Annotated in this window: 48 protein-coding genes (1 of these 48 running past the window's edge); 28 read left to right on the top strand and 20 right to left on the bottom strand. The window is 34.7% G+C overall.

The features are described 5' to 3' along the window. The 7 genes in view from bioB to E5D58_RS11785 are tightly spaced (at most 59 nt apart) and all read right to left on the bottom strand, a layout consistent with a single transcriptional unit that may run on beyond the window. Window positions 1-716, bottom strand: the 5' portion of a protein-coding gene (gene bioB, locus E5D58_RS11815; RefSeq protein ID WP_136482079.1) for a biotin synthase BioB. Its footprint begins 379 nt before the window's first position; only the first 716 of its 1,095 coding nucleotides appear in the window; the start codon lies at window positions 714-716; its stop codon lies beyond the left edge, outside the window. Between the two features lie 51 nt (window positions 717-767). Then, window positions 768-1,925, bottom strand: a complete 1,158-nt coding sequence (locus E5D58_RS11810) for a beta-ketoacyl synthase N-terminal-like domain-containing protein (RefSeq protein ID WP_136482078.1) — start codon at window positions 1,923-1,925, stop codon at window positions 768-770. A 21-nt stretch (window positions 1,926-1,946) separates the two neighbouring features. Further along, a complete protein-coding gene (bioA, locus tag E5D58_RS11805) occupies window positions 1,947-3,212 on the bottom strand; it encodes an adenosylmethionine--8-amino-7-oxononanoate transaminase (protein ID WP_136482077.1) in 1,266 nt (421 codons plus the stop codon). After that, the gene (bioD, locus tag E5D58_RS11800) at window positions 3,209-3,829 is read right to left on the bottom strand and encodes a dethiobiotin synthase (RefSeq protein ID WP_235835908.1); all 621 of its coding nucleotides are present in this window, start codon (window positions 3,827-3,829) and stop codon (window positions 3,209-3,211) included. The genes bioA and bioD overlap by 4 nt, the downstream gene beginning before the upstream one ends. A gap of 59 nt (window positions 3,830-3,888) precedes the next feature. After that, entirely contained in the window at window positions 3,889-4,140 is a 252-nt protein-coding gene (locus tag E5D58_RS11795; protein WP_235835907.1) for a GIY-YIG nuclease family protein, read from the bottom strand. A gap of 40 nt (window positions 4,141-4,180) precedes the next feature. Further along, on the bottom strand, window positions 4,181-4,606 hold the full coding sequence (locus E5D58_RS11790) for a putative signal transducing protein (RefSeq protein WP_136482075.1): 426 nt from the start codon (window positions 4,604-4,606) through the stop codon (window positions 4,181-4,183). A gap of 48 nt (window positions 4,607-4,654) precedes the next feature. Continuing rightward, the gene (locus E5D58_RS11785) at window positions 4,655-5,803 is read right to left on the bottom strand and encodes an aminotransferase class I/II-fold pyridoxal phosphate-dependent enzyme (RefSeq protein ID WP_136482074.1); all 1,149 of its coding nucleotides are present in this window, start codon (window positions 5,801-5,803) and stop codon (window positions 4,655-4,657) included. A gap of 135 nt (window positions 5,804-5,938) precedes the next feature. Here E5D58_RS11785 and E5D58_RS11780 point away from each other — a divergent pair, with 135 nt between their 5' ends. The 4 genes from E5D58_RS11780 to E5D58_RS11765 are packed head-to-tail and all read left to right on the top strand — an operon-like array spanning window position 5,939 to window position 7,679. After that, complete coding sequence (locus E5D58_RS11780; RefSeq protein WP_136482073.1) at window positions 5,939-6,442, top strand: DUF2975 domain-containing protein; 504 nt, start codon at window positions 5,939-5,941, stop codon at window positions 6,440-6,442. 5 nt (window positions 6,443-6,447) lie between these two features. Further along, entirely contained in the window at window positions 6,448-6,975 is a 528-nt protein-coding gene (locus tag E5D58_RS11775) for a DUF2975 domain-containing protein (protein ID WP_136482072.1), read from the top strand. 2 nt (window positions 6,976-6,977) lie between these two features. After that, window positions 6,978-7,184, top strand: coding sequence for a helix-turn-helix domain-containing protein (locus tag E5D58_RS11770; RefSeq protein WP_136482071.1), 207 nt, complete (start codon window positions 6,978-6,980; stop codon window positions 7,182-7,184). A 36-nt stretch (window positions 7,185-7,220) separates the two neighbouring features. Then, complete coding sequence (locus E5D58_RS11765; protein WP_136482070.1) at window positions 7,221-7,679, top strand: DUF3157 family protein; 459 nt, start codon at window positions 7,221-7,223, stop codon at window positions 7,677-7,679. Between the two features lie 55 nt (window positions 7,680-7,734). Here the strand turns inward: E5D58_RS11765 and dinB are convergent, their stop codons facing one another. Both dinB and E5D58_RS11755 read right to left on the bottom strand, forming a co-directional pair. Further along, complete coding sequence (gene dinB / locus E5D58_RS11760) at window positions 7,735-8,952, bottom strand: DNA polymerase IV (protein ID WP_136482069.1); 1,218 nt, start codon at window positions 8,950-8,952, stop codon at window positions 7,735-7,737. Beyond that, window positions 8,949-12,014, bottom strand: a complete 3,066-nt coding sequence (locus E5D58_RS11755; RefSeq protein ID WP_136482068.1) for a DNA polymerase III subunit alpha — start codon at window positions 12,012-12,014, stop codon at window positions 8,949-8,951. The genes dinB and E5D58_RS11755 overlap by 4 nt, the downstream gene beginning before the upstream one ends. Before the next feature lie 82 nt (window positions 12,015-12,096). On the opposite strand from E5D58_RS11755, the gene E5D58_RS11750 reads away from it, so the two are divergent. Next, window positions 12,097-12,879 carry an XRE family transcriptional regulator gene (locus E5D58_RS11750; RefSeq protein ID WP_136482067.1) on the top strand — a complete coding sequence of 261 codons (783 nt, stop codon included), beginning with the start codon at window positions 12,097-12,099 and terminating at the stop codon, window positions 12,877-12,879. A gap of 63 nt (window positions 12,880-12,942) precedes the next feature. After that, a complete protein-coding gene (locus E5D58_RS11745) occupies window positions 12,943-13,389 on the top strand; it encodes a LexA family protein (RefSeq protein ID WP_136482066.1) in 447 nt (148 codons plus the stop codon). Between the two features lie 70 nt (window positions 13,390-13,459). Here the strand turns inward: E5D58_RS11745 and E5D58_RS11740 are convergent, their stop codons facing one another. From E5D58_RS11740 to E5D58_RS11710, 7 genes are all read right to left on the bottom strand, one after another. Continuing rightward, complete coding sequence (locus E5D58_RS11740; protein WP_136482065.1) at window positions 13,460-13,753, bottom strand: FoF1 ATP synthase subunit delta/epsilon; 294 nt, start codon at window positions 13,751-13,753, stop codon at window positions 13,460-13,462. A gap of 102 nt (window positions 13,754-13,855) precedes the next feature. Then, window positions 13,856-15,364, bottom strand: a complete 1,509-nt coding sequence (gene atpD / locus E5D58_RS11735; RefSeq protein WP_136482064.1) for a F0F1 ATP synthase subunit beta — start codon at window positions 15,362-15,364, stop codon at window positions 13,856-13,858. A 167-nt stretch (window positions 15,365-15,531) separates the two neighbouring features. Next, window positions 15,532-17,223, bottom strand: coding sequence for an SGNH/GDSL hydrolase family protein (locus tag E5D58_RS11730; protein WP_235835906.1), 1,692 nt, complete (start codon window positions 17,221-17,223; stop codon window positions 15,532-15,534). 1 nt (window position 17,224) lies between these two features. Then, window positions 17,225-19,978, bottom strand: a complete 2,754-nt coding sequence (locus tag E5D58_RS11725) for a TonB-dependent receptor (protein WP_136482062.1) — start codon at window positions 19,976-19,978, stop codon at window positions 17,225-17,227. Window positions 19,979-20,190: 212 nt separating this feature from the next. Then, entirely contained in the window at window positions 20,191-22,044 is a 1,854-nt protein-coding gene (glmS, locus tag E5D58_RS11720) for a glutamine--fructose-6-phosphate transaminase (isomerizing) (RefSeq protein WP_136482061.1), read from the bottom strand. 165 nt (window positions 22,045-22,209) lie between these two features. Then, window positions 22,210-23,886, bottom strand: coding sequence for a DUF4270 domain-containing protein (locus tag E5D58_RS11715; protein ID WP_136482060.1), 1,677 nt, complete (start codon window positions 23,884-23,886; stop codon window positions 22,210-22,212). A gap of 26 nt (window positions 23,887-23,912) precedes the next feature. Further along, window positions 23,913-24,722: a glycogen/starch synthase gene (locus E5D58_RS11710; RefSeq protein ID WP_136482059.1), complete on the bottom strand. Its 810-nt coding sequence runs from the start codon at window positions 24,720-24,722 to the stop codon at window positions 23,913-23,915. Between the two features lie 198 nt (window positions 24,723-24,920). Between E5D58_RS11710 and panC the strand changes: the two genes are divergently transcribed. The 11 genes from panC (at window position 24,921) to E5D58_RS11655 (ending at window position 38,493) form a co-directional block, all read left to right on the top strand. After that, the gene (gene panC, locus E5D58_RS11705) at window positions 24,921-25,772 is read left to right on the top strand and encodes a pantoate--beta-alanine ligase (RefSeq protein WP_136482058.1); all 852 of its coding nucleotides are present in this window, start codon (window positions 24,921-24,923) and stop codon (window positions 25,770-25,772) included. A gap of 13 nt (window positions 25,773-25,785) precedes the next feature. Beyond that, window positions 25,786-26,136, top strand: coding sequence for an aspartate 1-decarboxylase (panD, locus tag E5D58_RS11700; protein ID WP_136482057.1), 351 nt, complete (start codon window positions 25,786-25,788; stop codon window positions 26,134-26,136). A gap of 28 nt (window positions 26,137-26,164) precedes the next feature. Next, window positions 26,165-27,103, top strand: a complete 939-nt coding sequence (locus E5D58_RS11695; RefSeq protein WP_235835905.1) for a lysylphosphatidylglycerol synthase transmembrane domain-containing protein — start codon at window positions 26,165-26,167, stop codon at window positions 27,101-27,103. A 51-nt stretch (window positions 27,104-27,154) separates the two neighbouring features. Further along, the gene (locus E5D58_RS11690) at window positions 27,155-28,300 is read left to right on the top strand and encodes an alpha/beta hydrolase (RefSeq protein WP_136482055.1); all 1,146 of its coding nucleotides are present in this window, start codon (window positions 27,155-27,157) and stop codon (window positions 28,298-28,300) included. Window positions 28,301-28,383: 83 nt separating this feature from the next. Next, window positions 28,384-29,199 (top strand): alpha/beta hydrolase-fold protein, encoded by an 816-nt coding sequence (locus tag E5D58_RS11685; RefSeq protein ID WP_136482054.1) that lies wholly within the window; start codon window positions 28,384-28,386, stop codon window positions 29,197-29,199. Between the two features lie 105 nt (window positions 29,200-29,304). After that, a complete protein-coding gene (locus E5D58_RS11680; protein ID WP_136482053.1) occupies window positions 29,305-30,459 on the top strand; it encodes an alpha/beta hydrolase in 1,155 nt (384 codons plus the stop codon). A 2-nt stretch (window positions 30,460-30,461) separates the two neighbouring features. Continuing rightward, complete coding sequence (gene radA / locus E5D58_RS11675) at window positions 30,462-31,820, top strand: DNA repair protein RadA (RefSeq protein ID WP_136482052.1); 1,359 nt, start codon at window positions 30,462-30,464, stop codon at window positions 31,818-31,820. A 192-nt stretch (window positions 31,821-32,012) separates the two neighbouring features. Then, the gene (gene ileS, locus E5D58_RS11670) at window positions 32,013-35,417 is read left to right on the top strand and encodes an isoleucine--tRNA ligase (protein WP_136482051.1); all 3,405 of its coding nucleotides are present in this window, start codon (window positions 32,013-32,015) and stop codon (window positions 35,415-35,417) included. 5 nt (window positions 35,418-35,422) lie between these two features. Beyond that, window positions 35,423-35,797, top strand: a complete 375-nt coding sequence (locus E5D58_RS11665) for a TraR/DksA family transcriptional regulator (protein WP_136482050.1) — start codon at window positions 35,423-35,425, stop codon at window positions 35,795-35,797. 97 nt (window positions 35,798-35,894) lie between these two features. Continuing rightward, the gene (locus E5D58_RS11660) at window positions 35,895-36,518 is read left to right on the top strand and encodes a lipoprotein signal peptidase (protein ID WP_136482049.1); all 624 of its coding nucleotides are present in this window, start codon (window positions 35,895-35,897) and stop codon (window positions 36,516-36,518) included. Between the two features lie 91 nt (window positions 36,519-36,609). Beyond that, entirely contained in the window at window positions 36,610-38,493 is a 1,884-nt protein-coding gene (locus E5D58_RS11655; protein WP_136482048.1) for a hypothetical protein, read from the top strand. On the opposite strand, the gene E5D58_RS11650 is transcribed toward E5D58_RS11655, so the two are convergent. From E5D58_RS11650 to rimK, 3 genes are read right to left on the bottom strand one after another with little or no spacing between them, the layout of a single operon-like run. After that, a complete protein-coding gene (locus E5D58_RS11650; protein ID WP_136482047.1) occupies window positions 38,490-39,053 on the bottom strand; it encodes a 5-formyltetrahydrofolate cyclo-ligase in 564 nt (187 codons plus the stop codon). The genes E5D58_RS11655 and E5D58_RS11650 overlap by 4 nt on opposite strands. A gap of 4 nt (window positions 39,054-39,057) precedes the next feature. Continuing rightward, window positions 39,058-40,032 (bottom strand): succinylglutamate desuccinylase/aspartoacylase family protein, encoded by a 975-nt coding sequence (locus E5D58_RS11645; RefSeq protein WP_136482046.1) that lies wholly within the window; start codon window positions 40,030-40,032, stop codon window positions 39,058-39,060. Continuing rightward, on the bottom strand, window positions 40,033-40,908 hold the full coding sequence (gene rimK, locus E5D58_RS11640; RefSeq protein WP_136482045.1) for a 30S ribosomal protein S6--L-glutamate ligase: 876 nt from the start codon (window positions 40,906-40,908) through the stop codon (window positions 40,033-40,035). It abuts the gene before it with no gap. 150 nt (window positions 40,909-41,058) lie between these two features. Between rimK and uvrC the strand changes: the two genes are divergently transcribed. The 9 genes from uvrC (at window position 41,059) to E5D58_RS11595 (ending at window position 53,105) form a co-directional block, all read left to right on the top strand. Beyond that, complete coding sequence (gene uvrC / locus E5D58_RS11635) at window positions 41,059-42,852, top strand: excinuclease ABC subunit UvrC (RefSeq protein ID WP_136482044.1); 1,794 nt, start codon at window positions 41,059-41,061, stop codon at window positions 42,850-42,852. A gap of 18 nt (window positions 42,853-42,870) precedes the next feature. Continuing rightward, on the top strand, window positions 42,871-45,108 hold the full coding sequence (locus E5D58_RS11630) for a patatin-like phospholipase family protein (protein ID WP_136482043.1): 2,238 nt from the start codon (window positions 42,871-42,873) through the stop codon (window positions 45,106-45,108). Between the two features lie 184 nt (window positions 45,109-45,292). Further along, on the top strand, window positions 45,293-46,450 hold the full coding sequence (locus tag E5D58_RS11625) for a homogentisate 1,2-dioxygenase (RefSeq protein ID WP_136482042.1): 1,158 nt from the start codon (window positions 45,293-45,295) through the stop codon (window positions 46,448-46,450). Between the two features lie 80 nt (window positions 46,451-46,530). Next, window positions 46,531-47,691, top strand: a complete 1,161-nt coding sequence (gene hppD, locus E5D58_RS11620; protein ID WP_136482041.1) for a 4-hydroxyphenylpyruvate dioxygenase — start codon at window positions 46,531-46,533, stop codon at window positions 47,689-47,691. A gap of 199 nt (window positions 47,692-47,890) precedes the next feature. Next, on the top strand, window positions 47,891-48,673 hold the full coding sequence (locus E5D58_RS11615) for a DUF3108 domain-containing protein (RefSeq protein ID WP_136482040.1): 783 nt from the start codon (window positions 47,891-47,893) through the stop codon (window positions 48,671-48,673). After that, the gene (locus tag E5D58_RS11610; protein ID WP_136482039.1) at window positions 48,660-49,595 is read left to right on the top strand and encodes a tryptophan 2,3-dioxygenase family protein; all 936 of its coding nucleotides are present in this window, start codon (window positions 48,660-48,662) and stop codon (window positions 49,593-49,595) included. The genes E5D58_RS11615 and E5D58_RS11610 overlap by 14 nt, the downstream gene beginning before the upstream one ends. Then, on the top strand, window positions 49,553-50,893 hold the full coding sequence (locus E5D58_RS11605; protein ID WP_136482038.1) for a peptidoglycan DD-metalloendopeptidase family protein: 1,341 nt from the start codon (window positions 49,553-49,555) through the stop codon (window positions 50,891-50,893). The genes E5D58_RS11610 and E5D58_RS11605 overlap by 43 nt, the downstream gene beginning before the upstream one ends. A gap of 2 nt (window positions 50,894-50,895) precedes the next feature. After that, window positions 50,896-52,515 (top strand): glucose-6-phosphate isomerase, encoded by a 1,620-nt coding sequence (pgi, locus tag E5D58_RS11600; protein WP_136482037.1) that lies wholly within the window; start codon window positions 50,896-50,898, stop codon window positions 52,513-52,515. Window positions 52,516-52,667: 152 nt separating this feature from the next. Next, on the top strand, window positions 52,668-53,105 hold the full coding sequence (locus E5D58_RS11595; protein WP_136482036.1) for a hypothetical protein: 438 nt from the start codon (window positions 52,668-52,670) through the stop codon (window positions 53,103-53,105). A 3-nt stretch (window positions 53,106-53,108) separates the two neighbouring features. Here the strand turns inward: E5D58_RS11595 and E5D58_RS11590 are convergent, their stop codons facing one another. Beyond that, window positions 53,109-54,161: an endonuclease/exonuclease/phosphatase family protein gene (locus E5D58_RS11590; protein ID WP_136482035.1), complete on the bottom strand. Its 1,053-nt coding sequence runs from the start codon at window positions 54,159-54,161 to the stop codon at window positions 53,109-53,111. A 127-nt stretch (window positions 54,162-54,288) separates the two neighbouring features. On the opposite strand from E5D58_RS11590, the gene E5D58_RS11585 reads away from it, so the two are divergent. Together E5D58_RS11585 and E5D58_RS11580 are read left to right on the top strand one after the other, a co-directional pair. Continuing rightward, entirely contained in the window at window positions 54,289-57,090 is a 2,802-nt protein-coding gene (locus E5D58_RS11585; protein ID WP_136482034.1) for a carboxypeptidase regulatory-like domain-containing protein, read from the top strand. A 32-nt stretch (window positions 57,091-57,122) separates the two neighbouring features. Continuing rightward, window positions 57,123-57,566: a DUF5689 domain-containing protein gene (locus E5D58_RS11580; protein WP_136482033.1), complete on the top strand. Its 444-nt coding sequence runs from the start codon at window positions 57,123-57,125 to the stop codon at window positions 57,564-57,566. The last annotated feature ends 105 nt before the right edge of the window (window positions 57,567-57,671 follow it).

Raw genomic sequence — 57,671 nt, 5'->3', positions numbered from 1 at the left:
GGTTTTTGGTCTTCAAGCGGTGTGCCTTCAACAGCTACTAAAGCATTAATAGGTGTAGATTCTGGCTGTGGGTTTAGTGTTGAAAGTGCGACAAGCATACCTGCTCGGTCTTCAATATTTTCGCCCATGCCTATAATCCCTCCGCTGCAAACGGTAACATTGGTTTTACGCACATTATCAATAGTATCCAAACGATCTTGATAACCGCGGGTAGAAATAACTTCTTTGTAATACTCTTCAGATGAATCTAAATTATGATTATAAGCATATAAACCAGCTTCTGCTAAACGTTTTGCTTGATTTTCGGTAACCATACCTAGGGTACAACAAACTTCCATATCGAGTTTATTGATGGTACGTACCATTTCAAGAACTTGATCAAACTCTTCACCATCTTTAACATTTCGCCAAGCGGCTCCCATACATACACGTGAGCTTCCAGTAGATTTTGCTCGTAAGGCCTGTGCTTTAACCTGTTGAACAGACATTAAATCATTGCCCTCAATATCGGTATGATACCGGGCTGCCTGCGGGCAATAGCCACAATCTTCAGAACATCCACCTGTTTTAATAGACAGCAAGGTGCTTACTTGAACCACATTAGGGTCGTGGTTTATTCTATGAACCGTAGCTGCTTCATAAAGCAGTTCCATAAATGGTTTGTTGTATATCTCTAGAATTTCTTCTTTGGTCCAGTTGTGTCTAGTCTCGCTCATAAACATGCCAGTTTGTTGGCATCAAAAATACTAATAAAAAGAGATATGATTTTAATTTTTGGACAATAAAATAGAAACAGCGTTTCCTCCAAACCCCACAGCATTTACTAGGATGTTCTTGAGTTTTTTAGGAGACGAAGTAGTGTCTACATAGGGTACACCAATAAACTTTTGATGCTGCAGCATTAAAACGGCAAGCTCTATATTAAGAGTTCCAGATGCTCCAAAGGTGTGACCTATCTTCCATTTATTGGTAGTTAAAAAGGGTATTTTGTTACCGAAAACTTTTTCAATAGCCTTAAATTCAGAAAGATCGCCTTTTACCGTGCCAGGTGCATGCATTACAATGGCATCAACTTCGTCAGGGTTTAAGTTGCCTAAAGCCATTTTCATGGATTTTTGAAAACAACTGGCATCACTTGAAATAGAAATATTGTGCTTTAAAATTTCTGTAGCGTAGCCATAACCTGTAATTTTTGCTAGTGCATTTGGGGTATTTCCAGCTTCTAAGCATACCATTGCTGCGCCTTCACCCAATACCATAGAATTTTTAGTTTTACTAAAATCTAAAGCGCGACAAGGATATTCTTCTGAGTTTTTTGAATATATTTTTAAGGCTTGCATTTGGGCAATGGTAAAAGGTGTAAGTGGCGCTTCGCTACCTCCAACCAAAAACTTGTTGCTCATACCTGAGTTGATCCAAGCAATACCATTCAACATGGCATGAAGCGCTGTTGAACATGTTATGGAGTGACTTATTTCAGGCCCTTGAGTTTGCAAATCATGAGCCACCCATGATGAAATGTTACCAAGTGTGGTGGTTGGAGAGGTTAGTGTTTTGGCTTTTTGGTTCTTTAAGTAAGATTCGTGGTAATCTTCAAACAATTTTGTAGCTCCTCTCGATGAACCAATATTAATACCGAAGTTGTCTGAGCTACACCAATTGGCATTTGCTATAGCTTGTCTTGACGTATAAATAGCGTATAGTACAGAATTGTCTAGTGATTTGTATTTGCTATCAGATAGTCTTAGAGCTTCAATATCTTGTTTCGCATCATCTGGAATTTCTGCAACAAAAATAGGTTTCCCAAAAACGTCCCTTGAACTTAGATAATGCCTATTTTTTTGGTAGCTGTTCCAAGTTTGATAACTCGAATTTCCAAGGGAAGAAATGGATGAAATTGCGGTGATTGAAATTGGTTGTTGCAAGCTTTTTATTTTGGTGCAAAGTTATAGTATTTCTAAAGCATCTTCAATAACTTCATACACTTTATTAAGCTGTTTCTCCGCAATGGTATAGGGAGCCTGGATGTATATGGTGTTTCCTAAGGGACGTAAAAACACACCTTTATTCATAAAGAAATTAAAAAGTTTATCCCTTAGGTTACCATAGCGTTCCATCTTAATATCTAAATCAAGGGCAAAAATAATCCCTGTTTGTCTAATGGATTTTACTTTGTGGTGCTGAGCTATCTTTTGCCCAAAGGCCTCATGAGATTTAATGATGGTTTTTATGTTGGCCTGAATAGTTTCAGATTTTAATAGATCTATGCTGGCAAGAGCTGCAGTACAAGCTAAGGGGTTTGCAGAATAAGTGTGTCCATGAAACAGCCCTTTGCTTAAATCGTCACTGTAAAAGGCGTCGTAAATGTCTTGACTGCATGTGGTTAATGCCATGGGAAGTAATCCCCCTGTTAAGGCTTTACTAAGGCACATGACATCTGGTTTACTTTCCAAATGTAAGGATGCAAAATACTTACCTGTTTTGCCAAATCCAGTCATAACTTCATCAGCGACTGTTATGATGCTGTGCTTTTTACAGAATTTTAAAATCTCATCTAAATCTGCGGCACAATGCATGCTCATGGCTGCTGCCCCTTGGACTAAGGGCTCGTATACAAATCCGGCAACTTTATTATGACCTATAATGTTTTCTAATGAGGTTATAATGGTTTGGAGATTTTTCCCATTTGGTGTTGGGATACGTTTTACATTCAAGAAAAAATCTGCGAAAGGCCCATTGTAAACAGAAAGTCCAGAAACGCTCATGGCGCCGAATGTGTCACCGTGAAACCCATCCTCAAAAGCAATCAAGGTGTTACGTTTCTCTCCGCGATTAAAATGATACTGCAAAGCCATTTTTATGCCTATTTCGACTGAAGAAGAACCGTTGTCGCTAAAAAAAAGTTTGTTTTGATTTTCAGGTAAAATCTCGATAAGGGCTTCCGATAATTTTATAGCAGGCTCATGCGTAAAACCGCTAAAAACAACTTGATCTAGTTGCTGCATTTGATTGGAAACGCGACTGGTAATGTAATCGTTGCAATGGCCGTACATGCAGGTATACCAAGAAGCAATAGCATCGATATACTCATTGCCATTTTCGTCTGTAAGAATACAATCTTTTGCTTTGGTTATGGCAATGGCATCAGGGTGTAGTTTGTGTTGTGTTAGTGGGTGCCAAAGATGTTTTTTATCTCGTTCTTTTAGGGTCATAATTTGTTTCTGAAGCGTTCTGCATATTCCTTAATCACATTCTTATCAAAATAAGGCTCTTCATCGATTCTTCCTATTACCGAAACTTGTGTCATCTCATTGATAATGCTCTCTGTTGATGGGTGTTCGTTACCGCTAAAAATAACACTAACCTCTAAGCCTTTTGTTTTTAAAGTGTTAATGGTTAAAAGGGTGTGGTTTATGCTGCCCAGATAGTGCCTAGAAACTACAATAACCTTGTAATTCGGTTTAATTAAATCGAAAACGGTGTCTTTATGGTTTAATGGTACAAGGAGTCCTCCGGCGCCTTCAATAACCAAATGATTGTAGGTTTTTGGAGGTTTTATATTGCTAATTTTAATTTCAACACCATCAATATCTGCCGCGCCATGGGGGCTCATAGGTGTTTTTAGGGCATAGGCATTGGGGTGAAATTTGGAAGTTGTGTTAGAAACTAAGCTTCTAACTTTTTTAGTATCGCAATTGTTTAGTTCTCCTGCTTGTACAGGTTTCCAATAGTCGGCCTCGAGAGCTTCGGTAATAATTGCCGAAGCTATGGTTTTTCCAACATCTGTTGAAATTCCAGTGATGAAATATGTATTCATGGTTTTCGTCATGCTGAACTTGTTTCAGCATCGCATTATTTATTTAAAAATCTAAAGTTTTTAGAGTTGGATTAACTTCTTTTACTAATTTCAACTTCCATTTTTTTACGCCAATTTTTTAATTGCTTTTCTCTAGCTATCGCTTGCTCAATATCGGAAAATGTTTCAAAATAAATTAAATCCTTTAAGTTATATTTTTTTGTAAATTTTGAAGCAGTTCCTTCATAATGTTCTTCGAGTCTTTTTGATAAATTTCCCGTAACTCCTATGTAAAAAGTTGTTCTGTATTTATTTGTTAATATGTAGATATGGCTAGATTTCATTTTACCTGTGTGACCCTGAAACAAGTTCAGTGTGACGCTTTCATTTTAAATCAAATTCTGTTTTACAATCTTCGCATCTGTATTTATACTTCGTATAGAACGGTAAAATAAAAACAAGCAGATTAAGAATAAGCGCAAAAATAAAGGCAAAAAAAGATTTAGCATCTTTCACAGTAGAATAAAGTTGTGTTTTTTTACTATTACAATTTGGGCAGCTTATACTTTTTCCGTTATCGTCAACAGAATATCGGTTTATGGATTTTAAAATTTGTTTAGCTTCTTCAGCCTGATCAGACAAAACCTTTAGCTTCACACCCCCAATGGCATTACTCACAAGTGGGTCGGTATCTATGGTTAAATTGTCAGAAAGAAATACCTCAATACCATCGGCTTCTAATCGTCCTTTGATAATTTCTGCTTCGGCAGAATATTGAAATCTAGCTATTGTTTTAAAAGTATGGCCCATTAGTAGATTAATAGTTGTTGGTTAACATCTCTTAAATAAGAATCTGTGTCAAAACCTTACAAAAGTAGCAAGTAGATTTAAGACTTGGGTTATTTCTCTTAAAGAATTATAACTGTGTAAGCAGAAGCGTAAACGTTCCTTATCTTTTGGGACGGTAGGAGAAAGTATAGGTTTAACATTAAAGCCATTATGCTGAAGTTTTTCTGCAATAGATTTTACTTTGGTATTACCAGAAATTACACAACAATGTATTGCTGAATTTGACTCAATAAAAATGTGTTCAAGTTTGTTATTAACTATTTCAGACTTAAAATGCCTAATATTCTTAAGAAGTCTACTTTTACTATCCGATTTTAGCAGTTCATTATAAGCGCAATTAATGGTTGCTAAGCTGTGAGGCGGGAGTCCTGTGGTGTATATAAAGCTACGAGAAAAGTTTATTAAATAACTTTTTAAGGCATGACTTCCTAGAACGGCAGCACCATGACAGCCCATGGCTTTTCCAAAGGTGACTATGCGAGCAAAAATATCGTTTTCTAGTTTTAAATCTTGAATTATGCCAGAGCCATTTTCTCCAAAAAGACCGATGGCATGGGCTTCGTCAACGATTAAACGGGCTTGATACTTTTTACTTATTTGCACCAAAGCAAGCAAATTTGGTGTATCTCCATCCATGGAGAAAACAGATTCTGTAACAACATAAATTTCTGAATCACGAGGACTTCGGTTGCGCTCCATCTGACATCTTTTTTCTAAATCATCCAAATCATTATGATTAAACTTATAAGCTTTAGCATGACTCATTTTAATGCCATCTCTAATGGAAGCATGGATAAATTCATCGTAAAGAATGATGTCTCCACGTTGGGGAACAGATGAAAAGAAACCAATATTCGCATCGTAGCCTGAATTGAAAATTATGGAAGAAGGACTGTTATGAAACTCGCACAGTTGCTGTTCTGCTTGGTTATACAATTTATGATTCCCTGAAAGTAAACGAGAACCTGTTGCACCGTTTTGTTTAATGTTGTTTTCAATTAAAAATTTGTGGGCATTGTCAAAAATGATTTCGTTTTTAGATAAACCTAAATAATCATTTGACGAAAAGTCTACTAAATCATCTTGTGCGCCTAATTTACGTAAGGCATTACTCGCTTTGCGCACTTCTAGTTTTTGATTTAGTTTTTTGGGAAACATGAGATCAAAGATAACTAAGACCTTTCAGGTTATCAAAACCAGAAAGGTCTAATTGTAAATTAAATTTTTAATAAAATTATTGTTTTTCAATAATTTTATATATTTTTGTTATCGTTAAACAATAATTTATATCTAATGAAAACTATTGAAGTTTTGAGAAAACTAATAAACATGTATTATTATTTATTGCTATTTGTGCTTATTGGAATCGTTATTTTCATTTCAATTATGATTCAACAAGGAGAGGTAGCCGATTTAAAAATTATTGAAGACTATGATGTTTCGAATATAAGCACGCTGAAGTTTTTGGCTCTGATATCGGTACCCACTACTATTTATATATTATTTGTTAGAGCGGTTTATTTGCTGAAGGAAACTCTAAAAGACTTATCTGAAGGCAATTATTTTTCCGAACTGATTATTAAAAATTTTAAAATGATTGGTAGGCTTATATTAATTTGCGGGGTTTCTTATGCGGTTTATAAGTTTTTAGCAAGGTTGGTAATGTTAGGAGATATTAGGCTTGGAATAGATTTTTCTTTGATTACGCCTATAGTTGTAGGCTTGTTTTTTATGTTTTTGAGTGAAGTTTTTGCAAAGGCACGCTTAGCCGAACAGGAAAATAATTTAACGATTTAGGCAAAATGAAAAAACTTGCATACTTAACATCCTTAGTTCTATTCTATATTGTTGCAATCGTATTGCTATTCGTTTTCTTGTTTTCAGCGCTCGCTTTTTTAGAATATAAGCTTGAAATAGACATGCCGTTTATAGATATCATCAATGGCAGGGGAAAAGTATATGTGCCTTTTATTGGTTTAAACATTAATGTGCCCTTTAACTACGCTATTATTATCATGTGGGGAGCCATGACATATTATGCGATTTACTTCTATGCTTTCAAGGAATTTTTAAAGGTTTTTGTTAAAAATAAAATTTTTGAGACCAAGTCATTAAAGCGATTACGCTTTTTCTTAAAACTTAATATACTTCCCATAGTATATATTGTGCTATTTACAGCTTCCTTTTTAATACAAGGCATACCCATCCGTTTTGAGGATGATTATTTTATCGTATTGGCCCATTTAGTTATTGCTTTTTTAATGTATCTGTATTTAGACGTTTTGAAAAAAGGAAGTCATATTCAGGAAGAAAACGATCTAACCATTTAATTATGCCAATAATCGTAAATCTAGACATTATGCTTTCCAAACGCAACATGAAAAGCAAAGAGCTTGCCGAAATTATTGGTATTACCACAGCGAATATGTCTATCCTAAAATCTGGTAAAGCCAAAGCGGTTCGGTTTTCTACCTTAGAAGCTATTTGTAAAGCACTGGATTGTCAACCTGCTGATATTTTAGAGTATGTTGAAGATTAAATTGTATTTTTGGAATCAATTTTAAGATAATTTGCCATGAAAATTTCTATTGCTTTTGTATGCTTATTTGTTGTTACTTTTGGCTTTTCTCAAAACAATTATATCGTTAAAACAGAGGATGGCAGGCGTGTACTGTTAAAAGCAGATTACACATGGGAGTATATTGATTTAGAAGTGCCAGTAAAAAAAGAAACAGATACTACGTTGGTGGCAGAGTCTGAATCTAAAAAAATTAATAATTGCAATCTTGCGGAAGACTTCACAGAACCTAAATTGAATAGTAAAATTCAGGCGCAGTTAAAAAAGGGACGAGCAACTATGAAGCATGTTAAGGCTAAGGTTGCTAAAGACCATAACTGTGAGGTTGAAGATGTAATATTATTAACCTACAAAGAGCAAAAGGAAAAAGGGAATTATACATTTTGTGCAAACGGCACTAAAGTGGCTTATAAGCGTATGGGTAATAGCATAATAAAAAAAGGGAAGTTGTTTTAGTTTAGTTAATTGCGAACACATTTTGATATTTGCTTCGTATTAATTTATAGTTTTATTATTGCCGCCTATTAGCCAATAAAGGTGGCGGTTCTCCTGTAAATGGATTCCATCTACTAATACTTTTGGCTTCCATGCCTGCGGCCGTAATTACAGATCTGTCGCCATAACGTTCACGCATTTTATCAATAGCCTGACTTAAGTGAAGATGTTTTTCGTTATCTTCAAAGAGATTGATTTGATGACCGCCTTCAACTAAATGACTAAATTTTACACCAATAAGCCTTACTAACAATCGTCTGTGATATAGTTTTTTAAATAAATCTAATACTACAGGGATAATAGAATGATCCATAGAACTATAGGGTATGCGTTGTTGTTGGGTGTAGGTTTGAAAATCGGAATATCTAATTTTAAAGGTAATACATGCTGTTAATTTGTTGCCTCGTCTTAATTGATAGGCCAGATTTTCAGCCATAGCAATAATAATACCTCTTAGTTTTGAAACGTTAGTTGTATCCTTGTTAAATGTGCGTTCTGTTGAAATAGATTTTCGCTCGTGATATTGAATAACAGGTCTATTGTCTATGCCGTTAGCTTTTTTCCATATGCTTAATCCGTTTTTTCCTAATACTTTGTGCATAAGCTCCATGGGCATATCTTGTACTGTTTTAATACGCTTTACGCCCAAATCGCATAACGATTTATAAGTAACGTTACCCACCATAGGTATTTTTTTTACTGAAAGCGGAGCCAAAAATGGTTTTTCTGTACCTGAATGAATGCGTATTTCATTGTTAGGTTTAGCTTCTCCAGTAGCTATTTTAGATACAGTTTTATTAATAGATAAACCAAAAGAAATAGGCAAGCCTGTTTCTTTTATAATACGTTGTCTTAATTCTGAAGCCAATTTGTGGCACCCAAAAAATTTATCCATGCCTGTTAGGTCTATATAAAATTCATCAATAGATGTTTTTTCATATAACGGTACGGTTTCTTTAATAACATCGGTAACGTTTTTTGAAAACTTGGTATAGATACCTGAGTTTCCTCTAAGTATAATGGCTTCAGGACACAGGGCCTTTGCCATGCGCATAGGCATGGCAGAATGTATTCCAAATTGTCTGGCTTCGTAGCTGCAAGAGGCTACAACACCTCTGTCGGAAGTGCCTCCAATAAGCACGGGTTTACCATTAAGACGACTATCTAATAAGCGCTCGCAAGACACAAAAAAAGTATCTAAATCCATATGTACTATTGAACGGTGGTGGTTCATGTTAATAGGTTATTAATGCTTGTTTCAAAATTTTTTGGTGCCATAGGAGGCAACTGAGCGGCTTTATGGTCTGCAAAGCTTTTTTTATTTTGAAATGTGGTATTCAAAGAATTTACAGCATAGCGTGGATCTTCAATAATAGCAGCACGCTCCATAGAAGATACTTCAATATTAACACAATCAAACTCAATTAACACTTTTCCAGTAATGGTATAAATTCCCTTTCCTCTAAAGGGATATTTTGCGGCTATTGGAGGAAAGTGAACGGTGTCAATAAAATCACCATCGTAATCTAAAAATGTACCAAAATGCATAATCTTTCCATTAGAGGTTTTTGTGTTTTTGGTCGTTATCAAATACCCTTCAATAGTAATGGTTTTGTTTTCAAAATGTGTTAAGGCCTTTGCTCTTAATGGATTTGAAGTAGGGGTTTCTAGTAAATAAAATGGGTTGCATAACGGAAAACCTAATAACTCTATTTCATCAAAAGCATGCTCTAAAGCTGTACTGGTTAAACGAGGTGTTTTATAGCTTATTTTTTCTGATTGGAATAGGGGAATTACCTGTTCCTCAATTTGTGTTTTTCTAATTTTTAAATGCGCTTCCCAAAGCAATTCACGTTTATTAACCCCTGTAAATCGAAAAGCATTAATTTTTATAAGAATTGAAATTTGTTCTACAGATATGGGTACTCGTTCTATAAAATTATCTAAGCTTTTAAATAAACCATTTTGGTTACGTTCTATGAGCAGGTTTTCAATGGTTTTAGCTTCGAGAGCATGTAAAAGTATAAAGCCTAAGTAAATAGTTTTATTTTTTATAATGGCTTGCTTAAAGCTTGTGTTTACGCAGGGGGTTTCTATAATACCTCCATGCATTCTGGCTTCATGAACGTACAATTCAGTTCTGTAAAATCCGCCAAAATTGTTAATGGTGGCTACCATATATTCTAAAGGATAGTAAGCCTTTAAAAATAGGCTTTGGTAACTTTCTACGGCATAAGAGGCTGAATGCCCTTTAGCGAATGCATATCCTGCGAAACTTTCGGTTTGTCGCCATACTTCGGCAGTAAGTGCATCTGGTTTTCCACTTTTCTTGCAATTACTAAAGAACTGTTCCTTAACCGCTAAAAACTCATCTCTGGAACGAAATTTTCCAGACATGCCTCGACGTAATTTATCGGCTTGACCTAAATCTAACCCTCCAAAAATATGAGCAACTTTAATAACATCTTCTTGGTATACCATAACCCCATAGGTTTCGGGCATAATATCGAGTAAAACGGGGTGTGCTTTTTTAATACGTTCGGGGTAACGATGTCTTAAAATATATTCCCGCATCATGCCTGATTTAGCAACGCCAGGTCGAATAATAGAACTAGCAGCAACCAAACCTAAATAATCATCAACCTGTAGCTTTTTAAGAAGCATGCGCATGGCAGGAGATTCTACGTAAAAACATCCAATAGCCTTTGCGTTTCTCAGTAGGTGTTTTATTTTTTCATCTTGTTTAAATCGTTCAATATCATGAATGTCAACAGCCGGATTTTTGGGGTGGTTATATGCTATAATGTCTACAGCATCTTTTATTTTTCCTAGCCCACGTTGGCTGAGAATATCAAATTTATAAAGACCTATGTCCTCGGCAACTACCATATCAAAATGCGTTGTGGCATACCCTTTAGGAGGTAAAAACGTAGCTGTATAATAATGAATGGGTTTTTCTGAAATAATAATACCGCTAGCATGAATGCCCAAATAGTTTGGAAACCCTTGAATGTATTTACTATATGTTAATACAAGACGGGATAGTTTGTCTAAATTATTGACGTTGTAGCGTCCTCTGGTAAGTATGTCCATTTCAGCTTTTGGTAGCCCAAATACTTTACCCAATTCTCTAACAGAAGCTTTAAATTTAAAGGTATTGTATACTGTTAAGAGAGCAGTATGTTTAAACGTTTTAAAAATAAAATTAGTGATATCGTCTCTGTCTGTCCATGAGAAATCGATATCAAAATCAGGTGGGTTTTTGCGGTATAGATTAATAAAACGTTCAAAATACAAGTCTAATTCTACAGGGTCTACATCTGTTATTCTTAGCAAATAGGCTATAATACTGTTAGCGCCACTACCGCGACCAACATAATAATACCCTTTGCTTCGGGCATATTCTAAAATATGATGGTTAATTAAAAAATATGAGACAAAATTTTGACCCTTAATGATGTTAAGCTCTTTGTTTATGCGCTTGTAAATAGCTTCAGAAGGATTTTTATACCGATAAGAAAGACCTTGGTAAGCTAGTTTTTTTAATAGTTGGTAATCCGAATTTTCATTTTGAGTAAATGATTTTTGGTTGTTAGGTGTTTCTTGTGAAAAGTCGAACTCAATATGGCAATTATTTAAAATAGCTGCCGTGTTTTTTATGAGATAGGGGTATTCTTTATAGAGTTCGCACAGCTTATCATGTGGTAACATGGTATCTGTAGGCAATCCTTCTTCGGTTTTTGGAAGTTTACTTAGTAATGTATTGTTGTCTATAGCGCGTAATAAGCGATGGGTATTAAAGTCTTTTTTACTATTAAAAGAAACTGTTTGGAGTATGACTAATTTGTTTTTTGAGTTGTTCCATTTCGAAAACTTAAGGCGATTAAGGTCGCCTGTTTTGATGCCTAAAAATTCATTATCTCTCAGGTTAATTTCTTTATAATGTTGATAAGGGTAAATAGTATAGGTGTTTTTTAGAATAGGGGCTTTGGTAGGGATTTCTAGATTGCTGCTATGTAAAAATTTGGATAAATAAGTGTTAATCTCTTGAAATCCCTTATTATTTTTTGCTAGCATAATAAATTGCTGATGTGCACCATTTCTAAAGTCAACACCAAGTACAGGTTTTACATTATACGTTTTAGATAATCTTACAAAGTCTAAACAGGCCGATGTATTATTAATATCTGTTAATGCTAGTGTTTTTATATTGTTCTTTAAGGCAATACTAAGTAATTGCTCTGGTTTAATAGTGCCATAGCGCAAGCTATAATATGTGTGACAATTTAAATACATAATAGGAGATGTAAAATTAACTACTATTTGTAGTTTTTGTTGCTTATATTTGTAGCAAGTTGTGTTAAAATTTATTTTAAAGATGAAGGTTGTTCAGTCTAACATTAAACATTTACGTGGCCTTAAAGGGTTTTCTCAGGAGCGATTTGCAGATGAATTAGGGTGGTCGCGTTCCATGGTAGGCTCTTATGAAGAGGGGCGTTCAGAACCGCCAATTGATCGCTTAATAGAGCTGTCTAATTACTTTGATATACCCATAGATATTTTAGTTAAAAATGATTTACGAGGGGCTAATGATACGTCATTCATTGAAGTAGGAAACAAGCGTATACTATTTCCTATAACTGTTAATGATACCGATGAAGATTTAATTGAAATTGTTCCAGCAAAAGCATCGGCAGGATATCTTCAGGGGTATTCCGATCCTGAGTATATTGAGCAATTACAAAAAATTAAATTGCCTTTTCTGCCTACAGGAACACACCGTGCATTTCCTATAAGTGGAGATTCTATGTTGCCAGTTAAAAGTGGAGCATTTATTGTGGCTCGATTTATTGATAATATAGATGATGTTAAAAATGGTAAAACGTATATTGTGCTTACTAAACAGGATGGCTTAGTGTATAAGCGAGTTTATAATAAAGTAAAAGAAAAACATTATTTAGAATTACATTCAGATAATAAAGCCTATACACCTTATAATGTAAAGATTGAAGATGTTATAGAGTTATGGGAGTTTACCTGTTGTATTAATACACAAGAATATAGTAAAGACGAACTGAAATTAAGTAGTATTATGAGTATGCTCCAAGAACTTAATGTAGAGCTTAAATCTATTAAAGATTTAGAAAAGGGATTGTATTGACTATAGAGATAAGATTCCGTAATAAAATATGATGTATTAATTTTAAACTAAAGGCCTTTTTATATGATATCACTTAAATCTAACCCCTTAACTTTTTTTAACCCAGAACCCACTAATGATACGCTAGGAGCTGCTTTTTTTGATACAGGTATTTCATGCGGATTTCCAGCGCCTACAGAAGATTTTGGTGAGCAGCAACACCTCTCTTTAGATACCGAGCTTGTTAAAAATAGAGAAACCACATTTTACGCCCGTGTAAGTGGACAATCGATGATAGGAGCAGGTTTAGATGATAATGACTTGTTAGTGATTGATAGGAGTATAGAGCCTGCTAATAATAAAATAGCAGTATGCTTTTTAGATGGGGAGTTTACAGTAAAACGACTAAGAGTTGATGTTGATGGTATTTGGTTAAAACCCGAAAACCCTAATTACCCGATTATACATGTTACCGAAGAAAACGATTTTGTTATTTGGGGTATTGTAACTAATGTGATAAAAAAAGTTTAGAGAAAATTAAGGTATAAAAAAACGCGAAATCTATGATTTCGCGTTTTTTTATTTATTTGAGAAATAAAAATTAATCAGCTAATATAATAGCTTTATTATCTTTCATTTCTAAAGTGCCTGAGTTTATTGTAACTGTTAAAACTTTATCATCGTCAGCATGAGGAACTACTTGACTATGTAGTGAATCAAAAGCCAAATGACTTTGAGTATGCGTATGAATTTTAATGACACCGTCTTTTAGTAATGAAACAATAGGCGCGTGATTATTTAACATTTGAAATTCACCATTTACACCTGGTACTGTTACAGAGTCAACTTCTGAACTAAATAAGGTTGCTTCTGGTGATACAATTTCTAAATACATAGTAAAAATTTATTTTACTACCCTGAATTTACTTCTGGGTCTTATAACTATTAATATAAATAATTTTAAAAGATACTGAAACAAGTTCAGTATTAGCTTTGGCTACGCCTCTGCTAACATTTTCTCTCCAGCTTCTATAGCTTCTTCAATAGTTCCTTTAAGGTTAAAGGCTGCTTCTGGTAGGTGATCTAATTCACCATCCATAATCATGTTAAAACCTTTAATAGTTTCTTTAATATCAACTAATACACCAGGAATACCTGTAAACTGCTCAGCTACGTGGAAAGGTTGCGATAAGAAACGTTGAACACGTCTTGCTCTACCTACAGCCATTTTATCTTCTTCAGATAACTCTTCCATACCAAGAATGGCAATAATATCTTGTAACTCTTTGTAACGTTGTAATAACTCTTTTACACGTTGCGCACAAGCGTAGTGATCGTTACCCAAAATTTCTTTTGTTAAAATTCTTGAAGTAGAATCTAATGGATCTACCGCAGGATAAATACCAAGCTCAGCAATTTTACGAGATAGTACGGTTGTTGCGTCTAAGTGAGCAAAGGTAGTAGCAGGAGCAGGGTCAGTTAAATCATCTGCAGGTACATAAACCGCTTGTACAGATGTAATAGATCCTTTTTTAGTAGAAGTAATACGCTCTTGCATAGCACCCATTTCTGTTGCTAATGTTGGTTGGTAACCTACCGCAGAAGGCATACGTCCTAATAGTGCCGATACCTCTGAACCAGCTTGTGTAAAACGGAAGATATTATCAACGAAGAACAATACATCTTTTCCTTGCCCGTCTCCAGCACCATCACGGAAATATTCAGCAATAGTTAAACCAGATAAAGCCACACGAGCACGTGCTCCAGGAGGCTCATTCATTTGTCCGAATACAAACGTCGCTTTTGATTCTTTCATTTTAGATTTATCAACTTTAGATAAATCCCATCCACCTTCTTCCATAGAATGCATGAAATCATCACCGTAACGAATAATTCCAGATTCTAACATCTCTCTTAAAAGGTCATTTCCTTCACGCGTTCTTTCACCTACACCAGCAAATACCGATAAACCACCGTGACCTTTGGCTATATTGTTAATCAACTCCTGAATCAATACTGTTTTACCTACACCAGCACCACCAAATAAACCAATTTTACCACCTTTTGCATATGGCTCAATAAGGTCAATTACTTTAATACCAGTAAATAAAACTTCAGTAGAAGTTGATAAATCTTCAAATTTAGGAGCTTGACGGTGAATTGGTAACCCAGCTTCTCCAGCTTTAGGCAAGTCTCCAAGACCATCAATAGCATCTCCAATCACATTAAACAAACGTCCGTAAACATCGTCACCAATAGGCATTTGAATAGGAGCTCCTGTTGCATTAACTTCTGTCCCTCTACTTAAACCATCAGAGGAATCCATTGCAATAGTTCTAACAGTATCTTCTCCAATATGAGACTGTACTTCTAATACTAATGTTGAACCATCAGGTCTTTTAATTTCTAACGAATCGTAAATTTTTGGAAGTTCTGAACCTGCAGCGAATTCAACATCGATAACTGGTCCTACGATTTGTGCAACTTTTCCTGTAACTTTAGACATTACTTATGTGTTTAATATTATGCGACTTAATTGCGTGAAAACTCTTTTTGTTTTCGCGCTGCAAAGATATATTTTTTAATTTAAAATGAAAGTTCTTTTTTATAGCTTTTTTGGAATAAAAAAAGACCTTTAAATTAAAGGTCTTTTTGTTTCATTTTTTCAACAAATTATTGCGGAGGCAATAAAGGAGAGTAATTAGTTGGATATGTGCCAATATCCACTAAGTTCCCAGATGCCTCAAAATTTGAACCATAGGTTTCATCAATAGCTTTCATAAATTCGTTTGCAATTACGGCATACCCTCTAGATGTTAAATGAATTCCATCTAAAGAAAAAGCTCCCCCAGTAATTAACCCTGATGTTAATGTGAAGTTATTATATGTAAGGCCTGTAGTGGCCAATTCTGTAAGTAAGGAATTTATATCAACAAAAGCTAAGCCTGCTTGAGCAGCAGCCATTTTAATTGTGTTATTATAGCTATCGGTAGCATCGTTTATTTCTTTTTGTTCGCTGGGCAATAAAACCCATTTATCAATCAATGGAAGCGTAATACCTTCTACCGAAAACTGATCGGCAACTTCTTTCGATAAGCCAAGTCCTTGCAGGGCATTAGATGAGGATTCATTTACTGTTCCGATTATTGAACCACTTGTTAAAACTAACAGATCATTTTCATTTGTTTGTCTTACAGTTCCGTATGCATTTCCAAAAAGGCCTGCCACAAGCGGAACTGCTTCAACGGGCAAGCCAAATGATTGTACTAATAAAGCAAATTCTGGACTATTACTAAGAATAGTTGTTATTTGCGCAGATAGGTCTTGTAGAGTTTCGTCATATATTAAAAGAGGGTTGGGACCTTCAGTTGTTAGTAAATCTAATCTATCAGGTTCACCATAAGCCGTAAATATATCTTTTAAAATACCATATAGCTGTGCGTTTAATGCTGGTATTTGATCGGCAAGATCGGCTTGACATTCATCTGTTGGGTCTAAAGCATTCCAATCTATTGTAGTGAAGTGTGGAATATCTGTCACATAGGGAATATTAGCAACAATACCTTTCGCTCCACCAGATGTTAAAGTAGCAATTAAGGCTCCGTAAGTTTGATTGAAACCAACGCCTGGAGGGCCATCAACAGGAGTGATTGGGTTGGAGCCATCGCCACCAGAAGTTGCATAACCTAAAACGTCATTACTACCTATCCATAGTGAAAAGAAAGAAGGAGCTTGTGCCATAGATAGTTCTAAAACACTTGCGTCTGGGGTCGATCCTGTCATTCTAATAAAATAAGGGTTAGCACGGCCTAATTCTAAATTTGCCAAATTACCATATCCTGGTGCTAATAAATGAAAGCTTTTAGCCAAAGGAACTCCCATATTATTAAATGGCCCTGTTGGGTTATTTAATAATATATCTGTAGTGACGGTTACTGGACCTATGATATCATCTAATCTTTTTGGTGTTGGGTCTTCACTACATTCATCTTCACCTATTGCAAATCTTGGTTCTGCTATTCGGGTTCCATTAAGAGCTAAGCCCCCATTGTTATCATTTACAAGAGGCTGATTGAAATCTCCGCCTCCAACTAATGCAAATTTTTCGGATAGTATTTTGGGGTAAGATTTTTTTTGAGCAGCAAGAAAAACGGTGCCATCTGAAAGGCCAGCCGTTAACGAGTTTCCTAAAGAAATATATGTAGAAAAATCGACACCACCAGCGTCTAAAGCGGGTAATTGAATGTCTTCTTTAATAGGCACATTATTGTCTCTCAACACATCTTCGGGAGAATTACAGGATGTAAAACCTACAATAAGTATTAAAATGATGATATATCTAGTATTCATGATGTTCTTTTTCATTTTATAAGTTATTAATTGTCCATGATACATAAAACATAGAACCAATATTACCTGTTCCAAAGGCCGTAAAATATTCTTCTCCTAACAGGTTGGTTGCACCAGCTTTGAAAGATGATTTAAAGCTCGGAACTCTTAAGTTTATTTGAGCGTCTAGCACATGGTATTCTGGAACTAAACCATTACCGAAAGTGGCTTCCCAAAAATAATTATCACTGTATCTATAGGCAATATTAAAGCCAAAGTTTTTAAACAATTCGGTATTGCCAAATGTGGCTTTAAATTTATGCTCAGGAGTATTAAAATTCGTGGTAAAATCAGGAAATTTTTGACGGTCAAAGTCTAATTTTGCATAGGTGTAACTACCTCCTAAATCGTAATTTCCAAAAATTTTAGTGGATAACCCAATTGACGCACCATACGAATTAACATCGGCAGGGGAGTTTGTGTAGGTACTCCAGGCTTGAAAATCATCATTTGCAATGGCTGCAACCGATAGACTGCCATCACCAACAGTACCGTAAAAAGGAGATACCACCACCTCTTGAGAAATAAAGTCTTTATAACTATTGTAATATGCACTAAAGTCTACGATTAACCCGTCAAGTTTTCCTCGATATCCAACTTCTGCTGAAGTAACTTGCTCTGGTTTTATAAGCTCTGGATTAGCAATTTCAAGTACCGAGGGGTCTCCAGTTTCTGAAAGGGCTTCAACAGAACTTCTAGTATAAGAGTTCTCATAGGCAACACGACCAGTTTGAGTAACCGTTGCAGGCTGGCCAATGGCCTGTCCTTCGTTGCTTATGTCAAAAGTTCTAACATATCGATCTAAGTTTTCTGGAGCAGAACCCACTAATATAGCTCTACCAGCATCGAGGCCTATAAATAAATCTTGAGTCGTTGGGTTTCTAAACCCTGTTTGTACAGATGCTCTAATGTTATGATTTTGATTTACAGTTAAACCAGCAGATAATCTTGGAGAAAAGAAACCATCAAAGAATTCTGATTTGTCATATCTAACAGATCCTGTTAGTTTTAAATCTAAGTTTTCGTTTAATTCAAGACTTTTTTGAATTTGAGTATATAAACCATATTCAGAATAATCAATGGGGCCATCAAGATCTGTGTAAATAGTACCTGAAGAATTTAAGCTATACCTTCTAAAAGAACCTCCTACTTGAATTTCTGCAAAATCAATTAAATGACCAAAGTTATAATTGGCATCGGAGTGGTAATACTTAGAAGCATCTTGGAATTTAGAGCCAGTGCTTAAGTCGGGGTCATTAATACTTCTGTTAAAAGCGGCATTATACTCTGGAGTTCCTGGTTCATAACGTCCAGTTTCTGCTTGAGCTCGTGCTGCTGCATGAGCTTCCTCTTCCGTAGCACCTCCCAAGGTAGCTCCCGCATAAGTCTCGATATACTCACGAAACCAATCTTCATCACTTTTCCAAGCTCTATTTATGTTAATACCTGTAAATACCATATCATAAGAATCTCCTGCTTTATCGGCAACAACATAACCTCGTAAAAAGAAGTTGTTATTTCTGAATTCTAATTTATGTTGTTGTTGAAAGAAGTTGGCAATGTTATATCGATTGGTACCTTGATATATGGTGGAACCCGTTCCTACTTTACCAACATAGGCAATTTCAAAATCATCTTCGAAAGGGCGATAATATAATCCCCAATCGGCTTTAATACTTTCTGCATTGTAATTTGTTAAATGTTTTTCATTATAACCTGTTCTGCTTACATCTACATCTGGAATAATGCCTTTAACAGCATCGGGAGCTTCGGTTCTTATATTTGCAGAGACTTCATCTCCGTATACGTTAATACCGTCGTAGTCTAGATCAGCTCTAGTTCTCGAAGGATCAATTTTATCTACTTCGCTCACGGCAGCCCAATCAGTTCCTTTTAAATAACCAAAATTTACTTTAGCAGCAAATTTGTTACTGAACTTATACGCAGCTCTTAAACTTAAGTCTGTATAGTCATTATCTCCAGCTGCTTCTTGAGACGTTATCCCTTTTTTTATGGAAACACTAATCCCTGGGTAATCAAAAGGGTTTTTACTCCTCATAAACAATATTCCATTAAAGGCATTCGCTCCGTAGAGTGCAGAGGAGGCTCCTGGGAGTAATTCAACACTTAAAACATCTGTTTCTGTCATACCAACTAAATTTCCAATAGGGAAATTTAGAGCAGGTGTAGAATTATCCATGCCGTCTACAAGTTGCATAAACCTGTTATTGGCAAAGGTGGCAAAACCTCTCGTGTTTACCGATTTGAAAGTTAAACTGTTGGTGTTTACATCAACACCCTTTAGGTTTTCTAGACCATCATAAAAATCGGCTGAGGCTGTATTTTTTATTTCTTTCAATCCCAGCCGCTCAATAGTTACGGGCGACTCAAAAACACGCTCAGGAGTTCTTGATGCAGAAATAACTACCTCATCTAAGGCGGTTCCTTCTTGTAAAATAAATTTCACAGATTGGTTATTTGTGGTAATTTCTTGCGTGACAGTTTCAAACCCTATACTACTGGCCTGAACCGAAAACGGTGGGTTCTGACTATAGGTTAGAGTAAAGTTTCCATCAAAATCTGTTACAGTTCCAGTAGATGTTCCAAGAACAATGATGTTAGCTCCAGGAATGGGTTGTTCGTTATCATCAACAACCGAACCAGTTATTGTTGTTTGAGCGTAACAAACACTACTAATAAACAACAAGATAATAGGGAAAAATGTTCTCATTTAATAAGTATAGTTTAAGTTTAACAAAAGGCCAAAGTAAATATAAGCCAAATTGCACATTGCTAAAAATATAAAAAATTATGCACGCATAGTATAATTCAGTAAAAAAAGTCTAGTTATTTTATTTAATTGATAAAAAAAATGGGGTAGATGCGAAAAGCCATGTTCTTGAAACATGGCTTTTACTAAATGTTTAATGTGATTTTATTCTATTATTCTACAGTAACCGATTTTGCAAGGTTTCTTGGTTGGTCAACATTTTTGTCCAACATAACAGCAATATGGTAGGATAGTAGTTGCAATGGTATAGTAGTAAGCAACGGAGATAATGACTCTAAAGTTTCTGGAACTTCAATAACGTGATCGGCCAGCTCTCTTACTTGAGTGTCCCCCTCAGTTACAATACCAATAATTTTTCCTTTTCTAGATTTTATTTCTTGGATATTACTTACTACTTTTTCATAATGTCCTTTTCTGGTTGCAATGACTACAATTGGCATGTTTTCATCAATCAATGCTATAGGACCGTGTTTCATTTCGGCAGCAGGATAGCCTTCGGCATGTATATATGAAATCTCTTTTAATTTAAGGGCACCTTCCAAAGCAACTGGGAAGTTATAACCTCTTCCTAAATACAGGAAGTTGTTAACATCTTTATAAACGTCGGAGATCACTTGGATTAACCCGTCAGACTCTAAGGCTTTTTCAACTTTTTGAGGAATCATTTCTAATTCTAGAAGGTGAGTTCTAAAATCGGAACTACTTATCGTGCCTTTAGCTCTAGCTAATCGTAATGCCATTAAAGTTAATACGGTAATTTGAGTGGTAAAGGCTTTGGTTGAAGCAACCCCTATTTCAGGACCTGCGTGGGTATAAGCTCCTGCATCAGATTCTCTTGCAATCGATGATCCAACAACATTACAAACACCAAAAACAAAAGCGCCTTTCGATTTTGCTAATTTTATTGCTGCTAAAGTGTCTGCCGTTTCTCCTGACTGTGAAATTGCAATAAGAACGTCATCTTCTGTAATAACAGGGTTTCGGTATCGAAACTCCGACGCATATTCAACTTCCACAGGAACTCTTGCTAAGTCTTCAAAAATATATTCGGCAACTAAACCAGCATGCCATGAAGTTCCGCAGGCAACAATAATGATTCGTTTAGCATTAAGGAATTTTTTCATATTATCCTCTACCCCAGCCATTTTAATAATAGCTTCGTTTCTTAGCAGTCTTCCTCTATACGTGTCTGTGATAGCTTTAGGTTGCTCATGAATTTCTTTAAGCATGAAATGATCATAGCCACCTTTTTCAATTTGTTCTAGGTTTATTTGGAGCTCCTGGACATAGGTGTCGACTAAGGAGTCGTCTTTAATTTTTCTAATTTTAATTCCTTTATGAAATCGTATTACGGCCATTTCTTCATCTTCCAAATACACGGCATTTTTTGTGTATTCTAAAAAAGGAGAAGCATCACTCGCAATAAAAAACTCATCTTCATTATCTCCAATTCCTATAGCTAAAGGACTACCCAAGCGAGCTACAACGACTTCTTCGGGTTTGTTTTTATCAAATACGGCAATAGCATAAGCTCCAATAACTTGATTTAAAGCTATTTGAACAGCTTTTCCAAGTTTTACATTTTCTTGATTTTTTACATCTTCAATTAAATTCACTAAAACCTCTGTATCGGTATCAGATTGAAACGTATAGCCTCTAGTAATTAATTCTTGTTTTAGAGATTCATAATTTTCAATAATTCCATTATGAATGATTACTAAATCTCCAGAATTTGATACATGAGGGTGTGAATTTATGTCATTAGGTACCCCATGTGTGGCCCATCTTGTATGACCTATGCCAACATTTCCATTTTTCGAAATTTCTTTTGAAGCTTTAGTTTCTAAATCGGCAACTTTTCCTTTAGTTTTTGAAACTTTAAGGTCTGTGCCATCAAATAGGGCTATACCTGCGCTGTCATACCCTCTATATTCCAACCGTTTTAAGCCTTCTACAACAATGTTATAAGCTTCTCTTGGGCCAATATATCCTACAATTCCACACATAGTTTTATTTTTTTGATTAGGGGTTTATAGTTCAGTGCAAAGATGTGAAATAAATACACATCAGAATTAATTATTATGTGAAAGCAATGATTTATACGATAAAAGTCATGCTTTTGGTTTCTTGTTAAATTCTAGTATACAATACTTAAAATCATATAATTATACTTATTTAGATTCCGTGAAAAATATTTTTAACGCTAGCTTTTTGTCTTTGTCAACATTATCGTTACTTCCATAAACAACAGAGCCTCTTGGCGAAAGAATCGTTGCAGAGGGTACTTGGGTTACCTCATCTTCACTATTCAGTATTTCTGAATTATCTATATAATTTACATTAGTAGACATCACTAAACCGATTTTGGTATTTGTCGAATCTCTAATTAAAATATTGTTCAGGTGTTCGGTTATACGTATTTTGAATTTACCATTTTCTGGATTCCTCGGAACTAAACTAATTACTTTTGAATTAAAAGGGTCTTGAGAATTCTCTGTTTGATCTATTGAATAGTCAATAGTAGGACGGTTATTTTCTAAATCATAAGCATAAATCCTATCAAATAAATGATAATTCTCATCTCCTCCGTTATCAATATTTTCATCTTCAAAAACAACTAAATGTGCTTCATTAATAAGTCGTTTTAATAAGAATCTATTTGTAAGTGGGTCCTGTATATAGTTTCCATTGTTGTCAATTTGTCTAAAGGTGTCTATAAAGCATTTCAAAGCGTCTTCTTCGGCTACGCCATCTCCATCACAATCAATCATCCCCTTAAACAGATCTACTACCGCCATAGATCCTTGCATGCCTTTTAGATATAATATTGCATCTCCAGCGTCTTTATCGCCATTAACTAATGCTACCTTATAATTGTTTATAAAGGTGTTAAATCTATTTCCCGAAAAGTTTAATGTATAAGATGATTGAGACCGCGACGCATCCTCGCCTTGGGTGTAATATAAAGTAATGTTTGCTGCAGAATTTAAAAGATTAAACAGAATCATGTTTCCTTCTTGAGAAGGATTTGATTCTACTTTAAAATACAAGCCTCTAAAATAGTTTCTAAAGTTATTAGCATTACTTAAAACAGGATCCCCTTCCATATCGATAATGGTTTTAGTCCAAAAATCTTTATCTAACTCGTACCTAAAGGCGGGGTCGGATCTTGTAGTAACCTTGTTATCACCTGTTCCAATACTTGTTTTTACGGAGGTGCTATCAGGAATAAAGGCGTCAATGTTTAAAATGGGCATGTCTATATTTACAATATGTTCGTCAAAATTAATAACAGAGCTCCCGTTCAATGCCGAATTTACGGCGCTATTTCCGTTAGAATAATAATTTTGGGTAAGATCGTCAGGATTGCTAGGGTCAAAATCTCTTAAAAAGTAGCCATTTTCATAAATGGTTAGCTTAATACTTGATTTAGAGTTCCCGTATAAAGAATCTAATCTATAAATTGGGAAACCATCAGTATCAGTGCTAATAGCTGTACTAAAATATGGGATGCTCATAATAACACTATCCATAACCGGGTTAACCCCAAAACTTGGACTAAATGAAGTCGGTGTAATTTGAGTAACAATACTGGCTTTGGTCTCACCATACGCTGGATCATTGTATATACCAAGAAGAATTGAGCGTAAATTATTAACTTGCAAAGAATCTAGCTTTTTGTTGTAGGCTGTAACAGGCCAAACAGAGTCTCTTGTAGCAAAGTTGAAATTTTCAGGTCCTAAAACATCACTATCTATAGCATTAAACTCTTTGTCGCAACCAAAGAAAGCTGAAAAGATTAAAATAAGAGCAACAGAGAATTTTAGGGCATTTATTGTCTTTTTCATATATCAATTTTAAGATGAGGGGGTATTTAGCTTAAAACGCTATTATTGAAAAATGTTGTATAAGCTTCTCCAAATTCATCTTTGCTTTTGTATTCCAGGATTGGCTTGTTCGAGGATTGTAGGTGAGCGTCAAGATCTTCAGGAATATTTTCAGATCCAACAATTAAAGCATCAGAATAATCAATGGCAATTTTCATTAAATTCGTGTACGAGGGTTCTTCTAAAGGTTTTATTACCTCGTCGTCTATATTATCAAATTTAATTTTATTAACCATATCCTTGTTTAACGTGTCGCTAAAACTCTGGTTATAGACAGATGTAACAATTTTACTTTCATTAAATAATGGCTCATCCTTATAGTATTCTCTCAAATATAGGGGTAGCAAGGACGCTAACCAACCATGAACATGTATAATGTCTGGAGCCCAATTTAATTTCTTTACAGTTTCTATAACGCCCTTTGCAAAGAAAATAGCGCGTTCATCATTATCTGAAAATAGTTTCCCATCTTCGTCCGTTAGGGTAGCCTTTCTTTTAAAATACTCATCATTATCAATAAAGTACACCTGAATACGTTCTTTAGGAATTGAAGCTACCTTTATAATTAAAGGCATATCTAAGTCGTTAATAACTAAATTAATTCCAGATAGTCTAATAACTTCGTGCAGCTGGTGTCTTCTCTCATTAATATTGCCATACCTAGGCATAAATATTCTAATTTGTCCACCTTGTTGATTTACCATTCTTGGAGCTTCAAACGACATGGAAGAAATTTCAGTTTCAGGTAAATAGGGCACGACTTCAGATGATACGTACAATATCCTCTTATCTTTCATATACTAGTTTTATTTGACTTAAAAATATCTTTATACGGCTTAATTATTCAACTCTTTCTTTAAAAAGAAATTGTATAAAGCTTGATTATAAAGGTTCTGCTTTTGATTATTGAAAATAAAAAACACGCAAAAATACAAAAATTTATGCTAATTGCGGGTAAAATCTTAAGTTTGCACGCGTTAATTTTATATTAAATTGTGAAAATTTACTCTGAAAAACAACAAATAACTTCCTGTGTTGAAGCTCTAAGGGCTGATAAACAAATTATCGGGTTGGTCCCAACTATGGGAGCATTACACGATGGGCATTTGCAGCTGGTAAAAAAAGCGTTGGAGGAGAACGATAAAGTGGTCGTAAGTATTTTTGTAAACCCTACGCAATTTAATAATGATGATGATCTGGAGAAGTATCCCAGGACTTTAAATGAAGATATTCTTCTGCTTAAAACTGTTGATAAAGATTCTATAATTGTATATGCGCCTTCGATAGATGATATGTATAACGGTAATACGGTGTCGCAAAAGTTTGACTTTGATGGTTTGGAGAATGAAATGGAAGGGGCTTTTAGGCCGGGACATTTTGATGGTGTAGGCACTATAGTAAAGCGTTTTTTTGAAATAGTAAAACCGCATAAGGCCTATTTTGGTGAAAAAGATTTTCAGCAACTTACAATCATTAAAAAACTAGCTGAAAAGTATAATATTCCTGTAAATATTGTGGGGTGTAAGATTCATCGCGAACCAAACGGTTTAGCAATGAGTTCAAGAAATACAAGGTTGAAGCCTAGGTACAAAGACGCGGCTCCATTTATATATAAGACATTACAGGCTGCCAAAGAAAAATTTGGCACAGAAAGTGCTGGAAGTATAACGAGATGGGTTGAAAGTCAGTTCGTTAATCAGGAGCTGTTGGAATTAGAATATTTTATTATTGCCGATACTAAAACTTTAAAAACAGTTCAAAGAAAATCTAAAAAAAAGACATATAGAGCTTTTATTGCCGTATATGCAGATGATATAAGACTCATAGATAATATCGCATTAAATTAATTATCTTTGCCGCATGCAAATTCAAGTAGTAAAATCTAAAATACATAGAGTTAAATGCACAGGTGCAGAACTCAATTATATTGGTAGTATAACCATTGACGAAGACTTAATGGACGCTGCAAATATTATCCAAGGGGAGAAAGTCCAAATTGTTAATAATGATAACGGAGAACGTCTTGAAACTTATTGTATCCCTGGCCCACGTAATACAGGTGAAATTACATTAAATGGTGCTGCTGCTAGGAAAGTGTCTGTAGGAGATACACTTATATTAATTACCTATGCTTTTATGGATATCGAAAAAGCAAAAGGGTTTAAGCCCTCTTTGGTATTCCCAAATGAAACAACCAATTTATTAAAATAGGCTTTTGAGTAAAAAGTTTAAAAAGATTATGAAAATTACACTCCCACTAGTTTTGGGAGTTTTTTTGGTTTGGTACGCTTTGTCGAAAGTATCTTTATCGGAATTATTGGAATATGCTCAAAAGGCGAATCATGGCTGGATTTTGTTAGGTATGTTCTTGGGGCTATTAAGTCATTTATCTCGAGCTTACCGTTGGCGATTTCAATTAGAACCCATGGGGTATGATATTCGTTTAGGTAATAGTATTATGGCTGTTTTTTCAGCGTATTTAATAAACTATACAATTCCAAGAGCAGGTGAGGTTGCGAGAGCCTCGATACTTACTAATTATGAGGAAGTCCCCTTTGAAAAAGGTTTTGGGACTATTGTTGCAGAACGTATTGCAGATATGATCGTAATGCTGGGTATTATCGCGGTAACTTTGTTTTTGCAGTTTGATTTTATTTATGCTTTTTTAGTCGAAAGGTTTAATCCGATTAAAATTTTTGTTGGTATTGCTATAGTATTGTTTTCGTTTGTAGTCTTTACAAGGTTTGTGAAAAAGAGCGAGACCACTTTTGCAAAAAAAATTAAAGTTTTTGTTAATGGGTTAGTTGAAGGCGCTCTAAGTATTTTTAAGATGAAAAAGAAATGGGCCTTTATTTTTCATACATTATTTATTTGGGGTATGTATATAGCGATGTTCTATGTTACCTCCTTAGCTATAGACGATTTAAAAGCGGTGTCTCTTGGAGCTATTTTAATTGGGTTTATCTCAGCAAGTTTTAGCATAGCTGCAACTAATGGAGGAATAGGTTCTTATCCCTTGGCTATCTATGCGGCGTTTTCAATTTTTAGTATTCCAGAAGACCCAAGTATGGCATTTGGTTGGATTATGTGGGCTTCGCAAACATTCTTAATAATTGTCCTTGGTGGGTTATCTCTTATTTACTTGCCAATTTTTAATCGTAAAACTCAAGTAGATTAACTAGTTTTAAGATATTTGTTTAACTTGCGAAGACCTAAATTAACATGTTTAATGAAATTGAAAACTGTTCTTGCTTGTTTGATGTTTTTTACTGGAATTATCTATTCTCAGGTTGAGTATAAAAAATTTTATTCCAGTAAGTTAGGAGAAGATCGTGAGCTAAAAATTAGACTTCCCGATGGTTATGATAATCTCGATAAGATTAACTATCCATTGATTATCGTGTTTGATGGCGATTATCTTTTTCAGCCAGTTGCAGGAAATATAGACTACCAGACTTATTGGAATGAAATGCCCGAATGTATTGTTGTTGGAGTGAACCAGTCAAAAACTCGGTTAATAGATTTTGAATTAAGTTATGAAACTCACATGCCTTCCCAAAATGGAGCTACTTTTTTTGAATTTGTTAGCATGGAACTCCTGCCTTACATTCAGGAGAATTATCGCGTATCAAATTTTAGGACCATCGTAGGGCATGATCTTGGTGCCAATTTTATAAATTATTATTTATTCAAGGAAGCGCCTCTTTTTGATAGTTATGTGGTGCTAAGTCCAGATTATGCCAATAAAATTCCGGAAAGGTTAAGTTCCAGGTTAACAAGTCTGGAAAAGGATATCTACTATTATTTAGCGACCAGTGATGGAGATATAGGTTATTTAAGATCAACGATTTTAAATACAGACAGTAAATTGAAAAGCATTGATAACCCACATCTTTTTTATAAGTTTAATGACTTTGCTGATTCTAACCATTATACCCTTGTAGGGCAGGCCATCCCAGAAGCCTTAAACGAAATATTTAAATTATACAAGCCAATAAGTAAAAAGGAGTACAAAGAGGACTTGCTTGAGTTTGATGGTAGCCCTTTTGAATATTTGGAAAAGAAATATGACGTTATTTTTAAGAGTTATGGAATAGAAAAGCGAGTTGTTGAAAATGATTTACGCGCTATTGCTTCTGCTTGCCAGAAGAAAGAAGATAAAGATTCTCTTTTAAAACTTGCTAAACTAGCAAAGAAAACCTATCCAGAGTCTATGATAGGAGCTTATTACTTTGGGATGTACTATGAAAACGTTGGTAACTACAAAAGAGCCTTGCAAAGTTATCAGTCAGGGGTCGCCCTAACGCCTTCTCAGTTTATTGATAAAGATGTTTTATATGACAAAATAGAGATCATTAAAGCTGAATATTTTTAAAAAAACGGCATTTCATCGAAAAAAATAAACACTTAGTCTATTTTTTTGTTATATTGCAGTCCAAATTTTAGCCTACTAATGTCATGAAGAATATTTTATTTATTGTTCTGTCTATATCTATTAATGTCAGTTTAATAGGGCAAACGCTCTCTCAGGAGGTTGACTCTAACAAGTTGGGAATCCAACAATCAATAACTATTGAGTTGCCAGATAGCTATAATCAAGATCATGCAAAAAAATACCCCCTTATTTTAGTTCTTAATTCCGAGTATTTATTCAATCCGGTTATTGGGTTGGCCGATTATCATGCTTATGTTGGAGAAATGCCTGAGTCTATTGTAGTTGGGATAGATAAAAGTAATTCAAAAAATATAGGTGATAATAATGGTAAACCGCACTTAGTCGAGAGTGATTATTATGATTTTATTGTTTCAGATTTATTACCATATATGCATACTCATTTTAAAACGAACGGGTTTAATGTGATTATAGGGGATGACAATTTTACTGATTTAATAGTGTCTTTCTTGTTTTCGGAATCACCGGTTTTTCAGGCATGTGTGAATTTAAATCCCATTGTTACTCCAGAAGTAAGCAAGGATTTAATAGAAAGAGCCAAAAGTCATACCAACAAAGTTTCATATTATATGGCTGCTTCGTCAATAGATTCAGCGCCAGTAAATTCAACCTTAAAAAGTACCGTTGAAGCTCTTGAAAATGTTGAAAATGATTATTTTAGTTTTAATTATGACGATTTTCATAATACCAGCCAGCATAATGTTGTTTTGCGCGGAATTCCAAGAGCTCTTGAAAAAGTCTTTGATAAGTCTCAAGTGATTATTGGTGGGGCCAATAGCTTTAAGGTGTATGGTTATGAAGATAGTTTGGGTGATGAATAGGTTATTCTTTAAAAGAGCCTCTTAAATTATTTATGTAACCTTGTTATAGGCTATTTTATAGTTAACCTTTATTTTTTACCTTGCTTTAAATTTTAATCAGCCTTCATGAAATGTTTTAAAATTCTTCTTTTGTTAGCGTTGTTTCTAGCGTCTAGCCTACTATTTGGTCAAGTTAAATATGAAACCTTTAAATCATCAAAATTAGGGCAAGAACGTCAAATAAAAATCCAACTGCCTAGAGGATATCAAACAAAAAATGATAAAACATATCCGCTGTTTTTAGTCTTAGATGGCGATTATATGTTTGAGGCTGTTGCAGGCAATGTTGACTATTATACGTATTGGGAGGACATGCCCGATGCTGTTGTGGTTGGAGTAAATCAACTAGGTTTTAGGTTTGATGACTGCATGTATTCAGAGCAAAACTATTTGCCTACTGGCTCAGGGGCCGCCTTCTACGAATTTATTGGACAAGAGTTAATTCCGTATTTAGAGGCTAATTATCAGGTAGGCAGTTTTAAAATTGCCGTAGGTCATGGAGAAACAGCTAACTTCATAAACTATTATTTGCTAAAGTCAAAACCTCTTTTTCAGGGGTATATGGTTATAAGTCCCGAATTGGCTCCAGCATTAATAGACTATCTACCAGAAACGTTGCGTAAAATTCAATCTAAAACATTTTATTATTTAGCCGATACCAATAATGATTCTAAATCTATTAGAAATATGGTAAGCAGCTTAGATAAAGATATTTCAATGCTTGAAAATGACCATTTAGTTTACAGTCATGATCATTTTGAAGGACCTTCGCATTATTCAATTTCGGCACACGCTATTCCAAAGGCCATAGAAAGTATATTTGAAGTTTTTCAGCCTATCTCAAAACAAGAATACAAAGAAGTTATACTTGAATTGGAAATATCGCCAGTGCTTTATCTTCAAGAAAAGTATCAAGTCATTAATGACTTATTTGGTGTTCAAAAGCAAATTCTTATCAATGACTTTAATGCCATTGCAGCAGCTATAGAAAGAAATGAGACCTACGAATATTATGAAGATTTAGGTAAAATGGCAAGGAAGGCATATCCAGACACATTGTTAGGTGGGTTTTATATGGGACGGTTTTACGAAGAAACAGGTGAGCCTAAGAAAGCCATGAGAACATTTCAATCAGCTTACAATTTAGATGAAATCGGTGGTATTACTAAAGATGATTTGTTAGATCGAGCCGATTTAATTAAAAGAGATTTTGGGTATTAGGAATGGCGAAAGTTAAAACTACTTTTTTTTGTCAGAACTGTGGGACACAATTTGCTAAATGGCAAGGACAGTGTAACGCATGTAAAGAATGGAATACTATAGTAGAGGAACTCATAGAAAAGCCTGGGAAGAAAGGATGGAAGCTCTCCGATAAAAAAGATAAAAGAGTTCCTATCCCCTTAAAAATAAATGAAATTGACACGTCTAAAGAGCCTAGATTAGGTACTGGTGATGAAGAATTGAATAGGGTGCTAGGAGGGGGAATTGTTCCCGGTTCTTTAACGCTGTTAGGAGGCGAACCTGGTATTGGAAAGAGTACACTTTTATTACAAATTTCTCTAAAGTTGCCTTATAAAACGCTTTATGTTTCTGGAGAGGAAAGTGGAAAACAAATAAAAATGCGCGCCGAGCGTATTAACCCAGGAAAGAGTAATTGTTATATTTTAACAGAAACTAAAACTCAAAATATTTTTAAGCAAATAGAAGAATTGAATCCAGATATTGTGGTAGTTGATTCTGTTCAAACTTTGCATAGTGATTATGTTGAGTCTTCTTCAGGAAGTATTTCCCAAATAAAAGAGTGTACATCAGAACTTATAAAATTTGCGAAAGAGACGGCAACACCTATATTACTTATTGGGCATATAACAAAAGACGGAAGTATTGCGGGGCCTAAGATTTTAGAGCACATGGTAGACACCGTTTTGCAGTTTGAAGGAGATCGAAATCATGTTTTTAGAATCTTAAGAGCTCATAAAAACAGATTCGGTTCAACTAGTGAACTAGGAATTTATGAGATGCAGGGTGCTGGGTTAAGAGAAGTTTCTAACCCATCAGAAATTCTCATTTCAAAAAAAGATGAAGAACTATCAGGGAATGCTATTGCAGCAACTTTGGAAGGGGTGCGACCTCTAATGATTGAAGTGCAGGCGCTTGTTAGTACAGCGGTTTATGGAACACCTCAAAGAAGTGCCACCGGATTTAATTACAAACGGCTAAATATGTTATTGGCAGTTCTTGAAAAAAGAGCGGGGTTTAGGTTAGGCGCTAAGGATGTTTTTTTGAATATAACTGGGGGTATTACGGTTGATGATCCGGCGATAGATTTGGCTGTAGTAGCTGCAATTTTATCCTCTAATGAAGATGTGTCCATACAAAAGGATTTTTGTTTTGCTGCCGAAATTGGTCTCTCTGGAGAAATTCGCCCAGTACAGCGTATTGATCAACGTATTTTGGAGGCCGAAAAACTTGGGTTTACCACTATTTTTGTGTCTAAATACAATAAAATATCTCTTAAAGGTACCTCTATAAAGGTTCAACTTATTTCTAAGATTGAAGATTTAGTGGCATTTCTAGCTTAGAAAGCTATAGCTTGAGAAGTGTGACTGATTGTAAGTTTTGTATAAAGTTAAAGTAGTACTTCTTTCATCGTTTGTTTCACGCTCCAACAGGCATTAAATAGTGTTTCAGTGTTTCTGTATTAAAAATTGGTTTTAGTCTTACTTTTTTTGCAAAATTCATTAAATTCGCGAACTTATAAGAATTTAGAGTAAATGAGCGTGAAATTTCCTGAATATAAAGGACTTGACTTGCCAAATGTAGCAGATGAGATTCTGCAATATTGGCAAGAAAATGACATTTTTGAAAAAAGTGTATCCTCAAGAGAAGGAGCTAATCCATATGTGTTTTATGAAGGGCCGCCATCGGCAAATGGACTTCCTGGAGTGCATCATGTTTTGGCTCGAGCTATTAAAGATATATTTCCACGTTATAAAACCATGAAGGGATACCAAGTAAAGCGAAAAGCTGGTTGGGATACCCATGGGTTACCTATTGAACTAGGGGTTGAAAAAGAATTAGGTATTACGAAAGAAGATATCGGTAAAACCATATCTGTAGAAGATTATAATGCGGCTTGTAGAAAAGCCGTGATGCGTTATACGGATGTTTGGAATGATCTAACCGAAAAAATGGGGTATTGGGTAGATATGGATGACCCATATGTGACCTACGAACCAAAATATATGGAGAGTGTGTGGTGGCTGTTAAAGCAAATTTATAACAAGAGTTTGCTGTACAAGGGCTATACTATTCAACCATATTCCCCCAAGGCAGGGACCGGATTAAGCTCGCATGAGTTAAATCAACCTGGGACCTATCAAGATGTAACAGACACAACTGTTGTTGCACAATTTAGAGCTATAACCGATTCGTTGCCAGGCTTTTTGAAAAGTGAAGGCGAGGTTTATTTCTTAGCTTGGACAACAACACCATGGACATTACCGAGCAATACAGCTTTAACCGTTGGCCCAAAAATAGACTACGTGTTGGTTGAAACCTTCAATCAATATACTTTTATACCGGTTAAAGTGATTTTGGCTAAAAAGCTGGTTAGTTATCAGTTTTCTGGAAAATTCAAACAAGTTGAAAGCCGGTCGGAACTATCAAATTATAGAGCAGGAGACAAGAAAATACCTTTCTGTGTTTCGAAGGAATTTGTAGGTAAAGATTTAGTAGGTATTAAATATGAGCAACTATTAAAATACGCCTTACCAAACGATAATCCTGAAAATGCTTTTAGAGTTATTTCTGGTGATTTTGTAACTACCGAAGATGGAACTGGGATTGTCCATACAGCACCTACTTTTGGTGCAGATGATGCCTTGGTGGCAAAACAAGCAAGCCCAGAAGTGCCTCCTATGCTTGTTAAAGATGAATACGACAATTTAGTGCCACTAGTTGATTTACAGGGTAGGTTTAGACCAGAAATGGGTGAATTTGCTGGCAAGTATGTTAAGAACGAGTATTATACCGATGGAGAGGCTCCAGAACGTTCTGTTGATGTTGAATTAGCCATTAAATTAAAAGAGGAAAACAAAGCCTTTAAGGTTGAGAAATATAAACACAGTTATCCAAATTGTTGGAGAACAGATAAACCAATCTTGTATTATCCATTAGATTCTTGGTTTATAAAAGTAACCGACGTAAAGGATAGAATGTTTAGCCTTAATGAACAGATTAACTGGAAGCCAAAAGCAACAGGAACTGGACGTTTTGGTAATTGGTTAGCTAATGCTAACGATTGGAATTTATCGCGTTCTCGTTATTGGGGAATTCCATTACCTATTTGGAGAACAGAAGATGGTAAAGAAGAAATCTGTATAGGTTCTGTAGAAGAGTTAAAGCAAGAAATAGCAAAGGCTGTAGCCGCTGGTGTTTTAGAACAGGATATTTTTGCCGATTTTGAAGTTGGCAATAATTCCGAAGAAAACTATGCCAAGTTAGATTTGCATAAAAATATTGTAGACAGTATTGTTTTGGTGTCTTCAACGGGTCAAAAAATGTTCCGTGAAAGCGATTTAATTGATGTTTGGTTTGATTCTGGATCTATGCCTTATGCGCAGTGGCATTACCCTTTTGAGAACCAAGATTTAATTGATAAAGGGGTTACCTACCCTGCAGATTTTATTGCCGAAGGTGTCGATCAGACTAGAGGGTGGTTCTATACCCTTCATGCTATTGGGACAATGGTATTCGATTCGGTGGCTTATAAAAACGTGGTGTCTAACGGTCTTGTCTTAGACAAGAATGGACAAAAAATGTCAAAGCGATTGGGTAATGCTGTAGACCCCTTTGAAACGCTCAGTAACTATGGTGCCGATGCTACACGTTGGTACATGATTTCTAATGCCAACCCTTGGGATAATTTAAAGTTTGATATTGATGGTGTTGAAGAGGTAAAACGAAAGTTTTTTGGGACACTTTATAACACGTATTCATTTTTTCAACTGTATGCTAATCTCGATAATTTTAGTTATGCAGAGGTAGATACCCCTCTAAATGAAAGACCAGAGATAGATCGTTGGATTTTATCAGAATTACATACTTTAATTAAGAAGGTAGATGCTTATTATGCAGATTATGAGCCAACAAAAGCAACACGTGCTATTTCAGATTTTACACAAGATTATTTAAGTAACTGGTTTGTACGTTTAAGTAGAAGACGTTTTTGGAAAGGTGATTACCAAAAAGATAAAATATCTGCGTATCAAACATTGTACACTTGCATGGTTAATATTGCAAAACTAAGTGCGCCTGTGGCTCCATTTTTTATGGATAGGCTATACTTAGATTTAAATGCCGTAACCAAAAAAGAAGAATATGAAAGTGTTCATTTAGCTGATTTTCCAGTTTTTGATGAAACTTTTGTTGATAAGTCTCTTGAGCGTAAGATGGAAAGTGCTCAAATTATATCGTCTCTTGTACTTTCTTTAAGAGCTAAAGAAAAGATTAAAGTACGACAACCTTTACAAAAAATTATGATTCCTATAAATAGCGAATCTCAAAAATCTGAAATATTAGCTGTTTCAGACCTTATAAAATCGGAGGTTAACGTAAAGGAGATAGAGGTTTTAGAAGATGCTTCAGACATTCTTGTAAAACAAATAAAGCCCAATTTTAAGGTACTAGGGCCTCGTTTTGGAAAAGACATGAAGTCTGTGGCTCAAGTAGTTAATAACTTTAGTGCTAACCATATTAAATTAATTGAGCAAAATGGTATTTTAGATGTTGAAGTAAACGGAAAAAATATTACTTTAGAGCGAACAGATGTAGAAATCACCTCACAAGATATTGAAGGGTGGTTAGTGGCTAATGAAGGCGCCTTGACAGTGGCTTTAGATGTAACCATAACTGATGATCTTCGTAGAGAAGGAATTGCTAGAGAGTTAATAAATCGCATTCAAAATTTACGAAAAGATTCTGGGTTTGAAGTTACAGATAGAATTGATGTAACCCTTCAAAAAGATGAACAAATTGTAAGTGCTGTTGATGCCAATATGACCTACATCAAATCAGAAACGTTAACTAATGAACTTGAAATAATTGATGAATTAGAAAATGGTATAGAAATTGCTTTTGATGATGTAAATACCAAACTATTTATCCAAAAACATTAAATATTATGGCAGATAGCGTAAGATATTCAGATGCAGAATTAGCAGAGTTTAAAGCACTAATTTCTGAAAAAATTGAAAAGGCTCAGCATGATTTAGAGCTTATAAAAAGTGCGTACATGAATGACCACAATAACGGTACAGAAGATACCTCGCCTACCTTTAAAGCTTTTGATGAAGGAAGTGCAGTTATGAGTAAAGAATCTAATTCTCAACTGGCCATTAGACAAGAGAAGTTTATTCGCGACTTGAAAAATGCGCTTATTCGTATTGAAAATAAAACTTATGGGATTTGTCGTGTAACAGGTAAATTAATCAATAAAAAAAGGTTGGAACTTGTGCCTCATGCCACCTTAAGTATTGAAGCGAAAAACATGCAATAATTATTTTTTATAGTATATATGTTTAACGTCTCAAGTTTGAGGCGTTTTTCATTTTTAAACGTTTTAGATTCTATTTAATGCTCTATAACTTGTTAAAATGTCATTAAAAAAAGCACTTGCCCTAATTGTCATTATCCTAATAATAGATCAGGTTAGTAAGATTTACATTAAAACACATTTTATACTTCATGAAAGTGTGGATGTATTTAGTTGGTTTAAAATTTATTTTATTGAGAATGATGGCATGGCTTGGGGAACTAAACTAAGTGATTTTTCCTCTTTTATTTCCGATAGAACAGCTAAAGTATCACTAACTTTATTTAGGGTGGTGGCTATTTTTGGTATTGGTTATTGGTTATATGATGCTACAAAAAAACAAACTTCAAGAATTTTAATACTTGCTATTTCTTTAATATTTGCTGGAGCTTTGGGAAATATTATTGATTCCGTTTTTTATGGAGTTTTCTTTAATGATAGCATGGGGCAAGTAGCGGCGTTCTTGCCAGATTCGGGAGGTTATGATACATGGTTGCACGGTAGAGTTGTTGATATGCTTTATTTTCCATTATTTGAAGTAGACTTGCCAGAGTGGTTTCCTTTTTATGCCGGTAAGCGGTTTAATTTTTTTGAACCGGTTTTTAATATTGCCGACGTAGCAATAAGTACTGGGTTTGTAATGCTAATCGTGTTTAATAAACAAGCTTTTCCAAGTAAAAAATAATATAGGAGAATGTGAGGGAGTTATTCACACCATCAAATTTTATTTATTATCTTTAAATTTTGCTATTATATTCACTTTAATCCCCGATTTAATGAAAGGTAAGTATCTATTCGTATACTTTTGTTTTTTATTCTTTAATTTTTCTTTCTCGCAAAACACTTATGATATCTTATTTCCTGGAAATGATGAGAACGATAAATGTCAAACCTGCTTCCAAATATTTAACCAAAAGCCAGAAGAAGTTGAGTTTTCTATTGTTAGAGAACAGTCCGATTTATATTTTCAAGTAAATGATATGGAGTGGTTTAATCGTTTGTTTAGTCGGGCAGGTGATGGTTTAGCCGTCGATATTGTGCCAAAAAGTAAATATGATTGTAGTATTGCATCTGTTCCCGTTAAAGAAATTCAAGGTGTTTTACTCAAACCAGTATATTCTAAAACATTAAAGAATAAGTTAGAACAAAATGACAACAATGTTTATCAGGTAAATCTTGGTAAAATTCCAAAGGACTTGTTGGATGAAGACTTAGAGTTTAATATTCTATTTTTGAGCAATAAATATCTTTGTAGATATTATGTTATTTACGATTTAAAGGCTTACGACTGGGATTTACTCGATATGGGGATGTATTTAGATGAGTTAACATTTAGTCCAAAACAAATCCAATCCTTAGACCAACAAACATTTGCGACTCAGGAAAAAGCTTTAAAGTTTATTATTCCTTTCAAAAAAAATCAAACAACATTTTCAAAGGAAGATATAAAACCCATATACGAATCCTTAAGGCTAGGAGATTATAATATTAAGCGTATTAAAATAAAAGCCTATGCATCTATCGAAGGGATCGTAAGCAGAAACATTGTGCTTCAAGAAAAACGGGCCAATAGTATTGTTAATGCTATTCAGGAATTTCAGGGTCCCGAAATACAAACAGAAGTGTCTGCCTCAGAAAACTGGGTAGAGTTTTTTAATGATATTGAAGGAACCAAGTACGAGTATTTAAAACCATTAACAAAAGATGAGGTTAGAGAAGAGATAGCAGGTACCGTTTCAAGGCAAATGGAGCCGATTCTTAAAAATCATAGGAAGGCTGTTGTAGAGTTGGAGATAGAAAGAAAGGATAAGTTTAGTACGTTGGCCTTAAACGAATTATTGTCAAAGTTCAATCTAGAAATTAGTAAAAGAAATATTGAAACTGCTAAGGATGTGCAGAATTCTATATTTGAGCGGATTAAAAGAAATCCTAAGGGCTTAAGTTTTTTAGATAAGATGATAATTCCAAAAGAAAAAGCCTATGTTGACTTACTGAATAAAAATGCTGCTTTCAAGTATCTTACTGATTATACTTATGCGTTAATTACCTATAAAGAACTGCAAGAACTTGAAAAATTAGCACCCAATAATGCGGCTGTAAAGTACAATTTGGCAGCAGTAAGAATTAAACTTTTGTACTGGGATGCAGCCAATGTGCAAAAAACAGATCTCAATACTCAAATCTTCTCGTTAAAAGACTATGGTATTGCTGATGCCGATATTTCTAGAATGCTAGTGAATTTTCATATCATATTATCGGAGTATTTTCTTGGACAAGGCGACCATTCAAGCAAAGCTAATTCTGTGACTTATGTTAATAGTAATTATAGAAAGTTTAAGTCGTCAAATAGTGACTACCTTAATTTAGCACAATATTTTAATAAGTATGGCGATCCAAGTATGGCGGTTGATTTACTTGACGAAAAGGCTAGAACCATTGATATAGACGAAGATTTACTTTTCTATTATTTAAACCTAACACTAATAGATAAGAATCTAACCACGGAGAAGAGCTATAGAATTATTATGTTAAATGCTTACAATGTGAACAAGGATCGATTTTGTAAGTTGTTTAATTCGTCTTATAAAGATGGGGTAACATTTCAGTTGCTTGAAAATGCATTCTTAAGAAAGACCTATTGCGAAAATTGTAACAATTAAAAGGTGTAAATAGTGTTTGGTGTAATGCAGTAATCTAATTTAATATCTGTTTCCAAAGTATTGACAATTTCATTTTCTGCATAAAAAAAAGAGAGTCCAATTTTTAAAGTTTTTGGTTGGCATTCAGCTAAAAATCTATCGTAGAAGCCTTTGCCATAACCAACCCTATTGCCTGTTTTATCAAAAGCCAATAGCGGTATAAAAACCACTTCAATTTTTTTAGAGGCTATTTCAATACCTTCAACTGGTTCGGGAATGTTGTATTTATTTTTTTTTATTGGGGTGTTGTCTGTTAACAAAAAGTGGGTCATACGTCCAGATACAAAATCACTTTTAGAAATAAGAATGTTTTTATCTTTACCAGAGAGAATATTCAAAATATAATCTGTGTTTACTTCTTTTTGCTCTGCAATAGTTAAAAAAATATGGTAGAACGAAGAACCCCATATAGGTAGTTTTAACAATTGATTTGAAATGGCCAAACTTAAATCTTCAATATCATTTTCTGTTAGGTCTAGCCGTTTAGCTTTATAGGTTTTTCGAGCGTCTTCTTTGGTCATGTTTCTATTGTTTTACATCTAAAGAAATATGGAACAAGGCGTCTCCTTGATAAACAATAGGCGACTCATTTACATTGATAATGAATCCGTTATTTTTAGCTCTAACAAAATAATTGAACTTACCATATGGGTCTGTAATATGTCCTAAAATATCGTCTTTTTCAACATAAGATCCAACGGCCATGGTAGCCTTAAACATACCAGAATATTTGGCTCTCAACCATTTACTTTCATTAATAAACACACAGTCTCTTTTGGGTTTATTAGATTTAAAAACGGTTTTTAACATCCCTAAGTGTTTTAGTAAGCGCTTGGATCCGTTTACTCCAGTGTTTGTTACCACATCATCAATATGAAAAGATTTTCCGCCCTCAAAAAGTAAAAGTTGTTTACCTTGTTTAGAGCATGTTGTTCGAAATGATTTTGATAAGTTTTTGGAATATAATACAAATGGCGCCCCAAATGCTTGAGCTAAGTCGTTTAGTTCTGTGTTGTCTTTGGAGTATCTAATCTGAGGCGCATTAAATCTGCCAGAACCACCGGTGTGAAAATCAACTATCAAGTCAACATGAGGTATGACTTCATGAATAAGTTTGTAAGCTACACGACCAGCCAAAGATCCTGTAGGGCTTCCTGGAAATACACGGTTTAAGTCTCGACCATCGGGAAATTCTCGTTTCAGGTTAATAAAACCAAAAACATTAATTACAGGCATGCAAATTATAGAGCCTACTTTGGGTTGGTTAATGCCTTTTGCTATAAGTTGCCTAACAATTTCCACACCATTAACCTCGTCGCCATGAATACCTGCTGTAAATAGCACTGTAGGACCAGGTTTTTTCGAACGTTCAATGATTACGGGAATATTTACAGGGGTAGACGTGTGTAAATTAGCAACGTCAAAATTTACCTCTTTACGCTCTCCTGGGTATATAGATTCTCCTAGAATATTTAGTACTTCAATTTTAGATTTAGGCATTTACTTGGCATTTTTTTCAATAAATCTAATAATAGATTTAGCAATATTTCTACCTGTGGCTGTTTCAATACCCTCCAAACCCGGCGTGGAGTTTACTTCTAATAACAATGGACCTCGGGAAGATTGCAGCATATCTACGCCACAGACAGGCAAATTTAACGCTTTTGAAGCTCCCATGGCTAACTTTAATTCGTTATGATTTAGTTTTATAATATTTGCAGAACCTCCGCGGTGTAGATTAGATCGGAATTCCCCTTCTCTACCTTGCCGTTTCATAGCACCTACTACCTGACCGTCAACAACCAAAGCCCTAATGTCTGCTCCCTTAGCTTCTTTAATGAATTCTTGAACAATAACGCGAGCTTGTAAGCCATTAAAAGCCTCTAAAACAGACTCTGCGGCATTTTTGGTTTCAGCTAAAACAACGCCCAGTCCTTGCGTGCCTTCCAAAAGTTTTATAATCACAGGGGTGCCGCCTACATATTCAATAACTTCTTCCACATCTCTGGAATAATTTGTAAAAACGGTTTTGGGCATGCCAATACCAGCTTTACTTAGTCTTTGTAAACTACGTAATTTATCTCTGGAGCGCTGAATCGCATCAGAAGTTACTATGGTAAAAGCGCCCATCATCTCAAATTGTCTGACCACAGAACATCCAAAAAAAGTAATTGAGGCACCAATTCTGGGAATAATGGCATCGACATAGTCTAAATGCCGGTCTTTATAGTAAATGGTAGGTTTTTCTTTTTCAATGATAAGATCGCATTTAAGAGGGTCTATAACTTCAACTTGATGCCCTCTTTTTTCTCCTTCCTCAACTAGGCGTTCTGTGGAGTATAACTGCGGATTCCTGGATAAAATAACAATATTCATAAAACGTACCTAAGTGCTGTGAGGTTCATGAGTCTAAAGCTATTCAATAATTATTTTAATATTTTGGGTGTATACAAAGTTACTTGCAAGATACTAAAAAAGGTCTGCTGATTTTTAGATTTTTACTATTTAGTATATACCTTTACCATAATGGAGACCCCCGATTTAGATATTCAAATAAAAACCTTACCCACACAACCAGGCGTTTATCAGTACTATGATAAAAACGGTGCTATAATCTATGTTGGAAAAGCAAAAAACCTAAAAAAACGTGTGAGTTCCTATTTCACTAAAAATCATGAGTATGGCAAAACCAGGGTTTTAGTAAAAAAAATTGCTAGCATAAAACATATTGTAGTAGATACAGAAACGGATGCCTTACTTCTTGAAAATAATTTGATAAAGAAGTATCAACCAAGGTATAACGTTATGCTTAAAGATGATAAATCGTATCCGTGGATTTGCATTAAAAATGAACGTTTCCCGAGGGTGTTTTCTACACGAAGGGTTTATAAAGGGGGTGGCGAGTATTTTGGTCCATATACCAGTGTAAAAACGGTTCACACTTTACTAGACTTAATAAAGGGCTTATATGCGCTAAGGACTTGTAACTATGATTTAGCTCAAGAAAAAATAGAGGCTGGAAAATATAAAGTGTGTTTAGAGTATCACTTAGGAAATTGTAAAGGGCCTTGTGAGGGGCAAGAATCAGAAGACGCGTACAACGAGAATATAAAGGCGATTAAGGAGATTTTAAAAGGTAATTTTAAAGATTCGTTATCGCAGTTTAAACAACAAATGCGTGATTTTTCTGAAAACATGCAGTTTGAAGAAGCTCAAAAAATAAAGGAGAAAGTTGAAGTTTTAGAGAACTATCAGTCAAAATCGACCATAGTAAATCCGAAAATTAGTAATGTCGATGTGTTTTCGATAATGAGCGATGAAAGTTATGGTTATGTTAACTTTTTACAATTGTCGTACGGATCTATAATCCGTTCTCATACCTTGGAGATTAAAAAGAAGTTGGACGAGTCAGACGAGGATTTATTGGCCTTAGCAGTAACAGAAATTAGACAACGTTTTAATTCAAAATCTAAGGAGATTTATGTGCCTTTTATGGTTCAGCTAGGAGACGATGTGAAAGTAACTGTACCGAAGTTAGGCGATAAAAAACACATTCTAGATTTATCACTAAGGAACGCCAAATATTTTAGAATGGAACGTTTTAAGCAAATGAAGATTGTGGATCCCGATAGGCATGCTAATAGAATTATGGCTCAAATGAAGGCAGATTTAAGATTGTCTGAAGAACCACGTCATATAGAGTGTTTCGATAATTCAAATATTCAAGGAACCAACCCTGTGGCTGCTTGTGTGGTGTTTAAGAACGGAAAACCAAGTAAAAAGGACTATCGCCATTTTAATATCAAAACGGTTGAGGGACCAGATGATTTTGCTTCCATGGAAGAAGTGGTATACAGACGGTATAAAAGATTACAAGATGAAAACAAATCGCTACCTCATCTTATTATAATAGATGGGGGTAAAGGTCAGTTATCGTCGGCATTAAAGAGTTTAGACGTTTTAGGGCTAAGGGGTAAAATTGCTATCATCGGAATTGCTAAACGTTTGGAAGAATTGTTTTACCCAAATGATCCAATTCCTTTATATTTAGATAAGAAAAGCGAAACACTAAAGATTATCCAGCAGTTGCGTAATGAGGCTCATCGATTTGGTATTGAACATCATAGAAATAAACGCAGTAAAAGTGCTTTAAACACAGAATTAGAAACCATCCCTGGAATAGGAGAAAAAACTATTGTTGAATTACTTAAACATTTTAAATCTGTTAAGCGTATAGCTAATGCCAAGTTAGATGAGCTAGAAGTTGTAATTGGGGTGTCTAGAGCAGAGAAAATTTATAACTATTATAACACTAAATAAGAAACATTCATATTTTTTTTGACCTACAGAGTTGTCATATTAACCTTTTGTTTACTTGCTTTGTTTTCAGCTCAAGCTCAAGACACATTACCTCTTCATAATCCAAAGGTTGGTTTGGTTTTAAGTGGGGGTGGTGCCAAAGGGCTAGCCCATATAGGTGCTTTAAAAGTTATTGATAGCTTAGGTTTAAAAATAGATTATATAGCTGGAACCAGCATGGGAGCTATTGTTGGTGGGCTTTATGCTTCGGGGTATTCAGGTAAACAACTAGATTCTTTATTTAGTGTTCTAGATTTTGATAAGATTATTAATGATGAGTTACCAAGAAGCTCTAAAACGTTTTATGAGCGTGATAATACCGATAAATACGCGGTAAAACTGCCATTCGACAATTTCAAAATTAAATTACCCTCAGCTTTATCGAAGGGACATAATGTTTATAGCTTATTAATGGAGCTATTGACTCAAGTGAATCAAATTAAGGATTTTAATAAGTTGCCAATCCCTTTCTTTTGTATCGCAACCAATGCAGAGAATGGAGAGCAAGTTGTGTTAGATACAGGTGATTTAGCTCAATCTTTATTGGCTAGCGGGGCTTTGCCTTCTGTATTTCAACCAGTCGTTATTAATAATGAAGTTTTAATAGATGGCGGTGTTGTAAATAATTATCCCATTGATGAATTAAGAGCCAAAGGTATGAATGTTATTATTGGAGTCGATGTGCAGGATGGGTTAAGAGATAGGACTCAACTGGCCTCCGCTCCAGATGTTTTATTACAGATTAATAACTTCAGGACGATTAATGATATGAAGTTAAAGGCTGATAAAACAGATATTTATATCAAGCCAGATATTGAAAACTTTAATGTGGTTTCATTTAGTGATGGTGCTCAAATTATTAAAAATGGTGTAGAGGCAGCTAATAATAGGTTGGAGGGACTTTCCCGGCTGCCAAAAAAGGAAAGATCGCAAGTTTCGAAATTTTATACTAAGAAAATTGATAGTATTTACATTGGTGAGATGCATGTTAAAGGAAATGAAAAATATACAAGGGCCTATATCTTGGGTAAACTAAAGATAAAAAATGGAGAGCGCGTTAGTTATAAAGACTTTCAAGAGGGTATGAATCGTTTGGAAGCCACAAACAATTTTGATGCTATTAAGTACAGGTTTATCAAACTTGAGGATAACGGTTATGATATTATAACGGAAGTAAAAGAAACTAAAAAGAGTACGTTTTTAAAACTTGGGGTTCATTACGACGATTTATATAAAAGCGCGGCCTTGGTTAATATTACCAAAAAGCGCCTATTGGCCAAAAATGATGTGGCGTCCTTAGATTTTATTTTAGGGGATAATGTCCGTTATAATTTTGAATATTTAATTGATCGTGGATTTTATTGGAGTTTAGGTTTAAAATCAAGATACAATCAATTTGATAAGAATATTAATTCACTTCTGTTAATTGATGATCCAGTTGTTTTTGATGCAAGTGGTGTAAGTAAGATTGATGTTAAGCTCAAAGATTTTACCAATCAATTTTATGTGCAAACATTGTTTTTAAGAGATTTTGCCTTAGCTATGGGGATAGAGCATAAAAATCTTGAAATAAACACCGAGACTCTTTCTAATGAAGAGTCAAGTGATAAGTTAAACTTCGAGAGTACAAATTTTATAAGTCTATTTGGTAATTTAAAACTTGATACTTATGATGATAAATACTTTCCAAAAAAAGGCGTTTATTTTAATGGAGATTTACACATTTATTTTATATCATCAGATCAGGGAAGCAATTTTAAGAATTTTTCTATAGCCCAAGCGAATATGGGATATGCCTTTAGTGTAACTAACAAATTAGCATTTAATTTACAAACCAGTGGTGGCTTTAAAATTGGAGACACTTCTACTCAAGCTTTGGATTTTGCTCTAGGAGGGTATGGTAATGATTTCATAAATAATTTCATTCCGTTTTTAGGGTATGATTATGTGTCTCTAACAGGTAATAGTTTTGTAAAAGCTTTTGCTTCGGCAGATTATGAAGTCTTTAAAAAGCATCATATTACACTTGAAGGAAACTGGTCAAACATTGATGATAATATTTTCGAAACTGGTGAATGGTTCACACTTCCGGATTATAGAGGATATGCCCTTGGTTATGGGGTTGAAACATTTTTAGGTCCCATTCAGGTAAAATATAGTTACTCTCCAGAACAGAAAGAGAGTACTTGGTTTTTTAATATAGGATTCTGGTTTTAGTTAAAAGTTTCCGATATTTGTATAGTTATGAAGCCTTATTGGAAAGACTTATTAGCGTTTCTTCACTACCTCATCAAGAGAAATCCTGAGTGAGTATACTTTTTGTATCTTTATAAGTATTAGTTAGTTATCTGCCTAAACAAGTTTAAGCAGCTTACAATTATTAATTTTAAATCTAAAAAGTATGCCTTTTTATCATAAACTAGGACGTATTCCTAATAAACGCCATACTCAGTTTAAAAAACCGGATGGTAGCTTGTATTATGAACAATTATTTGGCACTATTGGTTTTGATGGTATGTCTACAAATAGTTATCATGAACAGCGCCCTACTCAAGTTAAATCCATAGAAAGACAATATTCCATTGCTCCTAAGGTTGCAGTAAAAAACAATATAAAATCGTATAGACTAAAAGGTTTCCTGGTGAAACCTAAGAAGGACTACCTAGAAAGTAGAAAAACGGTTCTAATAAATAGTGATTGTGCCATAATATTGGCAGCGCCTCAAGAATCAATGCAAGATTATTTTTATAAAAATACGGATGCAGACGAGCTTATTTTTGTACACAAAGGCTCGGGTAAATTAAGAACCATGTTGGGGAATCTTAATTTTAAATATGGCGATTATTTACTTATTCCTCGAGGTGTCATTTATAAGATTGATTTTGATAGCAAAGAGAACAGGCTGTTTATTGTAGAATCCCGTCGTCCAATTTATACGCCAAAACGTTATAGAAATTGGTTCGGACAATTATTAGAGCATGCGCCTTTTTGCGAACGTGATATTCGAAGACCTCAAGAATTAGAAACCAATAACGAATCGGGAGAGTTTTTAATCAAAGTAAAAAAACAGGATGATATTATAGAAATGATTTATGCTTCACATCCGTTTGATGTGGTTGGGTATGATGGCTATAATTATCCTTATGCATTTTCAATTCATGATTTTGAACCCATAACTGGTCGTATTCATCAACCGCCACCAGTACATCAAACCTTTGAAACAGATGCTTTTGTAGTTTGTAGTTTTGTACCTCGGTTGTATGATTATCATCCAAAAGCCATCCCAGCTCCATACAATCATAGTAATATTGATAGTGATGAGGTATTGTACTATGTAGATGGCGATTTTATGAGTCGCAATGATATTGAAGCGGGGCATATATCATTGCATCCTGCAGGGATCCCTCATGGGCCCCATCCTGGTGCTACAGAGCGAAGTATTGGTAAAACAGAAACAGAAGAATTGGCTGTTATGGTTGATACCTTTAAACCATTAATGCTAACAGAAGACGCTATGAAAATTGCTGACGAAGAATATTATAAATCTTGGTTGGAGTAATTATTTGAAATCGGAAAAATGCGCGTTATGCCTTTTTCAGTTTTTTAGAGATAATAATGAACTCATAAAAAATATAAGAAATGAGTAAGCAGATAAAATCGGTAAACTACGGTTTAGAAAAAATATTTGAAGGGGCTCAAGACTTTTTGCCCTTATTAGGAACAGATTACGTTGAGTTTTACGTTGGAAATGCCAAGCAAGCAGCCCATTTTTATAAAACAGCTTTTGGTTTTCAGTCCTATGCCTATAAAGGCTTAGAAACAGGTTCAAAAAATAAGGTTAGCTACGTGCTTTTACAAGATAAAATACGGTTGGTTCTTACCACTCCTCTTAATAGTCAGTCTCCAATTAATAATCATATTGTTAAACATGGTGATGGGGTTAAGGTTATCGCCTTATGGGTTGAAGATGCCAGAAAAGCGTACTATGAAACAACAAGTAGGGGCGCAAAATCTTATATGGAGCCTCAAGTAGAAACAGATGAGCATGGCGAGGTAGTCACATCTGGTATATATACTTACGGAGAAACGGTGCATATGTTCGTAGAGCGTAAAAATTACAATGGTGCATTTTTACCTGGATTTGTACCTTGGGAATCTGATTATAATCCAAAGCCTGTGGGGCTGAAATACATTGACCATATGGTAGGTAATGTTGGTTGGGGACAAATGAATACTTGGGTAAAATGGTATGAAGATGTTATGGGATTTGAAAACTTCCTGTCTTTTGATGATAAGCAAATCCATACAGAGTATTCAGCTTTAATGAGTAAAGTGATGAGTAATGGTAATGGCCGTATTAAATTTCCAATTAATGAACCAGCCAAAGGCAAAAAAAAATCGCAAATAGAAGAGTATCTAGATTTTTACGAAGGGGCAGGTGTTCAGCACATAGCGGTAGCTACAGATGATATAATAACGACGGTTTCTCAGCTAAGAAGTAGAGGGGTTGAGTTTTTATCGAAACCACCCGAAGCATATTATAAAGCCGTGCCCGGTAGATTAGAAGAACACAGTCATGAACTCACAGAAGATATAGAAACATTAAAGCGGCTAGGAATTATGATTGATGCCGATGAAGAAGGGTATTTGCTGCAAATATTTACTAAACCAGTAGAAGATAGGCCCACGTTGTTTTTTGAAATTATACAGCGTATGGGGGCTAGGGGGTTTGGAGCTGGGAATTTTAAAGCCTTGTTTGAATCTATTGAACGTGAACAAGCTCAGAGAGGGACATTATAGTCCCAAATTAAGTGTTAGTTTGACCTATTGTTTTATGCAATAGGTCTTTTTTTTGTAAAAGTTTAAAGTCTAGCAGAACTATAACATGATTAAATAAAGTGAATAGAATTAAATTTCTATTTTTGGAATAGTAATTGTAATTCTACTAGTCACAATAAAAAGTTATTATTGGAGTTACATAGCAATTACCCAAGCTATTATGAAAAGGACATTCCTAATTATTTGTTTTCTGCTTTCAGTAGGGCATATCCAGTCGCAACAAGAGTCTGCTTTTGGGTCTGGCGAATGGTTTAAATTTAGAATGAGCTACAGTAATTGGCTTAAGGCAGGTAATGCAACCCTTCAGGTTAAAAGTACCAGACTTAACAATAAAGAGGTTTATCATGTTGTGGGTAAGGGGTGGACCACAGGTATGATAAAATGGTTTTTTAAGGTAAAAGATCGGTATGAAAGCTATTTTGATAAAGACTCTATTATCCCTTATAAGTTTGTGAGAAATATAGATGAAGGTGGCCATACCAAAGATATTGTTATTGATTTTGATCAAGAGAATAATAAAGCCAGAGTAAATAATAGAAAGCATAATACGATAAAAACTTTTAATACAGAACCCAATATTCAAGACATGGTTTCTACCTTTTATTACCTTAGAAATAATCTTGACACAGATTCCCTTAAGCCTGGAGATGAAGTAAGAACTAATATGTTTTTTGATGAAGAGAACTATGGTTTTAAGCTAAGGTATTTGGGCGAGGAAATTATTGAGACTGAATTCGGTACCGTCAAAACTTTGAAGTTTAGACCATATGTTATGGCAGGCCGCGTGTTTAAAGAAGAAGAAAGTTTAACATTATGGGTCTCTAAAGATAAAAATAAAGTACCTTTACGTATTCAGGCAGATTTAGCTGTTGGCTCTCTTAGAGCAGATTTAGAAGCCTATAAAGGGTTGAAACATCCTTTTAAAATTGATGTTAAACATTGACGATTTGAGTTCTAAACTATCTAAAAAACTAAAAGATAAATACGAAGCTATAGACCAAGATGTAGAGACTCACTTGGAAGGGCTTTTACACAGTAAACCCATTGATTATTGGGATTATATCCAAACAGATGCTTTATTAAACCTTCAAGTACAACGTACGGTTTTTCCAGATGAGAAAGTGTTTATTATGTATCATCAAATTTCGGAGTTGTTATTTAAAATGATTCTGAGTGAAATTGAGCAGGTAGCAAAGTCTGATACTATTTCGGTTAGCATGTTTACCGATAAAATAATGAGAGTAAGTAGATACTTCGATGTGCTTACCTCATCTTTTGCTATCATGAAAGATGGTATGGACATAGAGCAGTATAATCAGTTTAGAACAACTTTAGTCCCTGCCAGTGGTTTTCAAAGTGCCCAGTATAGAAAAATTGAGTTTGCGTCTACAGAGCTTATTAATTTAATTGATAAAAGATTTAGAGAAACCATTGATAGAAACTCGTCTTATGAGCATGCCTTTGAACATTTATATTGGCAAGCAGCGGGAAAAGACTATCAAACAGGTAAAAAGACCTATACTTTAACAGCTTTTGAGGAGCGCTATAAGGAAGAATTTATTAGATTTACCAAATTTTATCAAAACAACAATTTGTGGAGTAAATTTAAGGGATTACCTAAGGAGGCTCAGGCAAATAAAGCGTTGATAAAAGCCATGAGACATTACGATTTTACCGTCAATATAAAATGGGTTATGGCACACTATAATACGGCAAATCATTATTTAAATATTGGTGGTAAAACAGCCGAGGCCACCGGAGGAAGTGAATGGGTGAAGTACATGCACCCGAAATATCAAAAGAGAATATTTTTTCCAGATTTATGGACAGAGCAAGAATTAGCAGATTGGGGAACAAATATATAGTACTATTAGTTTTAGCCATTATTCTTTCAGCATGCAAAGAAGATCAAAAACAAGAAGAGGTTATAGTTGAAGAAGCAGTTATAGTTGAAACACCCAAAGAGGTTATAGAATTTGGTTTCAACTTAAATGATTATGTAGTAAAACGTGATACCATAAAAAGAGGCGATAGTTTTGGACAGATTTTAGAAAGAAATAAAATTGGATATCCTAAAATATTTCATATTGCCGAAAAAGCTAAAGATACGTTCGATATTAGGCGTTTACAAGTTGGCAAACCATACACCTTGCTGTGTTCGAAAGATTCATTAGAACTACCAGAATCTTTTATCTATCAGCCTAACTTAGAAGAATATGTGGTTATAAACTTTAAGGATTCTATTCATGCATTTACTAGTAGAAAACCAATAAAATACGTTGAAAAAATTGCAACAGGGGTTATTAATAACAATATTTCATTAACTTTAGAGGAGCAAGGTTTAAGCCCTAGGTTGGCCTATAAAATGGCAGACGAGATTTATGCATGGACTATTGATTTTAGAAGACTTCAAAAGGGAGATAGGTTTAAAGTGATTTATACAGATAAATATATTGATGATAGTATTTACACAGGAGTTCATAATATTAAAGCGGCTTATTTTGAGCACAATAATGAGCCTTTTTACGCTTTTGAGTTTGAAACAGATTCGGTAAAAGGTATTATAGACTATTTTAATGAGGAAGCTAAAAACCTAAGGCGCGCATTTTTAAAAGCGCCAGTAAAATTTAGTAGAGTATCATCAAGATATAATTTAAAACGACGAATTGCGGTTTATGGTTTTAGGGTAAGACCACACAAGGGAACTGATTTTGCAGCACCTATAGGAACGCCTATTATGGCTACAGCAAATGGGACTGTTACAAAGTCTGAAAGACGTGGGGGTAACGGAAATTATGTGAAAATTAGACATAATGCAACCTACGAAACCCAATATTTACATATGAGAAAACGTAATGTAAAGGTCGGTCAATTTGTGAAGCAAGGCGATGTTATTGGATGGGTAGGAATGACTGGAAATACAGGAGGCCCACATGTCTGCTATCGTTTTTGGGTAAATGGCAGACAAGTAGATCCATTCAAACAAAAGCTACCGGAGGCTAAGCCAATCTCTGATTCTTTAAAGATAGAATATCTTCATTATATTGAACCTATAAAAAAACAACTGGACGATATTCATTTTTTAGAAGACGTGTTTGAAGAAGAAAACCAGCCAGAACATATTATTAAGCAAAACAATAATCTTATTTCATACAACCAGTAATTATGGCATTACCAAATATTAACCCAACAAATACGAAGGCTTGGAAAAAATTACAAGCACATTTTGAAACTGTAAAAGACCTTCACATGAAAGATTTATTTGCTCAAGATAAAAATAGAGCGAATAAATTTACTATCAATTGGGATGATTTTTATGTTGATTTTTCTAAAAATAGAATCACTGAAGAAACTTTTAAGTATTTACTTGAATTGGCAGATGATGTTAAGCTTAAAGAAGCCATTAATAGTCAGTTCTCAGGAGAGGTTATTAATGAAACCGAGGGGCGAGCGGTACTGCATACGGCTTTAAGAGCCCCTAAAACAGCAGAATGTATTGTTTCAGGAACTAATGTGGTACCAGAAGTATATGAGGTAAAAGAAAAGATAGAGGCTTTTACAAACGAAGTGGTTAATGGGGATAGAAAAGGGTTTACAGGAAAGGCATTCACCCATGTTGTTAATATTGGTATTGGAGGTTCAGATTTAGGGCCAGCTATGGTGGTAGATTCCTTGCAGTATTATAAAAACCATTTAACTACATATTTTGTTAGTAACGTTGATGGAGATCATGTGAATGAAGTTATTAAAAAGCTTGATCGAGAAACGACACTATTTGTCATTGTTTCTAAAACGTTTACTACGCAAGAGACGCTTTCTAACGCTAATACAATTAAGAAATGGTTCCTAGAATCGGCAGATGAATCGGCTATAGCGAAGCATTTTGTAGCCGTTTCAACCAACCTGGAAAATGTTCAAGAATTTGGAATCGATAGCAGTAATATTTTTCCTATGTGGGATTGGGTTGGAGGAAGATTCTCTCTTTGGAGTGCCGTAGGATTAACCATTAGTTTAGCCGTTGGTTATAAGAACTTCGAGAACCTACTACGAGGAGCAAATAAAATGGATGAACACTTTAAGAATGAAGAATTTAGTTCTAATATTCCGGTAGTTTTAGCGCTTGTTAGTGTGTGGTATAACAACTTTTTTAGTGCAGAAAGCGAAGCTATTATACCATATTCTCAATACTTAAATCAGTTTGCAACATATTTGCAGCAAGGAATTATGGAAAGTAATGGGAAGAGTGTGGATAGAAATGGCCAAGCTATCAATTATCAAACAGGAACCATTATTTGGGGAGAACCAGGAACCAATGCCCAGCATGCGTTTTTTCAATTAATTCACCAAGGGACTAAATTAATACCTGCCGATTTTATTGGATTTGCAAAGTCTTTACATGGTGATCAAGACCATCAAGATAAATTAATCTCAAATTTCTTGGCTCAAACAGAGGCTTTATTAAATGGTAAAACAGAAGCTGAGGTTATTGCAGAAGGAACTAAAGAATCTATAATTCCATTTAAAATTTTTCAAGGGAATAAGCCAACCAATACCATATTTATTGATCAACTAACTCCAGAGAGCTTAGGAAAATTAATAGCTATGTACGAGCATAAAATCTTTGTGCAAGGTATTATTTGGAATATTTTTAGTTACGATCAATTTGGAGTAGAACTTGGAAAACAACTGGCTTCAAAAATTTTGAAAGAGTTTGGTGCAGATGTAAAAAATGAGCACGACTCTTCGACCAGCGGGCTTTTAGATTTTTACATGTCAAAGCGTTAAAATAATGTTCTAACTAAACTAGGGATACTCTTAATTTTAATTTTTTCTACAAAAAAAATGAGAAATAATAAATATAAACCGCTTCTTTAAGAAGCGGTTTTTTTATGCTTTAAATTATTACATTTGTTATTTAATTTTTAAAAGACGTCTTCATGTACGAGATTGTAAAAACACTTCATTCTTATTGGGCATATTTAGTACTTATTGTGCTAGCCATTGCCGCAATTACTGCTATTGTAAGAACATTGGGAGATAAAGAGTATGAGGCTAATGATTTTAGAAGATCATTATTTGCTTTAATAGTATCTCATATTCAGTTATTAATTGGTTTGGTGCTTTATTTTGTCTCTCCAAGACTACAACTATTTATCGAGTTAGGTATGGGAGGTATTATGGGAGATTCTGTAAATAGACTATATTTGGTAGAGCATCCATTTGTTAATATTTTAGCTGTAGTCTTAATTACTATGGGGTATTCTAAGCACAAAAAGAAGTTAACATCAAATGCTAAATTAAAAACCATTGCCATTTTTTATACCTTAGCATTAGTGTTGTTTTTGTCTAGAATTCCTTGGAGTACTTGGATTTAGTATTTACTTTTCAACCTCTTTTATAAGCTGAACATATACCGGGAAATGGTCGCTGTATCCATTACTAAAACCACCGTTAGACCAACTTCTGTAAGGGTAGCCTTTGTATTTTCCTTGTTTATGGATTAGATAGTGTTTGTTATATATACCGGCTTTATAAAACCGATAGGTATTGTATTCGCTTTCTAGAAAAGGCTTGCTTAGCATGATTTGATCAAACAGACTCCAGTTATCTCTGTAGGCTGTTGTGCCAACTCCTTTTTTATACAGGTTCATATATGGATTATAAAGCCCTTTTAATTTAACTTTGTAGGACTCTTTTTCTGGTTTTAGTATGCTTTTAATACTATAACTATTTGGGTTATCATTAAAATCGCCCATAATGATAATTTTAGAATATGGATTAATAACTTGTAGCGAATCTATAATTCTTTTATTAAGCTTTGCAGCAGCTATCCGCTTAGGTTTGCTGCGAGTTTCTCCACCTCTTCTGGAAGGCCAATGGTTTACAATAATATGAACGGGGTCATTGTCAAGGCGTCCGCTTACAAGTAATTGGTCTCTGGTATATACCTGTTTTTGGGTTTGATCATCAAATATTTTAAGTTTATAAGCGTTGATTTGAGTTGGCTTAAAATGTGCTTTTTTATAGAGAAGAGCTACATCAATACCTCTAGAATCAGGCGAGTCTTTATGAGCGATCCCATAAGCTTCGTTAATTAGTAAGCTGTCATTAATTAAATCTTGTATAACCTTCCTGTTTTCAACTTCGCAAATACCTATAATGGAGGGTGATGTTTTGGATGTGTCAAAGCCTATATCAGACATCACCCTGGCCATATTGTGAAGCTTTTTTGCGTAAACTACATCTCTACCAGATTTTAACTCCATTATTGGGCTGTACTCGTCTAGTTTGTTAGGGTCGTCAATAACGTCAAATAGGTTTTCAAGATTGTAAAACGCAACCGTATGAATTTTGAACTGTCTCTCCTGTGCTTTTGGAGACCATTGCACCCCAAAAAGAGATATCAATAATAAGAGTTTTGAGAAATTCATACGAGTAAATGTATTCCTGTAATACATGTAAGATATTTTTTGTTCTAATTTAAGGGTTTTTCCTAAAAGTTGTGTATTTTACTTCGTGTAAGATATTATTTGTTGTTTGTGAAATAAAATTCTTTATATGTTAAAATGGTTATTTTCAGTTTTCGTTTGCTTTCGTTTAGTTAATACGTATGCACAACAAACTATTATTGAAGGGAGTGTTGTTGATGCTATAACATATTATCCTATTGAAAGTGTTGAGATAACCATTGACGGTTCCCCCATTAGGACTTCGTCTGATGCAGCAGGGAAGTTTCTCTTAAGTAAAGATTTACCTTTAGGCCCACAGGTTTTGGTGATTTCAAAGTCTGGTTATGTGCCGAAACGGTATCCAATTATAATCAATGAAGGTGAAGCCGTTTCTATTTTTGATATGACTTTGGTTAAAGATGCATCCCACACAGACGATTTATTTCTTATAACCTTAGCCGATGATGAATTACATTCGGATACTAGTGGCGCAGACAATATAGCGGGTTTATTAGCCTCTTCTTTAGATGTGTTTCAGAGAACTGCTGCGTTCGAATTTAGTTCGTCATTCTTTAGGTCTAGAGGGCTTGATTCCAATAATGGTAAAATTCTTATTAATGGTATAGAAATGAACAAGGCTTTTAACGGGAGACCACAATGGAGTAACTGGGGTGGTATCAATGATGTTTTGCGAAATCAAGAATTAGTAGTAGGGTTAGCCCCATCAAGCTATAATTTTGGAGGCGTTTTGGGTTCAACTAACATCAATACAAGGGCTTCTTTAGCACGGCAAGGCGGCCGTATAACCTACTCCTCTTCAAATAGAAGTTATTCTAACAGACTTATGGCTACCTATGCATCTGGGCTTTTAAAGAGCAATTGGGCCTATACAATCTCCTTTGGAGCGCGCTGGGGAAACGAAGGTTTTCAAGAAGGAACGGTTTACAATTCTAATTCCATATTTGCCTCGGTTGAAAAGAAGGTTAACGAGAATCATAGTCTGTCTTTTACTGGTATTTATACACCCAACAGAAGGGGCAAGTCATCACCCAATACTCAGGAAGTTTATAATATCAAGGGTACTAAGTATAATGCCTATTGGGGTTGGCAAGATGGACAGAAACGAAACTCAAGAGTTAAAGAGGTTAACGAACCAATACTTATGCTTAACCATTTTTGGGATATTAATAAGAACATAACTATTAACAGCAATATAGCATATCAATTTGGTTTCCTTGGTAATAGTCGTTTAGACTATACTGGTACTGACTTAATTAACGGAATCCCCCAAGGAGGTGGTGCAAACCCTAGTCCAACTTATTATCAAAAGCTTCCAAGCTATTTCGAACGTGAGTTTCCAGATAATCCTGGGCTGGCATACCTAGCTTTAAAGGCTTTTCAAAAAGAAGGACAAATAGATTGGGATACCATGTATGAGGCTAATATTAATAATTCTGAACAAGGAGGAAATGCCATATACGCGCTTTACCAAGACAAAGTTAAAGACTCCCAGTTTACTGTAAATTCAATTTTGAATGCGTCTTTAAACAGTCATGTTTTGTTTAATGCGAGCCTTGGTTATAAGCGATTAAAATCTAAGAACTTTGCAGAAGTTACTGATTTACTAGGAGCAAGAACCTATTTAGATATTGATCCATTCGCTAGCTCTTTGGACGCGGCTCAAAACGACTTACAAAACCCAAATAGAATTGTTACTGAAGGTGATGTTTTTAAGTACAATTATAATATGTATGCATCTCAAATAGATGCTTTTATTCAGGGGCAGTTTACATATTCTCAATTTGACTTTTATGCCTCTGCCAGTATTAATAGAACGCAGTACCAACGAGAGGGTCTTTTTCAAAATGGCGGATTTCCAGACAATAGTTTAGGAAGAGGAACACAGTTAGTTTTTAACGGGTTTGGATTAAAAGGAGGTTCGACCTATAAGTTATCTAGTAAACATATTTTTGAATTAAACTTAGGGATCATGAGCCGAGCTCCATTTATTCAAAACGTGTATTCTAATTCAAGAGAAAATCATAATGTAGTTCCTAATATTTCCGAAGAAAATATAAATTCCATAGATGTAAATTACGTTTTTAGATCTTCAATTATTAAGGCGAAAATGACCGGGTATTATACTAACATTATTAATGCGAATCAGGTCTCGTATTATTTTGCTGATGGTGTTGGTGGAGATAATGCCATTTTTGTTCAAGAAATTTTGCAAGGACTTAACAAAAAGTATTTTGGTGCCGAACTGGGAGTAGAAGCTCAAGTAACATCAACTATTAAATTAAAAGGCGTAGCGGCTTTGGGGCAGTTTACTTACGATAATGACCCCAGTTTGTTTTTAACTACAGAGCCAAATAAAGAATCCGAGCAAGCGGGATTTATTGATGGCTTTAAAGATTTTGGCCAATCCAAATTAAAAAATTATCGGTTAGGCAATGGTCCTCAAAATGCTTATTCCATTGGGTTTGAATATAGAGATCCTGATTTTTGGTGGTTTGGGACGTCGGCCAATTTTTTCTCAAATACGTTTTTAAGCATTAATCCCTTAACAAGATCTTCGAATTTTAATACCGATTTTGATGGAAACCCTTTTCCAGATTATGATGAACAGGTGGCTAGAGATTTACTAAGGCAAGAAAAATTTAAAGACTATATGGTGGTAAACTTGGTGGGTGGTAAATCTTGGAAAGTAGGAGACTACTACCTTGGGGTATTTGCAAGTATAAATAATTTACTTGATGAAGTATATAGAACAGGTGGTTTTGAACAACGAAGAAATGCAAATTATAGACAATTAAGAGATGATATGGCTTTAGAAACGCCTGTTTTTGGCCCTAATTATTGGTATGGTCGAGGTACTACCTATTTTATTAATCTTAATCTTAGTTTTTAATGAAGGTATCATCCTTCTAAAAAGTAATACTTATGAAGACAAGTTATTCAAAAGTCTTAAAAAAAATACTTTCAATCGCTCTGCTAACTTTTATGGCCTGCGTAAAAAGTGATGACTATAGTATTCCCGATATTTCATACAGCGAACCCCAGATTCCACAAAGTAGTTTAACCACATTTAAGAGTATTAAATCACTATTCGAACAAGCTGTTAATGATGGTAATTCAACGGTGGTCATTCCTAATATGCCTGACTTGTATATTGAGGGCTACGTTGTATCAACCGATAAGTTTGGTAACTTTTTTGAAGAACTTATTGTACAGAACAAAACCAATGATAGCAGCCCAGACGATGATCCCCGACTAGGTTTTAAAATAGATATTAACTCTAGTAACTTATCCGATATTTATCAATTTGGACAAAAAGTTTACGTCAAAATGAATGGGTTAACTGTTGGAGATGTCGACTTCCCCTAAATAGAACCGTTAGTTTTTCCAAAATTATTCATTTTTTCGTTTTAAAAGTAGTTTGATTTTTAATTTTATAACGGCTTTAAAATCAAACTATTTTTAAAATGCGCC

Source organism: Cognatitamlana onchidii, assembly GCF_004804355.1.
Taxonomy (GTDB): domain Bacteria; phylum Bacteroidota; class Bacteroidia; order Flavobacteriales; family Flavobacteriaceae; genus Cognatitamlana; species Cognatitamlana onchidii.
This window is presented reverse-complemented; position numbering and strand designations above follow the sequence as displayed.

Coding starts and splice junctions, on each gene's coding strand:
- bioA (WP_136482077.1), bottom strand. CDS start 3,212: ATGACCCTAAAAGAACGAGATAAAAAACATCTTTGGCACCCACTAACA.
- bioD (WP_235835908.1), bottom strand. CDS start 3,829: ATGACGAAAACCATGAATACATATTTCATCACTGGAATTTCAACAGAT.
- E5D58_RS11795 (WP_235835907.1), bottom strand. CDS start 4,140: ATGAAATCTAGCCATATCTACATATTAACAAATAAATACAGAACAACT.
- E5D58_RS11790 (WP_136482075.1), bottom strand. CDS start 4,606: ATGGGCCATACTTTTAAAACAATAGCTAGATTTCAATATTCTGCCGAA.
- E5D58_RS11785 (WP_136482074.1), bottom strand. CDS start 5,803: ATGTTTCCCAAAAAACTAAATCAAAAACTAGAAGTGCGCAAAGCGAGT.
- E5D58_RS11780 (WP_136482073.1), top strand. CDS start 5,939: ATGAAAACTATTGAAGTTTTGAGAAAACTAATAAACATGTATTATTAT.
- E5D58_RS11775 (WP_136482072.1), top strand. CDS start 6,448: ATGAAAAAACTTGCATACTTAACATCCTTAGTTCTATTCTATATTGTT.
- E5D58_RS11770 (WP_136482071.1), top strand. CDS start 6,978: ATGCCAATAATCGTAAATCTAGACATTATGCTTTCCAAACGCAACATG.
- E5D58_RS11765 (WP_136482070.1), top strand. CDS start 7,221: ATGAAAATTTCTATTGCTTTTGTATGCTTATTTGTTGTTACTTTTGGC.
- dinB (WP_136482069.1), bottom strand. CDS start 8,952: ATGAACCACCACCGTTCAATAGTACATATGGATTTAGATACTTTTTTT.
- E5D58_RS11755 (WP_136482068.1), bottom strand. CDS start 12,014: ATGTATTTAAATTGTCACACATATTATAGCTTGCGCTATGGCACTATT.
- E5D58_RS11750 (WP_136482067.1), top strand. CDS start 12,097: ATGAAGGTTGTTCAGTCTAACATTAAACATTTACGTGGCCTTAAAGGG.
- E5D58_RS11745 (WP_136482066.1), top strand. CDS start 12,943: ATGATATCACTTAAATCTAACCCCTTAACTTTTTTTAACCCAGAACCC.
- E5D58_RS11740 (WP_136482065.1), bottom strand. CDS start 13,753: ATGTATTTAGAAATTGTATCACCAGAAGCAACCTTATTTAGTTCAGAA.
- atpD (WP_136482064.1), bottom strand. CDS start 15,364: ATGTCTAAAGTTACAGGAAAAGTTGCACAAATCGTAGGACCAGTTATC.
- E5D58_RS11730 (WP_235835906.1), bottom strand. CDS start 17,223: ATGAAAAAGAACATCATGAATACTAGATATATCATCATTTTAATACTT.
- E5D58_RS11725 (WP_136482062.1), bottom strand. CDS start 19,978: ATGAGAACATTTTTCCCTATTATCTTGTTGTTTATTAGTAGTGTTTGT.
- glmS (WP_136482061.1), bottom strand. CDS start 22,044: ATGTGTGGAATTGTAGGATATATTGGCCCAAGAGAAGCTTATAACATT.
- E5D58_RS11715 (WP_136482060.1), bottom strand. CDS start 23,886: ATGAAAAAGACAATAAATGCCCTAAAATTCTCTGTTGCTCTTATTTTA.
- E5D58_RS11710 (WP_136482059.1), bottom strand. CDS start 24,722: ATGAAAGATAAGAGGATATTGTACGTATCATCTGAAGTCGTGCCCTAT.
- panD (WP_136482057.1), top strand. CDS start 25,786: ATGCAAATTCAAGTAGTAAAATCTAAAATACATAGAGTTAAATGCACA.
- E5D58_RS11695 (WP_235835905.1), top strand. CDS start 26,165: ATGAAAATTACACTCCCACTAGTTTTGGGAGTTTTTTTGGTTTGGTAC.
- E5D58_RS11690 (WP_136482055.1), top strand. CDS start 27,155: ATGAAATTGAAAACTGTTCTTGCTTGTTTGATGTTTTTTACTGGAATT.
- E5D58_RS11685 (WP_136482054.1), top strand. CDS start 28,384: ATGAAGAATATTTTATTTATTGTTCTGTCTATATCTATTAATGTCAGT.
- E5D58_RS11680 (WP_136482053.1), top strand. CDS start 29,305: ATGAAATGTTTTAAAATTCTTCTTTTGTTAGCGTTGTTTCTAGCGTCT.
- radA (WP_136482052.1), top strand. CDS start 30,462: ATGGCGAAAGTTAAAACTACTTTTTTTTGTCAGAACTGTGGGACACAA.
- ileS (WP_136482051.1), top strand. CDS start 32,013: ATGAGCGTGAAATTTCCTGAATATAAAGGACTTGACTTGCCAAATGTA.
- E5D58_RS11665 (WP_136482050.1), top strand. CDS start 35,423: ATGGCAGATAGCGTAAGATATTCAGATGCAGAATTAGCAGAGTTTAAA.
- E5D58_RS11660 (WP_136482049.1), top strand. CDS start 35,895: ATGTCATTAAAAAAAGCACTTGCCCTAATTGTCATTATCCTAATAATA.
- E5D58_RS11655 (WP_136482048.1), top strand. CDS start 36,610: ATGAAAGGTAAGTATCTATTCGTATACTTTTGTTTTTTATTCTTTAAT.
- E5D58_RS11650 (WP_136482047.1), bottom strand. CDS start 39,053: ATGACCAAAGAAGACGCTCGAAAAACCTATAAAGCTAAACGGCTAGAC.
- E5D58_RS11645 (WP_136482046.1), bottom strand. CDS start 40,032: ATGCCTAAATCTAAAATTGAAGTACTAAATATTCTAGGAGAATCTATA.
- rimK (WP_136482045.1), bottom strand. CDS start 40,908: ATGAATATTGTTATTTTATCCAGGAATCCGCAGTTATACTCCACAGAA.
- uvrC (WP_136482044.1), top strand. CDS start 41,059: ATGGAGACCCCCGATTTAGATATTCAAATAAAAACCTTACCCACACAA.
- E5D58_RS11625 (WP_136482042.1), top strand. CDS start 45,293: ATGCCTTTTTATCATAAACTAGGACGTATTCCTAATAAACGCCATACT.
- hppD (WP_136482041.1), top strand. CDS start 46,531: ATGAGTAAGCAGATAAAATCGGTAAACTACGGTTTAGAAAAAATATTT.
- E5D58_RS11615 (WP_136482040.1), top strand. CDS start 47,891: ATGAAAAGGACATTCCTAATTATTTGTTTTCTGCTTTCAGTAGGGCAT.
- E5D58_RS11610 (WP_136482039.1), top strand. CDS start 48,660: ATGTTAAACATTGACGATTTGAGTTCTAAACTATCTAAAAAACTAAAA.
- E5D58_RS11605 (WP_136482038.1), top strand. CDS start 49,553: ATGGACAGAGCAAGAATTAGCAGATTGGGGAACAAATATATAGTACTA.
- pgi (WP_136482037.1), top strand. CDS start 50,896: ATGGCATTACCAAATATTAACCCAACAAATACGAAGGCTTGGAAAAAA.
- E5D58_RS11595 (WP_136482036.1), top strand. CDS start 52,668: ATGTACGAGATTGTAAAAACACTTCATTCTTATTGGGCATATTTAGTA.
- E5D58_RS11590 (WP_136482035.1), bottom strand. CDS start 54,161: ATGAATTTCTCAAAACTCTTATTATTGATATCTCTTTTTGGGGTGCAA.
- E5D58_RS11585 (WP_136482034.1), top strand. CDS start 54,289: ATGTTAAAATGGTTATTTTCAGTTTTCGTTTGCTTTCGTTTAGTTAAT.
- E5D58_RS11580 (WP_136482033.1), top strand. CDS start 57,123: ATGAAGACAAGTTATTCAAAAGTCTTAAAAAAAATACTTTCAATCGCT.